Source organism: Streptomyces sp. NPDC056373, assembly GCF_042262425.1.
In the GTDB taxonomy this organism is placed as follows: Bacteria; Actinomycetota; Actinomycetes; order Streptomycetales; family Streptomycetaceae; genus Streptomyces.
In genome coordinates this window covers 6,314-61,357 of the sequence record NZ_JBHJPX010000001.1, presented here as the reverse complement: position 1 = coordinate 61,357, position 55,044 = coordinate 6,314, and the positions used below count along the sequence as shown (strand labels likewise).

The 55,044-nt window shown below is 72.1% G+C and carries 56 protein-coding genes (1 of these 56 running past the window's edge); 34 read left to right on the top strand and 22 right to left on the bottom strand.

All coding sequences use genetic code 11. From position 1 onward, the window contains the following. The 7 genes from mshB to ACFCXS_RS00275 form a co-directional block, all read left to right on the top strand. Window positions 1-49 carry the end of an N-acetyl-1-D-myo-inositol-2-amino-2-deoxy-alpha-D-glucopyranoside deacetylase gene (mshB, locus tag ACFCXS_RS00305; protein ID WP_376640405.1) on the top strand. 812 nt of this gene lie to the left of the window's left edge, so only the last 49 of its 861 coding nucleotides appear in the window; its start codon lies off the left edge, out of view; the stop codon is at window positions 47-49. Further along, entirely contained in the window at window positions 46-456 is a 411-nt protein-coding gene (locus ACFCXS_RS00300; protein WP_376640403.1) for a DUF6113 family protein, read from the top strand. Before mshB ends, ACFCXS_RS00300 begins: the two co-directional genes overlap by 4 nt. Before the next feature lie 156 nt (window positions 457-612). After that, window positions 613-3,138 (top strand): hypothetical protein, encoded by a 2,526-nt coding sequence (locus ACFCXS_RS00295; protein WP_376640401.1) that lies wholly within the window; start codon window positions 613-615, stop codon window positions 3,136-3,138. A 144-nt stretch (window positions 3,139-3,282) separates the two neighbouring features. Then, window positions 3,283-4,194 carry an ABC transporter ATP-binding protein gene (locus ACFCXS_RS00290; RefSeq protein WP_376640399.1) on the top strand — a complete coding sequence of 304 codons (912 nt, stop codon included), beginning with the start codon at window positions 3,283-3,285 and terminating at the stop codon, window positions 4,192-4,194. After that, the gene (locus ACFCXS_RS00285) at window positions 4,191-4,931 is read left to right on the top strand and encodes an ABC transporter permease (RefSeq protein ID WP_376640397.1); all 741 of its coding nucleotides are present in this window, start codon (window positions 4,191-4,193) and stop codon (window positions 4,929-4,931) included. The genes ACFCXS_RS00290 and ACFCXS_RS00285 overlap by 4 nt, the downstream gene beginning before the upstream one ends. Next, window positions 4,928-6,094 (top strand): sensor histidine kinase, encoded by a 1,167-nt coding sequence (locus ACFCXS_RS00280; protein WP_376640394.1) that lies wholly within the window; start codon window positions 4,928-4,930, stop codon window positions 6,092-6,094. The genes ACFCXS_RS00285 and ACFCXS_RS00280 overlap by 4 nt, the downstream gene beginning before the upstream one ends. After that, the gene (locus ACFCXS_RS00275; protein WP_376640392.1) at window positions 6,091-6,705 is read left to right on the top strand and encodes a response regulator; all 615 of its coding nucleotides are present in this window, start codon (window positions 6,091-6,093) and stop codon (window positions 6,703-6,705) included. The genes ACFCXS_RS00280 and ACFCXS_RS00275 overlap by 4 nt, the downstream gene beginning before the upstream one ends. Before the next feature lie 87 nt (window positions 6,706-6,792). Here ACFCXS_RS00275 and ACFCXS_RS00270 read toward each other — a convergent pair whose 3' ends face one another. Both ACFCXS_RS00270 and ACFCXS_RS00265 read right to left on the bottom strand, forming a co-directional pair. Then, entirely contained in the window at window positions 6,793-7,644 is an 852-nt protein-coding gene (locus ACFCXS_RS00270; RefSeq protein ID WP_376640390.1) for a tetratricopeptide repeat protein, read from the bottom strand. A 30-nt stretch (window positions 7,645-7,674) separates the two neighbouring features. Then, window positions 7,675-8,808, bottom strand: a complete 1,134-nt coding sequence (locus ACFCXS_RS00265; protein ID WP_376640388.1) for a GNAT family N-acetyltransferase — start codon at window positions 8,806-8,808, stop codon at window positions 7,675-7,677. A 140-nt stretch (window positions 8,809-8,948) separates the two neighbouring features. Between ACFCXS_RS00265 and fdxA the strand changes: the two genes are divergently transcribed. After that, entirely contained in the window at window positions 8,949-9,269 is a 321-nt protein-coding gene (gene fdxA / locus ACFCXS_RS00260; protein ID WP_003973842.1) for a ferredoxin, read from the top strand. A 120-nt stretch (window positions 9,270-9,389) separates the two neighbouring features. Continuing rightward, window positions 9,390-10,481, top strand: a complete 1,092-nt coding sequence (locus tag ACFCXS_RS00255; RefSeq protein ID WP_376640386.1) for a bifunctional succinyldiaminopimelate transaminase/glutamate-prephenate aminotransferase — start codon at window positions 9,390-9,392, stop codon at window positions 10,479-10,481. Window positions 10,482-10,566: 85 nt separating this feature from the next. Here ACFCXS_RS00255 and ACFCXS_RS00250 read toward each other — a convergent pair whose 3' ends face one another. Then, window positions 10,567-11,004 carry an ATP-binding protein gene (locus ACFCXS_RS00250; RefSeq protein ID WP_376640384.1) on the bottom strand — a complete coding sequence of 146 codons (438 nt, stop codon included), beginning with the start codon at window positions 11,002-11,004 and terminating at the stop codon, window positions 10,567-10,569. Window positions 11,005-11,348: 344 nt separating this feature from the next. Further along, complete coding sequence (locus tag ACFCXS_RS00245) at window positions 11,349-12,329, bottom strand: heavy metal transporter (RefSeq protein ID WP_376640382.1); 981 nt, start codon at window positions 12,327-12,329, stop codon at window positions 11,349-11,351. Window positions 12,330-12,414: 85 nt separating this feature from the next. On the opposite strand from ACFCXS_RS00245, the gene dapE reads away from it, so the two are divergent. After that, window positions 12,415-13,494, top strand: a complete 1,080-nt coding sequence (gene dapE, locus ACFCXS_RS00240; RefSeq protein WP_376640380.1) for a succinyl-diaminopimelate desuccinylase — start codon at window positions 12,415-12,417, stop codon at window positions 13,492-13,494. Between the two features lie 119 nt (window positions 13,495-13,613). Further along, the gene (locus tag ACFCXS_RS00235; protein ID WP_376640378.1) at window positions 13,614-14,372 is read left to right on the top strand and encodes a TIGR00730 family Rossman fold protein; all 759 of its coding nucleotides are present in this window, start codon (window positions 13,614-13,616) and stop codon (window positions 14,370-14,372) included. An 89-nt stretch (window positions 14,373-14,461) separates the two neighbouring features. On the opposite strand, the gene folP is transcribed toward ACFCXS_RS00235, so the two are convergent. After that, entirely contained in the window at window positions 14,462-15,322 is an 861-nt protein-coding gene (gene folP, locus ACFCXS_RS00230) for a dihydropteroate synthase (RefSeq protein WP_376640376.1), read from the bottom strand. Window positions 15,323-15,467: 145 nt separating this feature from the next. On the opposite strand from folP, the gene ACFCXS_RS00225 reads away from it, so the two are divergent. Next, on the top strand, window positions 15,468-15,851 hold the full coding sequence (locus ACFCXS_RS00225; RefSeq protein WP_376640374.1) for a DivIVA domain-containing protein: 384 nt from the start codon (window positions 15,468-15,470) through the stop codon (window positions 15,849-15,851). Further along, a complete protein-coding gene (locus ACFCXS_RS00220; protein ID WP_376640372.1) occupies window positions 15,848-16,435 on the top strand; it encodes a DNA-3-methyladenine glycosylase I in 588 nt (195 codons plus the stop codon). Before ACFCXS_RS00225 ends, ACFCXS_RS00220 begins: the two co-directional genes overlap by 4 nt. Before the next feature lie 77 nt (window positions 16,436-16,512). On the opposite strand, the gene ACFCXS_RS00215 is transcribed toward ACFCXS_RS00220, so the two are convergent. Further along, window positions 16,513-17,316 (bottom strand): enoyl-CoA hydratase/isomerase family protein, encoded by an 804-nt coding sequence (locus ACFCXS_RS00215; protein ID WP_376640370.1) that lies wholly within the window; start codon window positions 17,314-17,316, stop codon window positions 16,513-16,515. 66 nt (window positions 17,317-17,382) lie between these two features. Between ACFCXS_RS00215 and ACFCXS_RS00210 the strand changes: the two genes are divergently transcribed. Both ACFCXS_RS00210 and ACFCXS_RS00205 read left to right on the top strand, forming a co-directional pair. Beyond that, on the top strand, window positions 17,383-17,547 hold the full coding sequence (locus tag ACFCXS_RS00210) for a hypothetical protein (protein ID WP_376640368.1): 165 nt from the start codon (window positions 17,383-17,385) through the stop codon (window positions 17,545-17,547). A 153-nt stretch (window positions 17,548-17,700) separates the two neighbouring features. Further along, on the top strand, window positions 17,701-17,868 hold the full coding sequence (locus tag ACFCXS_RS00205; protein WP_003966491.1) for a DUF3117 domain-containing protein: 168 nt from the start codon (window positions 17,701-17,703) through the stop codon (window positions 17,866-17,868). Window positions 17,869-17,995: 127 nt separating this feature from the next. Here ACFCXS_RS00205 and ACFCXS_RS00200 read toward each other — a convergent pair whose 3' ends face one another. Further along, window positions 17,996-18,694, bottom strand: a complete 699-nt coding sequence (locus tag ACFCXS_RS00200; RefSeq protein WP_269783204.1) for an O-methyltransferase — start codon at window positions 18,692-18,694, stop codon at window positions 17,996-17,998. A gap of 235 nt (window positions 18,695-18,929) precedes the next feature. Between ACFCXS_RS00200 and sigE the strand changes: the two genes are divergently transcribed. The 5 genes from sigE to ACFCXS_RS00175 all read left to right on the top strand — a co-directional run bounded on the left by sigE (window position 18,930) and on the right by ACFCXS_RS00175 (window position 24,493). Further along, complete coding sequence (gene sigE / locus ACFCXS_RS00195) at window positions 18,930-19,631, top strand: RNA polymerase sigma factor SigE (protein ID WP_104777543.1); 702 nt, start codon at window positions 18,930-18,932, stop codon at window positions 19,629-19,631. After that, on the top strand, window positions 19,628-20,671 hold the full coding sequence (locus ACFCXS_RS00190; protein ID WP_376640366.1) for a zf-HC2 domain-containing protein: 1,044 nt from the start codon (window positions 19,628-19,630) through the stop codon (window positions 20,669-20,671). Before sigE ends, ACFCXS_RS00190 begins: the two co-directional genes overlap by 4 nt. A 134-nt stretch (window positions 20,672-20,805) precedes the next feature. Continuing rightward, the gene (locus ACFCXS_RS00185; RefSeq protein WP_376640364.1) at window positions 20,806-22,929 is read left to right on the top strand and encodes a trypsin-like peptidase domain-containing protein; all 2,124 of its coding nucleotides are present in this window, start codon (window positions 20,806-20,808) and stop codon (window positions 22,927-22,929) included. Window positions 22,930-23,146: 217 nt separating this feature from the next. After that, a complete protein-coding gene (locus ACFCXS_RS00180) occupies window positions 23,147-23,596 on the top strand; it encodes a sec-independent translocase (protein WP_376640363.1) in 450 nt (149 codons plus the stop codon). 225 nt (window positions 23,597-23,821) lie between these two features. After that, entirely contained in the window at window positions 23,822-24,493 is a 672-nt protein-coding gene (locus ACFCXS_RS00175; RefSeq protein ID WP_376640361.1) for a hypothetical protein, read from the top strand. A gap of 135 nt (window positions 24,494-24,628) precedes the next feature. On the opposite strand, the gene ACFCXS_RS00170 is transcribed toward ACFCXS_RS00175, so the two are convergent. From ACFCXS_RS00170 to ACFCXS_RS00160, 3 genes are read right to left on the bottom strand one after another with little or no spacing between them, the layout of a single operon-like run. After that, window positions 24,629-25,762: an Mrp/NBP35 family ATP-binding protein gene (locus ACFCXS_RS00170; RefSeq protein ID WP_376640359.1), complete on the bottom strand. Its 1,134-nt coding sequence runs from the start codon at window positions 25,760-25,762 to the stop codon at window positions 24,629-24,631. A gap of 42 nt (window positions 25,763-25,804) precedes the next feature. Beyond that, window positions 25,805-26,404, bottom strand: a complete 600-nt coding sequence (locus ACFCXS_RS00165; protein ID WP_352095780.1) for a DUF1003 domain-containing protein — start codon at window positions 26,402-26,404, stop codon at window positions 25,805-25,807. Further along, window positions 26,394-27,677: a magnesium transporter MgtE N-terminal domain-containing protein gene (locus ACFCXS_RS00160; protein WP_376640357.1), complete on the bottom strand. Its 1,284-nt coding sequence runs from the start codon at window positions 27,675-27,677 to the stop codon at window positions 26,394-26,396. Before ACFCXS_RS00160 ends, ACFCXS_RS00165 begins: the two co-directional genes overlap by 11 nt. A 225-nt stretch (window positions 27,678-27,902) precedes the next feature. Here ACFCXS_RS00160 and ACFCXS_RS00155 point away from each other — a divergent pair, with 225 nt between their 5' ends. Next, window positions 27,903-28,658: a hypothetical protein gene (locus ACFCXS_RS00155; protein ID WP_376640355.1), complete on the top strand. Its 756-nt coding sequence runs from the start codon at window positions 27,903-27,905 to the stop codon at window positions 28,656-28,658. A gap of 4 nt (window positions 28,659-28,662) precedes the next feature. Here ACFCXS_RS00155 and ACFCXS_RS00150 read toward each other — a convergent pair whose 3' ends face one another. Continuing rightward, window positions 28,663-29,175 (bottom strand): hypothetical protein, encoded by a 513-nt coding sequence (locus ACFCXS_RS00150; protein WP_376640353.1) that lies wholly within the window; start codon window positions 29,173-29,175, stop codon window positions 28,663-28,665. Window positions 29,176-29,197: 22 nt separating this feature from the next. Then, entirely contained in the window at window positions 29,198-30,313 is a 1,116-nt protein-coding gene (locus ACFCXS_RS00145) for a magnesium and cobalt transport protein CorA (protein ID WP_376640351.1), read from the bottom strand. A 456-nt stretch (window positions 30,314-30,769) separates the two neighbouring features. Here ACFCXS_RS00145 and ACFCXS_RS00140 point away from each other — a divergent pair, with 456 nt between their 5' ends. Further along, window positions 30,770-31,354 carry a suppressor of fused domain protein gene (locus tag ACFCXS_RS00140; RefSeq protein ID WP_376640349.1) on the top strand — a complete coding sequence of 195 codons (585 nt, stop codon included), beginning with the start codon at window positions 30,770-30,772 and terminating at the stop codon, window positions 31,352-31,354. 30 nt (window positions 31,355-31,384) lie between these two features. Here the strand turns inward: ACFCXS_RS00140 and ACFCXS_RS00135 are convergent, their stop codons facing one another. Then, window positions 31,385-32,608 carry an MFS transporter gene (locus tag ACFCXS_RS00135; RefSeq protein ID WP_376640347.1) on the bottom strand — a complete coding sequence of 408 codons (1,224 nt, stop codon included), beginning with the start codon at window positions 32,606-32,608 and terminating at the stop codon, window positions 31,385-31,387. A gap of 160 nt (window positions 32,609-32,768) precedes the next feature. Here ACFCXS_RS00135 and ACFCXS_RS00130 point away from each other — a divergent pair, with 160 nt between their 5' ends. From ACFCXS_RS00130 to ACFCXS_RS00120, 3 genes are all read left to right on the top strand, one after another. Beyond that, window positions 32,769-33,410: a DUF6758 family protein gene (locus ACFCXS_RS00130; RefSeq protein WP_376640345.1), complete on the top strand. Its 642-nt coding sequence runs from the start codon at window positions 32,769-32,771 to the stop codon at window positions 33,408-33,410. A gap of 196 nt (window positions 33,411-33,606) precedes the next feature. Then, window positions 33,607-34,467, top strand: a complete 861-nt coding sequence (locus tag ACFCXS_RS00125) for a PHP domain-containing protein (RefSeq protein ID WP_376640339.1) — start codon at window positions 33,607-33,609, stop codon at window positions 34,465-34,467. A 171-nt stretch (window positions 34,468-34,638) separates the two neighbouring features. Beyond that, window positions 34,639-35,244 carry a MarC family protein gene (locus tag ACFCXS_RS00120; protein WP_376640337.1) on the top strand — a complete coding sequence of 202 codons (606 nt, stop codon included), beginning with the start codon at window positions 34,639-34,641 and terminating at the stop codon, window positions 35,242-35,244. A 9-nt stretch (window positions 35,245-35,253) separates the two neighbouring features. On the opposite strand, the gene ACFCXS_RS00115 is transcribed toward ACFCXS_RS00120, so the two are convergent. From ACFCXS_RS00115 to ACFCXS_RS00105, 3 genes are all read right to left on the bottom strand, one after another. Further along, the gene (locus ACFCXS_RS00115; protein WP_376640335.1) at window positions 35,254-35,913 is read right to left on the bottom strand and encodes a hypothetical protein; all 660 of its coding nucleotides are present in this window, start codon (window positions 35,911-35,913) and stop codon (window positions 35,254-35,256) included. Beyond that, window positions 35,914-37,359: a trypsin-like serine peptidase gene (locus ACFCXS_RS00110; protein WP_376640333.1), complete on the bottom strand. Its 1,446-nt coding sequence runs from the start codon at window positions 37,357-37,359 to the stop codon at window positions 35,914-35,916. 134 nt (window positions 37,360-37,493) lie between these two features. Then, entirely contained in the window at window positions 37,494-37,646 is a 153-nt protein-coding gene (locus tag ACFCXS_RS00105; RefSeq protein WP_003992775.1) for a hypothetical protein, read from the bottom strand. Between the two features lie 229 nt (window positions 37,647-37,875). Here ACFCXS_RS00105 and ACFCXS_RS00100 point away from each other — a divergent pair, with 229 nt between their 5' ends. After that, window positions 37,876-38,769 (top strand): NYN domain-containing protein, encoded by an 894-nt coding sequence (locus ACFCXS_RS00100; protein ID WP_376640331.1) that lies wholly within the window; start codon window positions 37,876-37,878, stop codon window positions 38,767-38,769. Here ACFCXS_RS00100 and ACFCXS_RS00095 read toward each other — a convergent pair. Together ACFCXS_RS00095 and ACFCXS_RS00090 are read right to left on the bottom strand one after the other, a co-directional pair. Further along, window positions 38,766-39,665 carry an alpha/beta fold hydrolase gene (locus ACFCXS_RS00095; RefSeq protein WP_376640329.1) on the bottom strand — a complete coding sequence of 300 codons (900 nt, stop codon included), beginning with the start codon at window positions 39,663-39,665 and terminating at the stop codon, window positions 38,766-38,768. The genes ACFCXS_RS00100 and ACFCXS_RS00095 overlap by 4 nt on opposite strands. Window positions 39,666-40,029: 364 nt before the next feature. Then, window positions 40,030-42,798, bottom strand: coding sequence for a DEAD/DEAH box helicase (locus ACFCXS_RS00090; RefSeq protein WP_376640327.1), 2,769 nt, complete (start codon window positions 42,796-42,798; stop codon window positions 40,030-40,032). Between the two features lie 475 nt (window positions 42,799-43,273). Between ACFCXS_RS00090 and ACFCXS_RS00085 the strand changes: the two genes are divergently transcribed. Next, window positions 43,274-44,023, top strand: coding sequence for a ferritin-like fold-containing protein (locus ACFCXS_RS00085; protein WP_031110087.1), 750 nt, complete (start codon window positions 43,274-43,276; stop codon window positions 44,021-44,023). Window positions 44,024-44,176: 153 nt separating this feature from the next. Here the strand turns inward: ACFCXS_RS00085 and ACFCXS_RS00080 are convergent, their stop codons facing one another. The 4 genes from ACFCXS_RS00080 to ACFCXS_RS00065 all read right to left on the bottom strand — a co-directional run bounded on the left by ACFCXS_RS00080 (window position 44,177) and on the right by ACFCXS_RS00065 (window position 46,244). After that, complete coding sequence (locus tag ACFCXS_RS00080) at window positions 44,177-44,446, bottom strand: hypothetical protein (protein WP_376640325.1); 270 nt, start codon at window positions 44,444-44,446, stop codon at window positions 44,177-44,179. Between the two features lie 356 nt (window positions 44,447-44,802). Then, complete coding sequence (locus ACFCXS_RS00075; RefSeq protein WP_030854792.1) at window positions 44,803-45,030, bottom strand: DUF3107 domain-containing protein; 228 nt, start codon at window positions 45,028-45,030, stop codon at window positions 44,803-44,805. A gap of 134 nt (window positions 45,031-45,164) precedes the next feature. Beyond that, window positions 45,165-45,812, bottom strand: coding sequence for a TetR/AcrR family transcriptional regulator (locus ACFCXS_RS00070; RefSeq protein WP_352101908.1), 648 nt, complete (start codon window positions 45,810-45,812; stop codon window positions 45,165-45,167). A 207-nt stretch (window positions 45,813-46,019) separates the two neighbouring features. Then, a complete protein-coding gene (locus ACFCXS_RS00065; protein ID WP_376640323.1) occupies window positions 46,020-46,244 on the bottom strand; it encodes a hypothetical protein in 225 nt (74 codons plus the stop codon). Between the two features lie 255 nt (window positions 46,245-46,499). Here ACFCXS_RS00065 and ACFCXS_RS00060 point away from each other — a divergent pair, with 255 nt between their 5' ends. The 7 genes from ACFCXS_RS00060 (at window position 46,500) to ACFCXS_RS00030 (ending at window position 54,831) form a co-directional block, all read left to right on the top strand. Next, window positions 46,500-47,537 (top strand): alpha/beta fold hydrolase, encoded by a 1,038-nt coding sequence (locus ACFCXS_RS00060; protein WP_376640321.1) that lies wholly within the window; start codon window positions 46,500-46,502, stop codon window positions 47,535-47,537. A gap of 8 nt (window positions 47,538-47,545) precedes the next feature. Then, window positions 47,546-49,189 (top strand): DUF3152 domain-containing protein, encoded by a 1,644-nt coding sequence (locus ACFCXS_RS00055; RefSeq protein ID WP_376640319.1) that lies wholly within the window; start codon window positions 47,546-47,548, stop codon window positions 49,187-49,189. Window positions 49,190-49,257: 68 nt separating this feature from the next. Then, a complete protein-coding gene (locus ACFCXS_RS00050) occupies window positions 49,258-49,350 on the top strand; it encodes an Ms4533A family Cys-rich leader peptide (RefSeq protein WP_311774658.1) in 93 nt (30 codons plus the stop codon). Between the two features lie 169 nt (window positions 49,351-49,519). Next, window positions 49,520-51,232: an ABC transporter substrate-binding protein gene (locus tag ACFCXS_RS00045; RefSeq protein WP_376640316.1), complete on the top strand. Its 1,713-nt coding sequence runs from the start codon at window positions 49,520-49,522 to the stop codon at window positions 51,230-51,232. Window positions 51,233-51,236: 4 nt separating this feature from the next. Beyond that, window positions 51,237-52,247 carry an ABC transporter permease gene (locus ACFCXS_RS00040; RefSeq protein ID WP_376640314.1) on the top strand — a complete coding sequence of 337 codons (1,011 nt, stop codon included), beginning with the start codon at window positions 51,237-51,239 and terminating at the stop codon, window positions 52,245-52,247. After that, window positions 52,244-53,242: an ABC transporter permease gene (locus ACFCXS_RS00035; RefSeq protein ID WP_376640312.1), complete on the top strand. Its 999-nt coding sequence runs from the start codon at window positions 52,244-52,246 to the stop codon at window positions 53,240-53,242. Before ACFCXS_RS00040 ends, ACFCXS_RS00035 begins: the two co-directional genes overlap by 4 nt. Further along, window positions 53,239-54,831 (top strand): dipeptide ABC transporter ATP-binding protein, encoded by a 1,593-nt coding sequence (locus ACFCXS_RS00030; RefSeq protein ID WP_376640310.1) that lies wholly within the window; start codon window positions 53,239-53,241, stop codon window positions 54,829-54,831. Before ACFCXS_RS00035 ends, ACFCXS_RS00030 begins: the two co-directional genes overlap by 4 nt. Window positions 54,832-55,044 lie beyond the last annotated feature (213 nt).

Here is a 55,044-nt window from a genome sequence, read left to right as displayed (position 1 = left end):
CGGCGAGCGGGAGACGGACCTGTTCGCCGGTCTGGAGGAGGCGTCATGAGCGACCGGACGCCGATGCTGGCCCAGCCGATGCGCCCGCCCTCCGCCGGGCGGGTCGGTGCCTGCCTCGGACTCTTCGTGCTCGGCGCCGTGGCCGGCGTCGCAGGGGCCCTGGTGCAGCCCGGGTGGTTCCCGGGCGGGCTGCTGCTCGCGCTGGCCGGCGAGGCCGGAGCCGTCCTGGGCGCGTCATGGGTGGTCCGCGGCCGGGCGGGGGGTGTCGCGGCCGCCGCCGGCTGGATGCTCGCCGTCGTCCTGCTCACCGCCAGCCGTCCCGAGGGCGACTTCCTCTTCGCCGCGGGAAGCGGCTCCTATCTCTTCCTGCTCGGGGGCATCGCAGTGGCTGTGATCTGCGCCACCCTCGCCCCGGGGCGGCAACCGGACGGCGGTCCCGTCCGACTTGCCAAGTGACGTACCACTTCGCCAGGACGTGGCCGTGGGGGTCCGGTGTGGGTTTCCACGGCGGTCACGGGATACGGGCGAGAAGTGGCCAGTATGGTGGTGCGCGCCGCCGAGCTGCCCGCGTGAGGTTGTGTCGGGCGGCGGAGCCAACCGGGAGAACCTGCCTTGAGTCGTGAAACTGACACTCCGTCCTCCGGGCCCAACGGGCGCGGCGGAGCCGCCTACCCGTCGGGTACGCCGCCTTACGGCATCCCGGCGGTCCCCGACGCCGGTGCGGACGCGGGCCGTTCCGCCACGCGGCCGGAGGAACGCAAGACCGAGACCACGCTGACGACCCGGATCCGGATCAACATCCCCGGGTCGCGGCCCATTCCGCCCGTGGTGGTGCGCAAGCCCGTCGCGGAGACGGAGGGGACAGCCGACACCGACGCCCGCGGTGAGGCGCCGGCGACGCCGGGCACCGCCCCGGCGCCGTCACCGGTCGAGCCTCCCGCCGAGCCCGGACAGCCGGACGCCGACAAGCCGGCCAGCGACTGGTTCGCGCCCCGCAAGTCGGGCGGCGGCAAGGGCGGTCCGGGCAGCGGCTCCACCAACGGCGCCGGGATGCCGGGCGGTTCGCGTCCGGCCACGGGCGGCCCCGGTGCCGCGGCACCGGGTTCCGGTGCCGGAGCGACCGGCGGGACGCGGCCGGGCGCCGGTCGACCCGGTGGTGTGGTCGGCTCCATGGGCGCGCCGGGTGGCTCCCGGTCCGGCGGTACGAACGGTGCCGGGCTCCCGGGCGGTGCCACGGGCGGTCCCGTCGCGCCCGGGCACGGCGGTGGCACCGGCTCCTTCGACGTCACCGAGGCTCTCGCGGCGGGGCCGCTGGGCAACGGCTCGCGTCCCGCCCCGGGAGGCGGCGAACCGCGCCGCGACGACCTGCCGTACTTCTCCGAGAACGGCCAGAACGGCCAGAACGGCCAGAACGGGCAGGGCGGCTACGGCGGTCCGTCCGGTGGTCCCGGGTCGCAGGGCCCGGCGGGCCCGACCGGCGGACCGGTCACCGGCGACGGCCCGATGGTGCCGCCGGCCGGCGGCCCGGGCGGCTTCGACGCACCCGGCGGGCAGGGTGGCCCCGGCGGCTTCGACGCACCCGGAGCTCCCGGCGGCTTCGGCAACGAGCCGGGCGGGCCGGGCGGCCGGGGCGGCCCCCACGACTTCAGTGCCCCCGGTGGACCCACCGCCCCTGGCGGCCCCGGGTCCGGCGGCTTCGGTGACCGGGGCAGGCCCGGTGGCCCCGAGGCGTTCGACGAGCCCGGCCGCCCCGGCGGGCCCGGAGCTCCCGGCGCCTTCAGCAAGCCCGGCCGGCCGGGAGGCCCAGGTGCTCCCGGCGGCCCCGGCGCCATGGGCGGCGGCCCTGGCGCTCCCGGAGCGCCTGGCGGCCCCGCGGGCACCGGTCCGCTCGCCGGCGGCCCCGGCGGCACCCCTGCTCCCGGCGCCGCGCGCCCCGGCGGCGGCATGAGCGACGACACCGCCATCCTCACCCCGCAGAAGCCGGCTCCCGAGCCGTCGGACGGCCCGGGCTACGGCCCCCGGCACGACAACGTCTCCGGGCACACGGTCACCAGCGGCATTCCCGTCGTACCGTCCGGCGGGGCCTCGCCGTTCGCCCCGGGCGCGCCCGGTGACGGCCCGGGGCCCCACGCCGCTCCGAAGCTGCCCGAGCCGGTGTCGCCGCCCCCGGCGAGCTCCTCCAAGGCGCCGAAGAAGAAGGGCCGCAGCAAGCTCGTGCTGCTGGCCGTCGGCGTGGTCGTCGTCGCCGGTGGCGTCTACGGCGCCGGGCTGCTGATGAACCGCACCGACGTGCCCAAGGGCACCACCGTGCTCGGCGTCGACATCGGCGGCACCACCCGCGACGGCGCGGTCAGGAAGCTCGACGAGGCCTTCGACAAGAACGCCGGCAAGGAGCTGAAGCTGTCGCTGGGCGGCAAGACCGTCGCCCTCGACCCGGACAACGCGGGCCTGCAGTTCGACATGGACGCCACGGCCGACGCGGCGGCCAAGAGCGACTACAACCCGGTCTCCGTCATCGCCTCGCTGTTCGGCAACCACCGTGCCGTCACGCCCGTCATGCCCATCGACGAGGAGAAGCTGCACGCCTCCCTGGAGGCCGCCGCCGGCGGCTCCGGCGCGACGACGGACGGCACGATCGAGTTCAAGGGCGGCAAGGCCGTCCCGGTGTACGGCAAGACCGGCAAGGGCGTCGACCTCGCCAAGTCGACGGCCGCGGTGGAGGAGGCCTACCGCACCCAGGTGGAGACCGGCACGGCCGGCACGGTGAACCTGCCGACCACCACCCGCCAGCCGACCGTCTCGAACGCCGAGGTCGACCGGGTACTGAAGGACTTCGCGCAGCCCGCGATGTCGGCCAAGGCCATCGTGCAGACCGACCCCGCGCACAGCATCCCGTTCGGTGCGCTGTCGCTGCCGAAGATCCTGAGCTTCAAGGCGGTCGACGGCAAGCTCGTGGACACGTACAACCTCAAGGCACTCCAGGAGGCGTACGGCACGACCTTCGAGGGCGTGCAGATCGAGGGCGCGAGCGGCAAGCGCGACGTCACGCCGCAGGACGTCGTCACGGCCCTGCGCAAGGCCCTGCGCGGCAAGACGCCCGCGGAGCGCGTCGGGGTCATCGACACCAAGCCGAACTGACCTCGGGCCACCCGCCGTACGAGAGCCCCCGCCCCGTTGAGGGCGGGGGCTCTCGCCGTCACCTCGTCCGCATGACACCTGTCATGCGGCACTCCGGACACCCGGCACTGCCCCCGCCCACGCCCCCGAAGCCACGATGTCCGTATGACAACGACAGCTTCGGTGGTCGCTTTCGACCAGGTGAGCAAGGGGTACGACGCCGTCCGGGCCGTGGACGGGCTGACCCTCGACCTCAGGCCGGGGGAGACCGTGGCGCTGCTCGGTCCCAACGGGGCCGGCAAGTCCACCACCCTCGATCTGCTGCTCGGCCTCAAGAAGCCCGACAGCGGCACCGTCCGGCTCTTCGGCACCAGCCCCCGGGAGGCCATCGTCGCCGGGCGCGTGGGCGCCATGCTGCAGAGCGGCGGCCTCATGGACGAGGTCACGGTCGCCGAACTCGTGCGGCTCGCCTGCGACCTGCACCCCAAGCCGTACCGGCCCTCCGAGGTGCTGTCCCGGGCCGGCATCACGCAGATCGCCGACCGCAAGGTCAACAAGCTCTCCGGCGGACAGGCCCAGCGCGTCCGCTTCGCCCTCGCCACCGCCGGCGACAGCGACCTCATCGTCCTGGACGAGCCGACCACCGGCATGGACGTCACCACCCGCCAGGGCTTCTGGGCCACCATGCGCGAGCAGGCCGACCAGGGCCGGACGGTCCTCTTCGCCACCCACTACCTCGAAGAGGCCGACGCCGTCGCCGACCGGGTCCTCGTCCTGCACCGCGGCCGCCTCCTCGCCGACGGCACGGCCGCCGAGATCAAGGCCAGGGCGGGCGCCCGCCGCATCTCCTTCGACGTGGAGGGCTCCGTCGACGAACCGGCCCTGCGCGCCCTGCCCTTCCTGACCGGCATCGACATCTCCGGCCGGACCGTGCGCATCCAGTCCGCCGACGCCGACGCCACCGTCCACGCCCTGTACGGCCTCGGCGTCTACCCCCGCAACCTCGAAGTCGCCGGACTCGGCCTGGAACAGGCCTTCGTCGCCATCACCACCGCCGAGGAGGCGAAGTCGAAGTGAACAGCCTGATCAAGCTGGAGCTCACCCGCGCCCTGCGCAACCGCAAGTTCCTGTTCTTCTCGGTGATCTACCCGTCGGTGCTGTTCCTGATCATCGCGGGCAACGCCGACAGCACCACGAAGGTCCCCGGCAGCGACCTCACCCTCCCGACCTACATGATGGTCTCCATGGCGTCCTTCGGCGCCCTCACGGCCGTCCTCATGGGCAACAGCGAGCGCATCGCCAAGGAGCGCGAGGGCGGCTGGGTGCGGCAACTGCGACTGACCACACTGCCGGGCCGCGGCTACGTCCTCGCCAAGACCGCCAGCGCCGCCGTCGTCAGCCTGCCGTCCATCGTCATCGTCTTCGCCGTGGCGGCGGCCGTGAAGGACGTGACCCTGGACGCCTGGCAGTGGCTCGCCCTCACCGGCGCGATCTGGGCCGGCAGCCTCGTCTTCGCCGCGCTGGGCGTCGCCCTCGGCTATCTGGCCAGCGGGGACGCGGTCCGCCCGATCACGATGATCACCTACTTCGGCCTGTCCATGCTCGGCGGCCTGTGGATGCCCACGACGACCTTCCCGGACTGGCTCCAGGACATCGCGAAGTGGCTGCCCACGCACGCGTACGCTGCCCTGGGACAGGCCATCGAACAGAGCCGGGCCCCGCACGTCCAGGATCTCGCCGTCCTCGTGGTGTCGTTCGTCCTGTTCGCGGGCGGCGCGGCCTGGCTGTACCGGAAGGACACCCTGAAGGCGTGAACGACGTCGGCGTCGGGATCGGGCAGCGCCCGGTCAACCGCAGGCAGCGCGTGGTGAAGTCGCTGTGGACCGGCATCTGGCTGGTCTACCTGGGCGCGCCCGTCAGCGACCTGCTGCACGGCGGCCACAGCACGGGCGTGCGGATCCTCGGCTGGATCGGCCTGGCCGCCTTCGTCACCTGGTACATGCTGCTGGTCTTCCGCACCGGCCGCGGTGAGCGCAACGGCCTGGTGCTCGGCTCGCTCGGGGTCCTCGCCGCCCAGTCCACGCTCCTCGCCCTCACCCTGGGCCGCGAGTGGCTGGTGCTGTTCGTGTACGTCTCGATCGCGTCCGGCGCCGCCCTGCCCCTGCGCATGGCCCGCTGGACCATCCCGGCCGCGTGCGCGCTGCTGACCGCCGTGACATTCGCCGTGCCGGGCGGACACTCCTACCTGGCCGGGCTGCTCATCCCGGCCCTGCTCGGCGGCTTCGCGATGACCGGTGTACGCGAACTCGTCCGGACGACCATCGCCCTGCGCGAGGCCCGCGCGACCGTCGCCCAGCTCGCCGCCAACGAGGAGCGCCTCCGCCTGGCCCGGGACCTGCACGACCTGCTCGGCCACTCCCTGTCCCTGATCACGCTCAAGAGCGAGCTGGCCGGGCGGATGCTGCCCGACCACCCCGACAAGGCAGCCCAGCAGGTCGCCGACATCGAGCAGGTCAGCCGCCAGGCCCTCGTGGACGTACGGGAGGCCGTCACCGGCTACCGCCGTCCCCGTCTGCACGCCGAACTCGCCGGTGCCCGGGTCGCCCTGACCGCGGCCGGCGTCAGCGCCGAGCTGCCCGCCGAACCGGGCCTCGACGGTGTGCCGGAGGAGAGCGAGTCGGCCCTCGCCTGGGCGCTGCGCGAGGCCGTCACCAACGTCGTCCGGCACAGCGGCGCCCGCCGCTGCACGGTCGAGCTGGTGGGCCGTCAGACCCTGGACGGGCCGGTGCTGGAACTCGCCGTCGAGGACGACGGCTCGGGCGGCGAGGGCACCGGCGAGGGCAACGGCCTCGCGGGTCTCACCGAGCGCCTCAGCAAGGCGGGCGGCTCCCTGGAAGCGGGCCCGTCCAAGCACGGCTTCCGCCTGGTCGCCCGCGTGCCGACGGCCAGGCCGGCGGACGTAGGATCCGGGGCATGAGCCGCACGATCAAGGTCCTGCTCGCCGAGGACCAGTCGATGGTCCGCGAGGCCCTGGCCGCACTGCTCGGCCTGGAGGAGGACATCGAGGTCGTGGCCCAGGTGGCCCGTGGCGACGAGGTCCTGGAGGCGGCCCGCGCCCACGCGGTGGACGTGGCCCTGCTGGACATCGAGATGCCCGGCGCGACGGGCATAGAGGCAGCGGCCCGCCTGCACGCCGAACTCCCGGCCGTGAAGCTGGTCATCCTCACCACCTTCGGCCGCCCCGGCTACCTGCGCAGCGCGATGGAGTCCGGCGCCGACGCCTTCCTGGTCAAGGACGCCCCGGCGGCCCAGCTCGCCGAGGCCATCCGCAAGGTCCTCACCGGCGAACGCGTCATCGACCCGACCCTGGCGGCAGCGGCCCTGGCGGAGGGCGCCAACCCGCTGACCGACCGCGAGCGAGAGGTCCTCCGAGCAGCCGCCGACGGCTCCACCAACGCCGAACTGGCCTCGGCCCTGCACCTCTCCCAGGGCACGGTCCGCAACTACCTCTCCACGGCGATCCAGAAACTGGCGGTGAGAAACCGAGCAGAGGCAGTCCGGGTGGCACGGGAAAAGGGCTGGTTGTAAAGCTCTTAGGGGCGCGGGGAACTGCGCGAAGCAGTCCCACGCACCGGCACACGCGAGGCCACACGAGCCTCCGATGGCGGGATGGCGTCAGTTGAGCATCGCCCTGGCCGCGAAAGCCTCCCCCCGCACCCGCTCGGCCGCGGCCTCGTCCACAGCCTCCACCACCTCCGCGTAGGCCTCCAACTCCCCGGCCCCGGCCACGAACTCCCCCCGCCGCACCAGCAACTGCGCCCGCTCGTACCGCAGCCGCGCCGGATGCGACGGCAGCAGCAACGACAACTCCACCGCCCACAAGGCCACATCCGACCGCTCGGGCCGCGCCGCCGCCCACGCCCGCACGTTGTTCAGGATCCGCAGCACCACATCCAGCGGGTCCGCCGGCCGAAACATCGACGGATCGATCCCCGCCCCCGTCGCCCCGGCCACCAGCACCTCCGCGTCGCCCCCGCTCAGCACCCGCCCCCCGCCGAACGGATCCGCCAGCACCTGCCCCTCCTCGGGCCCGAACCCGACCACGAAGTGCCCCGGCAGGGCCACCCCGTACACCGGCGCCCCAGCCCGCCTGGCGACCTCCATCCACACCACGGACAGCAGGATCGGCAGCCCTCTGCGCCGCACCAGCACCTCGTGCAGCAGTGAGGACTCCAGGCGCTGATAGTCGCGCGGGGTGCCGTGGAACCCCATCCGGTCGCCGAGCAGCTCCCGCAGGGCGACCGCCCAGGCCCGCGGCCCGGCGGGCCGGTACGGCAGCAGCCCGGCGAGCCGGTCCAGTTCGACCTGCGCGGCGTCCAGCCCCGCCTCGTCCAGCTCCCCGTCCGCCTCCGCGCCCACCAGCAGGCACAGCGTCGACAGATCGGGCCGTTCCGAGCGTGCCTCCTCGGCGAACCGCCGCCGCAGCTCGGCGGAACGCCCGGGGGACGGGGGATACGGGGGACGCATGACTGGCTCGTGCCCTCTCGCGACGATCGATTACCGGCCGGTGCCGTCGGCGTCCGGAGGCCGGTGGTTGCCGTCGGCGTCCGGACGCTGGTGGTGGTTGCTGTCGGCGTCCGCCGCCCGGTGGTGGTGGCTGTCGGCGTCCGCCGCCCGGTGGTGGTGGCCGTCGGTGTCCGGCTCCCGGTAGTGGTGGTACGCGTGGTGCGCGGCGAGGCCCATGGGCGCGTACAGCGCCCGCGCTCCCGCGTTCTCGGCCTCGACCTGGAGCCACGCGGCCGACGCGCCCTCATCGAGCGCCCTGCGGGCCAGCGCGGCCATCACGGCCGTGGCGAGACCCCGCCGCCGCAGCTCCGGATCGACCTCGACGGCGGCGAACCCGGCCCACCGCCCGTCGACGACACACCGCCCGATGGCGGCCAAAGGCCCGCTCTCGGTCGCCCCGGGCACGCTCGCGAACCACACGGAGGGCCCGCCCTGGAGCACCCGCAACGCCACCTCGCTCACGCCCTTGCGCTGATACCGGGCCAGCCAGGCATCATCGGCCTCCCGGGACAGCACGACCCCCGCCGGATCCCCCCGGTCGGCGATCGGCGCCAGCGGCCCGGCCCACAGCTCCGCGGTCACCTCGCGCACCCAGCCCCGCCGCTCCAGCTCGGCGCAGAGCAGCTCCTGCGTGCCCTCGGCGCCGGTCGCGGTCTGGACGTAGGCGGGCAGTCCGCGCTCGCCGTACCAGCGCCGCACGGCGTCCAGCGCCTCGTCGAGCGGCACGCCCGGCGCGCCCAGCGGCAGCACCGAGTTGGCCCGCCGGGTGAAACCCGACGCGGCCCGCAGCTCCCACTCGCCGAGCCGTTCGCTCTCCACGGGCCGCCAGGCCCGCGCGGCGACCCGGGCCAGCTCCTCGTAGGAGGCTGCCGGGCCACGGCGACGCGCCGGTGCGGAGGGCACGGTCTTGCCCGCGACCAGCGCGGATTCCGCGATGCGGACGTTTTCGCCACTCTTCCGTGTGATGAGCAGCACACCATTGTCCCATGATGTGAGAACACCGACCGTGTCGGTGAACTTCTCACCCGGAGCGTCACGTTCGATCAAGCTCCGTACGGAGACCCGTTTGCCCACGTCAGCGGCGGTGATGCGGACCTCGAGTCGCCCGGCGGCAGAGATTTCCACAGGTCAGTTCACCCCTCCTGTTCGGATCATGCCCAAGAACGGAGATACTAGGGGCGGGCATCGACGACGCCGCGCTCCCGCGCGCCAGGCGGCGGAGCCTGAGGAGGCCCGCCAGCGCCCTATCGAGGAGGAACGACAGCGTGACCTACGTCATCGCGCAGCCTTGTGTCGACGTCAAGGACAAGGCGTGCATCGAGGAGTGCCCGGTCGACTGCATCTACGAGGGCCAGCGGTCCTTGTACATCCACCCGGACGAATGCGTCGACTGTGGTGCCTGTGAGCCGGTCTGCCCGGTCGAGGCGATCTTCTACGAGGACGACACTCCGGAGGAGTGGAAGGACTACTACAAGGCGAACGTCGAGTTCTTCGACGAGCTCGGCTCGCCGGGCGGCGCCAGCAAGCTGGGGCTGATCGAGCGCGACCACCCCTTCGTCGCCGCGCTGCCGCCGCAGAACCAGTAAGAGCGGCCCGCACTCCGTGCCGCCTCGGTCCCGTACGGCCCGATCAGTCCGCTGATCGCCGTACGGGGCCGAGGCGTTTGCCGTCACCGGCTCGTACGTACCAGAAAGTGAGCCAGACCCGTGTCCGCAGTCTCCGACCGCTTGCCCACCTTCCCCTGGGACAAGCTGACCCCGTACAAGGCCACGGCAGCCGCCCACCCGGACGGCATCGTCGACCTGTCCGTCGGCACCCCGGTCGACCCGGTGCCCGAGCTGATCCAGAAGGCGCTGGTGGCCGCCGCCGACTCGCCGGGCTACCCGACCGTCTGGGGCACGCCCGAGCTGCGTGACGCGATCACGGGCTGGGTGGAGCGCCGCCTCGGCGCCCGGGACGTCACCCACCGCCATGTGCTGCCGATCGTCGGCTCCAAGGAGCTCGTCGCCTGGCTCCCGACCCAGCTGGGCCTCGGCCCCGGCGACCGGGTGGCCTTCCCGCGCCTGGCCTACCCGACGTACGAGGTCGGCGCCCGGCTGGCGCGCGCCGCGTACGAGGCCTACGACGACCCGACGGAGCTCGACCCCGAGGGCCTGAAGCTGCTCTGGCTGAACTCCCCGTCGAACCCCACGGGCAAGGTCCTGTCGAAGGAGGAGCTGACCCGGATCGTCGCCTGGGCCCGCTCGCACGGCGTGCTGCTCTTCTCCGACGAGTGCTACCTGGAGCTGGGCTGGGAGGCCGACCCGGTCTCGGTCCTGCACCCGGACGTCAACGGCGGCTCCTGCGACGGCATCGTCGCCGTCCACTCGCTCTCCAAGCGCTCGAACCTCGCCGGCTACCGCGCGGCCTTCCTGGCCGGTGACCCGGAGGTCCTCGGCCCGCTCCTGGAGATCCGCAAGCACGGCGGCATGATGACGTCGGCTCCCACGCAGGCGGCGGTGATCGCGGCCCTCGGCGACGACGACCACGTGCGCGTCCAGCGTGAGCGCTACGTGTCCCGCCGCGAGCTGCTGCGCGAGGCCCTGGTCACCCACGGCTTCCGCATCGAGCACAGCGAGGCGAGCCTCTACCTGTGGGCCACCCGGGGCGAGTCCTGCTGGGACACGGTCGACCATCTCGCCAAGTCGGGCATCCTCGTGGCCCCCGGTGACTTCTACGGCCCGGCGGGCGCGGAGTTCGTCCGCGTGGCGCTGACGGCGACGGACGAGCGGATCGCCGCGGCGGTACGGCGTCTGTGACCGCTGTCTTGTCGCACGCATGCCTGAGGGGCCCGGGGAAACTTCCCCGGGCCCCTCAGGGCCTCACGGACGTTGAGGCAGGGCGTCAGCCGACCGGCAGGCCCTTCGTCGGCAGGGAGGGCACGCCGCCCTTCGCCAGGGAGTCCGTCGGCAGGCCGCCCTTGGACGCACCGGCCGCCCCACCGACGAGCTTCCCGGCGGAGCCCGCAGCCTCACCAGCCGCCTTCTGAGCGACGGGCGTGGCCTTCTTGACCGTCTTGCCGCCGAGCTTGCCCGCGGCGGGCACCGCCTTCTTGACGGTCTTGCTGCCGGTGTCGCCCGCGGTCTTGGAGACGTTCGTCGCCGCGCCGTCGACGGTCTTGCCGGCGTTCGCCGTGTCCAGGGCGGTCAGCCCGCCGAGGTTCGGGGCGGCCGGCAGCTCGGGGGCCGCACTGGCGGAGCCGGCCGCACCGACCCCGGCAGCCGCTCCCGCAGCGACGATCAGCGCGGCACGGGCGATACGGCGGGTCAGGGGGAGGGACATGGTGCTCCTTCAACGGGAGAGAACAGAGGTTCGTGAAGTGTCCGACCGACACCGGGCGTTGATCGACTGGCTGCGACCGCCCCCGGCTCGGACGCAGTGACTACCGCTTGAAACCCCCGAAGGTTGCGGCGCCGCAACGTAAAGAGTTGGTAATGCGTCGCATAATCGGCTGCGGACAAACGGGCGAAAAGACCCTCGCCGGAAAGCCCGCCGCATCCCTTCCGGCCCTGTGCGCCCAAGGGTTTTCGGGAGTTCCCGGGTGAGGGTGCGAAAACCTGCGCACACCCCCGGCGCGGAGCCGCACGGATAACGCCCAGGGGTGAGTTCCCGTACCCCTGCGCGATCTAGCGCATCGTGACAATACGGACGGCGTCCGCGGCGCGTTCCGCACCCGCGGTGCCCTTCTCCGGGGCGGTGCGCCACTGGCTGGCGGTGTTCCCCGCGACCCACTCCCGCCCCGCGTAGGTGACGCGCGCGATGTGCAGCTCGGAGGCGTTGGCCACGGCCCAGTGCGCCAGCTGCCAGCCCCGCATGGCCGGGCCCCGCCCGGTCGCCGCGGTGGTGCCGGCGGTCACCGGCAGCGTCACGGTCCGCCCACCGGTCCCGTCCGTGGCGCTCGGGGACGGCGTGGGCGTGCTGTTCGACGCGCCGCCCACCTCGGCACCGGCCGGGTCCAGCACATCGCGCCCGAAGTCACGCACGAGCGCGGCACGCACCCCGTCCGGGCCCGACGCCCGGGTCGCGGCCGGGCGGCCGTCGCAGGTCAGCGTGGCCGCGGACTGCCCGGTGAGGGCCGCGGCCAGCAGCGCGGCGTCCGGCTCGTGCTTGGCGTAGGCCTGCGGGAAGCCGCTGCGCTGCACGCGCTGCGCGGCGACGGTGAGCGGCAGCCGCGTGTAGCCGGGCACCTTGACCAGATGGTCGTAGAACTCCCCGGCCGAGTACGTCGGGTCCATGATCTCCTTCGGCGTTCCCCAGCCCTGCGAGGGCCGCTGCTGGAACAGGCCGAGGGAGTCCCGGTCGCCGTGCTTGATGTTGCGCAGGGCCGACTCCTGCAGCGCGGTCGCCAGCGCGATGGTCACGGCCCGCTCGGGCAGGTTCCGCGCGGTCCCCACGGCGGTGATCGTCGCCGCGTTCACCGCCTGCTCGGGCGTGAACTCGTACGACGCCCCGTCGCCCTTGCCGGAGACGACCTTGCACCCCGGCCCGCCCGAGCCCCCGGTGACGTACTGCACGACGAGGTAACCGGCGACCGCGAGCAGGGCCACGAAGGCGGCTCCGCATCGGAAGAGGCGGCCACGACGCTGGGGAGAGGACGGCTCTGGCACGCCGTACAAGGTACTGGAGAGTACGGAGTGGCATGAGCAGGGTGGGGAAGGTGAGGCCCCCGGCCGGCGCGTTAGGGTCGACGGCATGGCCGACACCTCGCTTGACCTCACGCTGGACGCCGCGGAGCTCACCGCCCGGCTCGTCGACTTCCGCTCCGAGAGCGGCACCGAGAAGCCCCTGGCCGACGCGATCGAGACCGCGCTGCGCGCCCTGCCCCATCTGACGGTCGACCGGTACGGCAACAACCTGGTGGCCCGCACGAACCTCGGCCGCTCGGAGCGGGTGATCCTCGCCGGGCACATCGACACCGTCCCCATCGCGGACAACGTCCCCTCCCGGCTGGACGAGGACGGCGTCCTGTGGGGCTGCGGCACCTGCGACATGAAGTCCGGCGTCGCCGTGCAGCTGCGCATCGCGGCCACGGTCCCCGCCCCCAACCGCGACCTGACCTTCGTCTTCTACGACAACGAAGAGGTCGCCGCCGAGCTGAACGGCCTCAAGCACGTCTCCGAGACGCACCCCGAGTGGCTGGAGGGCGACTTCGCGGTCCTCCTGGAGCCGTCGGACGGCCAGGTCGAGGGCGGCTGCCAGGGCACCCTGCGGGTCCTGCTGAAGACCAGCGGCGAGCGGGCCCACTCCGCGCGCGGCTGGATGGGCTCCAACGCGATCCACGCCGCGGCCCCGATCCTCGCCCGCCTGGCCTCCTACGAACCCCGTTGGCCCGTCATCGACGGCCTGGAGTACCGCGAGGGCCTGAACGCGGTCGGCATCGGCGGGGGAGTGGCCGGCAACGTCATCCCCGACGAGTGCGTCGTCACCGTCAACTTCCGCTACGCCCCCGACCGCACCCCGGACGAGGCCGTGGCCCACGTCCGCGAGGTCTTCGCGGACTGCGGGGTGGAGGAGTTCGAGGTCGTCGACCACAGCGGCGCGGCGATGCCCGGACTGTCCCATCCGGCGGCGAAGGCGTTCATCGAGGCGGTCGGCGGCACCCCGATGCCCAAGTACGGCTGGACCGACGTCTCCCGCTTCTCGGCCCTCGGCGTCCCGGCCGTCAACTACGGCCCGGGCAACCCCCACTTGGCGCACAAGCGGGACGAGCGCGTGGAGATCGCCAAGATCCTCGCGGGCGAGGAGCGGCTGCGGAACTGGCTGACCGCCTGACCCTTCCGGACGCCCCTCGTGTTTACGGCGCTCCATCGCGGACATGCTCACGTCCCTCGTTCGTAACCCGCGTAGATCTACGCTGAGGTGGAAAGACAGGCACGACGGAGGGAGCGCACATGGCGACCGGCAACCCCGAGGGGAAGAAGCAGCCGCCGGAGGAGAAGCGCCTGGGCCCGGTCCTCCGCAGGCGGGACCAGGTGCAGGCCAGTACGACCGACCAGCAGCTGCTGGACGCGGGCGGACCCTCCGACTGGGTCCACACCGACCCGTGGCGCGTGCTGCGCATCCAGTCGGAGTTCATCGAGGGCTTCGGCACCCTCGCGGAACTTCCTCCCGCGATCAGCGTGTTCGGCTCGGCCCGGACCCCGGCGGACTCCCCCGAGTACGAGGCCGGCGTCAGACTGGGCCGGGGTCTGGTCGACGCGGGCTTCGCGGTCATCACGGGCGGCGGCCCGGGCGCGATGGAGGCGGCCAACAAGGGCGCCCTCGAGGCGAAGGGCATCTCCGTCGGCCTCGGCATCGAGCTGCCCTTCGAACAGGGTCTGAACCCGTACGTCGACATCGGCCTGAACTTCCGCTACTTCTTCGTCCGGAAGATGATGTTCGTCAAGTACGCCCAGGGCTTCGTCGTCCTGCCCGGCGGACTCGGCACCCTCGACGAGCTCTTCGAGGCCCTCACCCTGGTCCAGACCCAGAAGGTCACCCAGTTCCCGATCGTCCTCTTCGGCACCGACTACTGGGGCGGCCTGGTGAACTGGCTGCGCGACACGGTGATCGCCCAGGGCAAGGCGGGGGAGAAGGACCTCCTGCTGTTCCACGTGACGGACGACGTGGACGAGGCGGTGGCGCTGGTGTCGAAGGAGGCGGGCAGGTAAGGCGAGTCGGGCTTGGTGCCCGACCGCTTCGGGCTGCAGGCGGGCATGGGATCTGGGGGCCCAGGGGGCGGAGCCCCCTGGTACCCGGGCTAGGCCAGCCCCCGCCGGGCGACGGCAGGACCCCGGTGCCCCGCGATCGCCGAGACCATGTCCAGCACCTGCCGCGTCTCGGCGACCTCGTGCACCCGGTACACCTGCGCCCCCAGCCACGCGGACACCGCGGTCGTCGCCAGCGTCCCCACGACCCGCTCCTTCACCGGCCGGTCCAGCGTCTCCCCGACGAAGTCCTTGTTGGACAGCGACACCAGCACCGGCCACCCCGTGGCCACCATCTCCTCAAGCCGCCGCGTCGCCTCCAGGCTGTGCCGGGTGTTCTTCCCGAAGTCGTGCCCCGGGTCGATCATGATCGACTCCCGTGGCACCCCAAGCGCGAGGGCCCGCTCGGCCAGGCCGACCGTCACGTCCAGGATGTCCGCCATGACGTCGTCGTACTCGATCCGGTGCGGCCGCGTCCGCGGCTCCGCTCCGCCGGCGTGGGTGCACACCAGCCCCACCCGATGGCGCGCGGCGACCTCCGCCAGCCCCGGGTCGACCCCGCCCCACGCGTCGTTCAGCAGATCGGCCCCGGCCGCGCACACGGCCTCGCCGACCTCGGCCCGCCAGGTGTCCACGCTGATGATCACGCCAGGGAACCGCCGCCGCACCTCCGCGACGAACCCGACCGTCCGCCGGACCTCCTCCTCGGCCGTGACCTCCTCGCCCGGCCCGGCCTTGACCCCGCCGATGTCGATGATCGCGGCCCCGTCGGCCACCGCCTGCTCCACCCGCGCGAGGGCCGGCTCGTCGCGGAAGGTGGCGCCCTGGTCGTAGAAGGAGTCCGGGGTGCGGTTCACGATCGCCATGATCACCGTCTCGTGTGGTCCGAATTCCCGCTTGCCCAGCCTGAGCATCCCCTGTGACCTTCCCTGGTACGTCCCGTCTTCCGCCGCCTGCGACCCTAACCGCCGGACTCGCATGGCACGATCGGAGCCTGACAACATCAGACTCGGAGGACGCCCGCAGGCGTCCGATGCATCCGACCGTGGGGGCCCCGCGATGGTTATGTTCCTGTTCCTGGTCGTCGCGCTCGCCGTCGTGGTCGCCGCGGTGACGCTCGCCGTGGTGGGCGGCGGCGAGAACGGCCCGCTGCCCGAGGCCGCCCCCGAGCTGCTGCGGGACCCGCTGCCCCCGGACCGGCCGGTGGACCGCGCGGACGTGGAGGGCCTGCGCTTCCCGCTCGCCGCCCGCGGCTACCGCATGGCGGACGTGGACGACGCCCTCAGCCGCCTGGGCGCCGAGCTCGCCGAGCGCGACGCCCGCATCGCCGACCTGGAGTCCGCCCTGGCCGGCGCCCGGTCGTCCGCCGCCCACGGGCCGGCGCCCGCAACCGGGGAGAACCACGTCTCCATGGACAAGCCGAGGCGGGAGGACCGGCCGTGAGCGACGGCACCGCCCTGGCGGGCCCCGACGGCGCGCTGCGCTGCCCCTGGGCCCTGTCCGCCCCGGAGTACGTCGCGTACCACGACGAGGAGTGGGGCCGCCCCGTCCACGGCGACGACGCGCTCTTCGAGCGCCTCAGCCTGGAGGCCTTCCAGTCCGGCCTGTCGTGGATCACCATCCTGCGCCGCCGGCCCGGCTTCCGAGCCGCCTTCGCCGACTTCAAGATCGCCTCGGTGGCCGCCTTCACCGAGGAGGACCGCGAGCGCCTCCTGGCCGACGCGGGCATCATCCGCAACCGCGCCAAGATCGACGCGACCCTCGCCAACGCGCGTGCGCTGTCCGAATGGGCCCCGGGCGAACTGGACGAACTGATCTGGTCCCACGCCCCCGACCCGGCCGGCCGCCCGGTCCCCAAGACCCTGTCGGACGTCCCGCCGGTCACCCCGGAGTCGACGGCCCTGTCCAAGGCCCTGAAGAAGCGGGGCCTGCGCTTCGTCGGCCCGACGACCGCGTACGCCCTGATGCAGGCGTGCGGCTTGGTGGACGATCACCTGGAAACCTGCGTAGCCAGAAGCGCCCCGTAAGGGGCGCGGGGAACTGCGCGACCAGCCCCCCACGCGCCGCAGACAACGCACGGCCGCAGCCGCTCCTGGCCTCGCACTCACCGGCCCAGGTACTTCGGCTTCTCCTTGTTGACGAAGGCCTGGACCGCGATCGCGTGGTCCTCGGAGGAGCCGGCCCGGGTCTGGAGCTCGTCCTCCTTCTCCAGGGCCTCCTCCAGGGAGTGCGTCAGCCCGTACGCCACCGACTCCTTCAGCGCCGCGTACGCCACCGTCGGACCCCCGGCCAGCGCCCGGGCCACCTTCTCGGCCTCCGTACGCAGCTCTGCGGGCGGCACCAGCCGGTTGGCGATGCCCAGCTCGTACGCCTCCTGCGCGCCGATGCTCCGCGGGAAGAGCAGCAGATCGGCGGCGCGGCCGGGGCCGATCACCCGCGGCAGCGTCCAGGAGATCCCCGAGTCGGCGGTCAGCGCCACCCCGGCGAACGAGGTGTTGAACGCCGCCGAGTCCGCCACGATCCGGTAGTCCGCGGCGAGGGCGAAGCCGAAGCCCGCCCCGGCCGCCACCCCGTTCACGGCGGCGACGACCGGCTTCGCCGCCCCGGCCAGCGCCCGCACGATCGGGTTGTAGTGCTCCCGGACCGTACTCATGGTCTGCCCCGAGCCGGTCTCCCGGTCCTGGGCCAGCAGCCCGATGTGCTCCTTGAGGTCCTGTCCGACGCAGAACGCCCGGTCCCCGGCGGCGGTCAGCAGTACCGCCCGCACGGCGCCGTCGCCCGCCGCCGACTCGACCGCCTCCCGCAGGGCGACCTTGGTCTCCACGTTCAGCGCGTTCATCGCCTCCGGGCGGTTCAGCGTGATCGTCGCGAGTCCGTCGCTCACCTCGTAGAGCACGGTGTCGGCCATGGCGTATCCCCTCCGGTCGCGGAACGGGGACGTACCGGCCGGTACGCCCCGGGTCTGCAGGACAGCATGACGGAGATCGCGAGCCGGGAGCCGGACCGGACGTGTGACCTGCGTCAAACAATTCTTGTCCGGATTGGTTCGGCGGAAGTGTGTGCGGTGGCGGACTATCGCAGTCTCATCGCCGAATTGAGTGGTTTTGCTCGCGTGCGTTGCTCAAGCGATGCCGACTGATGTTGGTCATCGGGTCCTGAGATGCGGGATAATGGCTTGGAAGCAATGTGTTCGATGCCGGTGTCGCGTGTCCTGCCACAAGGACCGCACGTGTGCCCTTCTCAGGGGCCGTCGGCTTTGACGATGAGCTGGGTTTCAGGAAGGGGAACGAGCATGGCGGCCATGAAGCCGCGAACGGGTGATGGCCCGCTCGAGGTGACCAAGGAGGGGCGGGGCATCGTCATGCGCGTTCCGCTCGAAGGCGGCGGTCGGCTCGTCGTCGAGCTGACCCCTGACGAGGCCGACGCGCTCGGCGACGCCCTCAAGAAGGTCGTCGGCTGACGCGCAAGCGACCATACCCTTTCAGTTGCCCCGGCATCATCTCGATGCCGGGGCGGCTGTTTTCCCGTGTTCTTCCGCCGGTGACACTCGCCTGCCCCGTCTCCCGCTCGGATAACGTGCGACCCGGCTAGCGTTTCACCGCGCACAGCAGCCCGTCGCCCACCGGCAGCAGCGACGGCACCAGCTCCTGGCTCTCGCGTACCGCGCGCAGCAGTTCGCGCAGCCGCAGCACCTCCGTGGGCTGCGGACCGGAGTCCACCGTCCGGCCGTTCGCGAAGGCGCCCTCGAAGACGACCAGCCCACCGGTGCGCAGCAGACGCAACGATTCCGCGAGGTAGTCCATGACCTCCAGGCGGTCACCGTCGCAGAAGACCAGGTCGTATCCGGCGTCCGCGAGGCGGGGCAGCACGTCCAGGGCGCGGCCCGGGATGAAGCGGGCCCGGTTGCTGGCGAAGCCGGAGGCGCGGAAGGCCTGCCGGGCGAACTGCTGGTGCTCGGGCTCGGGGTCCACGGTCGTCAGAACGCCGTCGGGCCGCATACCGTGCAGGAGGTGGATCCCGGAGACGCCGCAGCCGGTCCCGATCTCCGCGACGGCTTTCGCGTCGACCGACGCGGCCAGCAACCGCAGCGCGGCGCCCGTGCCGGGCGTCACCGAGCGCAGCCCTGCCTCACGGGCGCGGTCCCGGGCCCAGTGCAGCGCTTCGTCCTCGGCGACATAGGCGTCGGCGAACGCCCAGCTCGTCTGCCGGTTGCCGGTAATGACCCTCTCCTGTCCCCGTGAATGCCTGGGCGTGACTGTATCCGTTGGGCACGGGAACCCGCAGATGGGACCGGTCGTTTAAAGGGATGAGCGAGCGGCGTGGGTAGGGACGGGGGGACGGGCAGTGGATCAGGGCACCGAGCCAGGGTCGACGCAGCAGTACGAGGCGTATCAGCCCAGATCAAATTCTCGTAAAACCACTTATCCGGTCCTAACGGGCGAGGTGGCTATGGTAGGGGCTCCACTGGACACCACCAGAGCTGACAGGGGAGGTGCGGCTGCGCCTGTGGTTCGCGCGGGAGTGCTCCGGCGCTTCCTCGGACCGGCGGGCAGGCCGACATCTGTGAACGACACCGCTGCTGACCACAGTCACGCCGCTGACTTCGCCCAGACCGCGACCTTCACCACCGACGCGGACGGGCAGGCGTGGACTCCGCCCACGTGGGAGGAGATCGTCAGCACGCACAGCGGCCGGGTCTACCGGCTCGCCTACCGTCTGACCGGCAACCAGCACGACGCGGAGGACCTCACGCAGGAGGTCTTCGTCCGCGTCTTCCGCTCCCTGTCGACCTACACGCCGGGCACCTTCGAGGGCTGGCTGCACCGCATCACCACGAACCTCTTCCTGGACATGGTCCGCCGCAAGCAGCGCATCCGCTTCGACGCGCTCGGCGAGGACGCGGCCGAGCGGCTGCCCAGCAAGGAGCCCACGCCGCAGCAGATCTTCAACGACGCGCACTTCGACGCGGACGTCCAGCAGGCCCTCGACACCCTGGCCCCCGAGTTCCGCGCCGCGGTCGTCCTGTGCGACATCGAAGGGCTGTCGTACGAGGAGATCGCGGCGACCCTCGGCGTGAAGCTCGGCACGGTCCGCTCGCGGATCCACCGCGGGCGCTCCCAGCTGCGCAAGGCTCTCGCGCACCGCTCCCCGGAGGCGCGCGCCGAGCGTCGCTCCTTCGTGCCCCGTGTTCCCGCCCTGGGAGGAGGGGGCGCGAGCGCGTGAGCGGATCTCGGCCGAAAGCCTCCGAGGGTCACCTCGCTGAGCAGCATCTGGGAGACCGACTCTCCGCCCTGGTGGACGGAGAGCTCGGTCATGACGCGCGCGAGCGCGTACTGGCGCACGTGGCCACCTGCCCGAAGTGCAAGGCGGAGGTGGACGCCCAGCGCCGGCTGAAGAACGTCTTCGCGGAGGCGGCCCCGCCGCCCCCCTCCGAGAGTTTCCTGGCGCGCCTGCAGGGACTACCCGCGGGCGGCGGCCCGGACGGTGAGATCACGCCGCCGGGCGGAGCAGGGCTGCCCGGCGGACTCTCCGGGCGGTTCGGATCGTCCGGGGCCTTCGGTGTGAAGCGCGGCGAGCGGTTCGAGTTCGGGTACGCCCCGTCCCGGTCGCACCTGCCCGTGGTGCCCGCGTCCCCGGGCGGAACCCCAGGCCTTCCCTCCGACACCGGCGGCCCGCTGCCCGGCCACCGGGGTCTGCCCTCGGAGCGGGGCTTCCGCATTCACGAGGTGGGCCGGCACGACGGTGACCGGTCGTCCTCGCGGCGCCGGTTCGCGTTCGTGGCGGCCGGTGCGGTGTCCCTGGCGGCGATCGCGCTGGGCGGCGTCACCACCGGCACCCCGGTCGACGCGGAGGCCCGCGGTGGCCAGGGCACAGGGAGCAACGTCACACCGATGCGCACCCAGGGCACCGGCGCCGCGACGACACCCGAGTCCCAGCGCCGCCGGACGGCGCCGCAACTCGGGCAGGTGCACGGCGAGAGCATGCTCGGCCGCTCCCCGGTCGCCCCGACCGAGGTCTCAGCCCCGCTGCTGCCCGGAGTGCCGTCCACCGCCCGGCACCACGCGTTCCACGCGCTGACCGCCCCGGTGGTGGCCGGAGCCGCCGTCATGTCCCCGTTGATACGTCCGCTCGAGGCGGCCACTCCCGCCGCCCTGACCTCGTGGTCCGCGGTCCCCGAGATCACGGCCCCGCTGCTCGCCGTGCCCCTCGCGGACCCGACCTCGTCCCCCTCCGCTCCTGCTTCCTCGCGGACGGCTCACTGACCGGCCTCTGCGCACCGGCCCGCGAACCTGATTGAATCCGGGGGTTGTCGCCCGCGGCCGAGGTGTGGCCGGGCGCCGGTTCGAGTAGGAACCGCGGCCATCGCGACCAGCCGTGCCGCGGCTGTGGGGAGAGCATGAACGAGGGGAAGCCCACGAAGGCGAAGTGGTGGAGCCGTCCACGGCCGCAGGACCCTGCGGGGGAGCCGGAGGGTACGGACCAGGTCGTGGCGGAGGACCCGGGGGAGAGCGGTGTGCACGGGCCGGTGACGGCCCCGGCCCCGACCAGCCCCGACGGGGACTTCGAGCTGCCCCGCCCCGCGCCTCGGCACGATGCGGACGGCGACTACGAACTGCGGCGCCCCGAGGCCGTTCCGACCGAGAGCGCCGGAGAGCCGACCGCGTCGGAGGCCGGGGCGGCGGCCGTCGGCAGTGCCGGGCCGGAATCCGGAGCAGCGGAGCCCGGTGAGGGCGTGGACGGGTCGATATCGAGGGCGGCGGACAGCGCTGCCGGTGCTGTCGCGTCCGTACCCGTCGAACAGGACGTTCCCGTCGCCCCCGCCTCACCCGCCGGGCCGGTGCAGGATGCCCCCCGGCCGCTGCACGACCCCGACCCGTACAGCACCCCGCCCTACGGCGAACCCGGTCCCTGGGCGCCCGCGCCGCCCGTCCAGCACCCGGCGACGATCCCCGCGCAGGGCGGGGCGACAGCGGGGCAGCCGACCGTGCCGGGCACCGCGGCTGTCCCATCGCAGCCCGAGCCGCACGGCGCACCGTCCGCCCCGGCCACCGGCGACTGCGCGCCTTCCGCTCATCCATCGGCAGAGATGCTCCACCCTGGTGCTGCTGGTGCTGCTGGTGCTGCTGGTGCTGCTGGTGCTGCTGGTGCTGCTGGTGCTGCTGGTGCTGCTGGTGCCGCCGGTGTCCCCGGCGTCCTCAACGGCCCCGCGCCGGTGTCGGCCGCGCCGGTCCACAGTGGTGCTCCGACAGCCGCACCCGCACCCGTACCCGCACCCGCCCCCACACCCTCCCCCGACCCCTGGCAGCGCTACGACCCCTGGGCGGCCCACGGTGTCGCGGCGCCCGGTGGAGCCGGGGGACACGGGCCCTTCCAGCAGAACGGCGCCGCCGTGCTCAGCACGGAGCAGCGGCGCAGGCGGGGCCGGAAGTCCCTCGTGCTCGGTGCCGTACTGCTCGCGCTCGTCTCCGGGGGCATCGGAGGCGTCGTAGGGACGTATCTGGAGCGCAACGGGGGCGTCGGGAGCGTCGAGCTGCCGCAGGCCGGGAAGGAGACCTCCGCGCGGGACGCCGACAGCGTGGCCGGGATCGCCGGACGGGCCCTGCCCAGCGTGGTCACCCTGCATGTCAGGGGCGCCGGTGAGCAGGGCACGGGCACCGGCTTCGTGCTCGACACCCGCGGGCACATCCTCACCAACAACCACGTGGTGCAGCCCGCCGGATCCGGCGGTGAGATCACCGTGACGTTCAACGGAGGGCAGACCGCGCAGGCCGAGGTCGTCGGCCGGGACAGCGGCTACGACCTCGCCGTCGTGAAGGTGAAGGGCGTCGGCGGACTCACTCCGCTGCCGCTGGGCAACTCGGACAACGTGCAGGTCGGGGACCCGGTCGTGGCCATCGGCGCCCCCTTCGACCTGGCCGGCACGGTCACCTCCGGCATCATCAGCGCCACGCAGCGGCCCATCACGGCCGGTGGCGAGAAGGGCGACGGCAGCGACGTGTCGTACGTCGACGCGCTGCAGACCGACGCGCCCATCAACCCCGGCAACTCCGGCGGGCCCCTGCTCGACGCCCGGGCCCGGGTCATCGGCATCAACTCCGCCATCCGCTCGGCGGACAGTGGCTCCACGCAGGACAGCGCCCGGTCGGGTTCGATAGGCCTCGGCTTCGCCATACCCATCAATCAGGGCAAGCGCGTCGCCGAAGAGCTGATCAACACCGGGAAGGCCACCCACCCGGTCATCGGCATCACCCTGGACATGGACTACACGGGCGACGGCGCCCGCGTCGCCGCCGAGGGCAACGAGGGCGGGCCGCCCGTCACGGCGAACGGCCCGGGCGCCAGGGCGGGGATCAAGTCGCGCGACGTCATCACGGAGGTCGACGGCGCGCGGGTGCACTCCGGCGAGGAACTGATCGTCAAGACCCGGGCACACCGCCCGGGCGACCGGCTGGAGCTGACCGTCGAGCGCGGCGGCAAGGAGCGCAAGGTCTCCCTCGTCCTCGGATCGTCGGATGGCTGAGACATGAGGTCCGGGCCCCGCGAGGGCCGCTCATCAGGCCTCACAACGGACCGACAAGGCAAACAATCGGGAAAGCGCTCACACCTCCCGCACTCGGAGGTCCCGGGACAGTACCGGTCGGACAGGATCGCCGGGTACCGTGGATCCGGCCCGGACCACGGCAAGACCCGCACCGACCACGAGGGCCGAGGGCCGAGGACATCGCTAGGAGCTTCAGGTGTTCAATGACATAGGACCACTCGAGCTGGTGACGCTCATCGTCCTTGCCGTGCTCGTCTTCGGTCCGGACAAGCTCCCCAAGGTCATCCAGGACGTGACGCGCACGATCCGGAAGATCCGTGAGTTCTCGGAGAGCGCGAAGAACGACATCAGGGAGGAACTCGGCCCGGAGTTCAAGGACTTCGAGTTCGAGGACCTCAACCCCAAGACGTTCATCCGCAAGCAGCTGGACAACGAGGATCTGGGGCTCAAGGAGATCCGCAACGGCTTCGACCTGAAGAAGGAGATGGCCGAGGTCACCGACGCCGTCCACAGCCGTGACTCCGACACGTCCTCCGCGTCGTCCGCCGGCTCCGCCGGTTCGTCCGGTGGCCGCATCGACATGACGAAGAAGCCCGAGACGTCCGCCCCGGACGACCGGCCGCCCTTCGACGCGGACGCCACCTGACGGACACCGCCAGGGGCGTACGCCCCGGGTGCGTGACGCGTTTCATACTCCGGTCGGGCTGTGTACGGCCTGAACGGGGCGCCCGTGCGGCCCACGCGCCGGGCGGTTTCCCTGCTGCTCGCAGCGGTGTGGCTATGCTGCCGAGTTGTTGTGCGGACCGTACGAGTACGCCCGAAGGGGGGCGGGCCGTACCGGTCCGACTAGAGCGAGGAGGCGTCCGGGCACATGGAGACGACGAGTCGGGCTGTCGCGCAGACGCCGGCCGCGGAGGGTGCGCCACAGGCCCCCTTCGCCCGGCGTACGGTCGACGACTACCTGCGTGCGCCCTTCCCCTGGTACGGCCTGGACGAGGCCTTCACGGGACCGCGCCGGCTGATGCAGGTGGGTACGACGGCCGACGGGGCCGTGGAACACGGGTCGATCGGGCACGGGGACGAACCCACCATTCGCAACGAGCATGCGGCCGGGGGCGATCAGGACGCCAAGGAGAGGTTCGCGGTCGTCGTGACCGTGGCGGCGAACCCCTCGCGGCGCACGGCGGACGGGACGGGGCTCCTCGAGGCCACCTCGGTGTCCTCCGCGGCGTGGCTCGCGGGCGTCGGACTGCTGTCCTTCACCTGGCCCGGGCAGATGGACCACGCGCTGCGGGACGACTGGCTGGAGCAGCAGACCGAGACGGCGTGGGTGCTGGCGGACGATCTGGACGGGGCCGACTGGTCGACGCTGTCGCTCCCCGTGGACGGGGTGCCGACGGCGTTCCACTACCGGGAGTCCGAGTTCGGGTGGGTGCTCGCCGGGTCGACCTCGGCGGGGGTGCACGTCGGGGCGTACGGCAGGGGAATGAGCGCGTATGGGCTCGGCTTCGCCGTGGTGAAGGACATCGCCGCTTACGCGTGAGTTCCTGGGGGCGCCGGGATTTTCGGCGCCCCATCGCCGTAGGGCTCCTGTCAGCGGGCGGCCGGGGCACGTTGTGGCTGGTCGCGCAGTTCCCCGCGCCCCCAAGAAGGGGGCGCTGACCCCACCGGCGTCAGATCAGAACTTGTTCCTCGGAGTGATCCCCAGCGACAGGCCCGACAGGCCCCGCTGACGTCCGCCCAGCTTCCCCGCGATCGCCCGCAGGGCCGAGCCCGCCGGGGAGTCGGGGTCCGTGAGGACGACCGGCTTGCCGTCGTCGCCGCCCTCGCGCAGGCGGACGTCGATCGGGATGCTGCCGAGGACCGGGACATTCGCGCCGGTCGTGCGGGTCAGGCCCTCGGCGACCGTCTGACCGCCACCCGTGCCGAAGACGTCGACCATCTCGTCGCAGTGCGGGCAAGGCAGGCCGGACATGTTCTCGACCACGCCGACGATCTTCTGGTGGGTCTGCACGGCGATGGAGCCCGCGCGCTCGGCGACCTCGGCCGCGGCCTGCTGCGGGGTCGTCACGACCAGGATCTCGGCGTTCGGGACCAGCTGCGCGACGGAGATCGCGATGTCACCGGTGCCGGGCGGCAGGTCCAGCAGCAGCACGTCCAGGTCGCCCCAGTAGACGTCCGCGAGGAACTGCTGGAGGGCGCGGTGGAGCATCGGGCCGCGCCAGACGACCGGGGCGTTGCCCGGGGTGAACATGCCGATCGAGATGACCTTCACGCCGTTCGCCGACGGCGGCATGATCATGTTCTCGACCTGGGTGGGACGGCCGTCGGCGCCCAGCATGCGCGGCACGGAGTGGCCGTAGATGTCGGCGTCGACGACACCGACCTTGAGGCCGTCGGCCGCCATCGCCGCGGCCAGGTTCACCGTCACCGAGGACTTGCCGACGCCGCCCTTGCCGGAGGCGACCGCGTAGACGCGGGTCAGGCTGCCCGGCTTGGCGAAGGGCACCTCGCGCTCGGTCTGGCCGCCGCGCAGCGCGGACGCCAGCTCCTTGCGCTGCTCGTCGCTCATCACGTCGAGCGTGACGTCGACGCGGGTGACGCCCTCGACCGCGGAGACCGCGTCGGTCACGCGCTGCGTGATCGTCTCCCGCATCGGGCAGCCCGAGACCGTGAGGTACACGGTGACCTCGACCGCCCCGTCCGCGCCGATCTCCACCGACTTGACCATCCCGAGTTCGGTGATGGGCTTGTGGATCTCGGGGTCGTTCACCGTCGCCAGTGCCTCGCGCACCGCGTCTTCCGTAGCCATAGGACGATGGTACGGCGCTGTACCGGTGCGTAGGAAAGCGTCTCAGCGGTCGTCTGCGTCACGTCCCCGTGACCGTTCCGCCGGGAATACGACGGGGTCGTGACGATGGCCGTTCTGCCGTTCCTCCATCTCCTTGACCATGTCCTGCAGCTCCGAGCGGATCCAGTCGCGGGTGGCGACCTCGCCCAGGCCGATGCGCAGGGCGGCGATCTCGCGCGTCAGGTACTCGGTGTCCGCGATCGACCGCTCGTTCTGCTTGCGGTCCTGCTCCAGATTGACCCGGTCGCGGTCGTCCTGCCGGTTCTGCGCGAGCAGAATCAGCGGGGCGGCGTAGGAGGCCTGGAGGGACAGCATCAGCGTCAGGAAGATGAACGGGTACTCGTCGAACCGCAGGTGGCCGGGGGCGAGGCTGTTCCAGACCACCCACAGGATGATGACCACCGTCATCCAGACGATGAACCGCCCGGTGCCGAGGAAGCGCGCGATGCGCTCCGACAGCCGCCCGAAGGCCTCCGGATCGTACTCGGGCAGGAACCGGCGCCGGGGCGGCAGCGGCTGGTCGAGGCGGGTGGTACGGGGCCGGGATGCGGCCGTGGCGCCGGCCGGCGTGCGTTCGCGGGGGCTCTCTCGCTCAGGAACCATCGGTCGCCACCTCCTCGTCCAGATGGAACTCCGTCTCCCGCCAGTCCTCCGGGAGCATGTGGTCGAGTACGTCGTCCACGGTCACCGCGCCCAGCAGCGAGCCGGCCTCGTCGACGACGGGCGCCGCGACCATGTCGTACGTGGCGAAGAAGCCCGCGATGGCGGGCAGCTGCGCCTCCGGGTCGAGCGGCTGCAGGTCGCTGTCCAGGATGGAGCTGACCAGGGACGGTGGTGGCTCGCGCAGCAGACGCTGGAAGTGGACCGTGCCCAGGTACTTGCCGGTCGGCGTCTCGTCGGGGGGCCGGCAGACGTAGACCTGGGCGGCCAGGGCAGGGGAGAGGTCGGCGTTGCGGACCCGGGCGAGGGCGTCGGCGACGGTGGCGTCCGGACGCAGCACGATCGGCTCGGTGGTCATCAGACCGCCCGCCGTGCGGTCCTCGTACGACATCAGGCGGCGCATGTCGGCCGCGTCGCCGGGCTGCATCAGGCTCAGCAGCCGCTCCTGCTCGTCCGTGGGCAGCTCGCCCAGCAGGTCGGCCGCGTCGTCCGGGTCCATGGCCTCCAGGACGTCGGCGGCGCGCTCCTCCTTCAGCTTGCCGAGGATCTCGATCTGGTCGTCCTCCGGCAGCTCCTCCAGCACATCGGCGAGCCGGTCGTCGTCGAGGGCGGCGGCGACCTCCGCCCGGCGCTTGGAGGAGAGGTGGTGCAGGACGTTGGCCAGGTCGGCCGGGCGCAGCTGCTCGAACGTGGCGAGCAGGCTCTCGGCGCCCTGCCCCTGCTCCTCCAGGGAGAAGCCGGTGACGGCGGTCCACTCGACGGTCAGCGCCTCGCCCTTGGCGCGCCGGAAGGCGCTGCCCTTCCTGCCCTTGCGGACGAAGACCCGGTCGATCTCCCACTCCCGGCGGGCCGGCAGCTGATGCACCGACAGATCGAGGACGGTGACGTCCTCACCGGTCTCGGTGAGCGTCACCCGCCGGTCCAGCAGCTCCCCGAAGACCAGCCGCTCGGTGGGCCGCTGCTCGAAACGCCGCACGTTGAGCACGCCGGTGGTGATGATCTGGCCGGACTGGATGGCGGTGACCCGGGTCATCGGCAGGAAGATACGGCGGCGGGTGGCGAGTTCGACGACGAGGCCGAGCAGCCTCGGCGGTCGCTGCCCCACCCGCAGCATGACGACGAGATCACGTACCCGCCCCACCTGGTCGCCGGCTGGGTCGAAGACGGCGACACCTTGGAGGTGCGATACGAAGATCCGGGGGGCGCCCGCTGCCATGGCCGCGGCTCCTTTTCGTGCGGGGTGGTTCGTGGTGGCTGTCCGTGTGGCTGTTTTTGTGCCTGTGTCTTCCGAATTGCCCGCTCGGGTGGGCTTCAGGCTAGCCCGTCCTGATCGGTGGCGCGTCGGCGGCCGGTCCGGACGGACTGGCTCCGATCCGCCCGCACGACCCCGGTACCCTGCGGTACGCCGTTCAGGTCTCCCGTCAGAGAGGCAGCCCCACCTGTGACTCCGATTCGCCAGAGCCGTGGCCGCCGTGCCGCACTCGCGAGCGCGACATGCGCCCTGCTCTTGACGGGAACGGTGCTCACCGGCTGTGCGGAGGATCCGAACGAGGGCACCAACGGGGTCGGCAGACTTCCCGCCGCCAAGATCCAGGGCAAGACCCGGTCGGTCGCCGAATCCGCCGGGGCGGTCCGGATGCACGGCAACGTCGTCAGCGGCGGGCGGACCTACGCGCTCGACGTGCGGCTCAAGGACGGCGGCGGCGACGGTTCGGTCACCTCCGAGGGCGGGACCTTCAAACTGCTGCGCATCGGCGAGCAGCTCTACGTCAAGGCGGACGCCGAGTTCTGGACTCACGGCGACGGCAAGGGCGACAGCGGCAAGGGGGACGCCGCGGCGGCCTCCAAGCTCGGCGGCAAGTACGTGAAGGTGCCGCAGGGCGACCCCGCGTACAAGAAGTTCAGCGGTTTCACGGACAAGAGGCTCCTCCTCGACAGTCTGCTGACCCTGCACGGGACGCTCGCGACGGACGGCCACGACGAGGAGGCGGGCGTCCGCACCATCCGCGTCACCGGTGACAAGGGCTCCGGCGGCACCCTGGAGGTCTCCCTCGAGGGCAAGCCGTACCCGCTGCGCCTGGAGCGGGCCGGCGGGGCGGGCACCCTCACGTTCTCCGGCTGGGGCGAGGACTTCTCCCTCCGGAAGCCGGAGCGGAACGAGACGGTGGACTACGGCAAGCAACTGCCGTCGTCCTAGGCCGTCAGGTCCGTTTGCGCTTCTTCAGCAGCAGGCGGGGCAGTCCCGCCGGGACCGGGCGGCGGGTGATCGCCGGGGACGGCAGGGGAGGCTCGGACAGCGAGCCGTCGGGCAGGGGCGCGGTCGCCCCCGTCGGTTCCAGGCGCAGCACCCGGCACTCGCGGGCCCAGCGGTCGGTCATGGCCTCGCCGTCGGACGCGTTCAGCCGTTTGCCCTTGAGGTCGGCGACCGCGGCGTCCCACGCCTGCGAGCCCGGGGCGAGCTCCGTGACCCGCGCCGTCCAGGTGACCAGCCGGCCGCCCTTGTCCTTGCTGCGGACCGTCACCTTCGCCTCGCCGCCGTCGGCGAGACCCGGCAGCGGCTGCTCGCCCGGCCCGTCACCCACCAGGCACGCGGCATCCTCGTGCCACACGTGCCACAGCGCACGCGCCGGGCCGTCGGGGCCCTGGACCCAGACGAGGCCGGACTTCTTCGTGGCCTCCTCGACGAGGGCCTGGTCGAGCAGCTCGCTTGTCATGGTCCCAGCCTAACCAGGCCGCTCACAGCCATCCGTTCCGCTTCAGCGTGCGGTGGATGCCGAGGCAGACGACCACCGTGAAGCCCAGGATCACCGGATAGCCGTAGCGCCAGTGCAGCTCCGGCATGTGGTCGAAGTTCATGCCGTACACGCCGCACACCATGGTCGGCACGGCGATGATCGCGGCCCACGAGGTGATCTTGCGCATGTCCTCGTTCTGGGCGACGGAGGCCTGCGCGAGGTTGGCCTGGAGGATGGAGTTGAGCAGCTCGTCGAAGCCGAGGACCTGCTCCTGGACGCGGGCCAGGTGGTCGGCCACGTCCCGGAAGTACTTCTGGATGTCGGGGTCGACCAGCCGCATCGGCCGCTCGCTCAGCAGCTGCATGGGCCGCAGCAGCGGCGACACGGCCCGCTTGAACTCCAGCACCTCGCGCTTGAGTTGGTAGATCCGGCCGGCGTCCGAACCGCGCGGGGAGCCTTTGCGTCCCGGGGAGAACACCTCGGTCTCGACCTCGTCGATGTCGTCCTGCACCGCGTCGGCCACGGCGATGTACCCGTCGACGACATGGTCCGCGATGGCGTGCAGCACGGCCGAGGGTCCCTTGGCGAGCAGCTCGGGGTCGTCCTGGAGGCGGTGCCTGAGGGCGCGCAGGGAGCCCTGCCCGCCGTGCCGGACGGTGATGAAGAAGTCCCGTCCGGTGAAGCACATGACCTCGCCGGACTCGACGACCTCGCTGTTGGCGTCGAGCTGGTCGTGCTCGACGTAGTGGATGGTCTTGAACACCGTGAACAGGGAGTCGTCGTAGCGCTCCAGCTTGGGCCGCTGGTGGGCCTGGACGGCATCCTCCACGGCCAGCGGGTGCAGCCCGAACTCACCGGCGATGCCGGAGAATTCGGCCTCGGTCGGCTCGTGCAGGCCGATCCACACGAAGCCCCCGTCGCGGCGCGCCAGACGCACCGCCTCGTGCGGGGTCAGGGCGGTCTCGGTCTCGACGCGGCGGCCGTCCCGGTAGACGGCGCAGTCGACGACGGCGGTGGCCGTCGCCGGGCTGCGGGTGGCGTCGTAGGTGCCGCTGTCCTTGCGCAGCGAGACACGGGACGGGCGGACCACGGCGCGCAGGTCGCGGATCATCGACATGGCGGGCTCCTTCGCAGGCGGGCAACGAAAGGCGCCGGAGACGACGGGTGGAACTACCCGGAATGAGGACGTTGTGACTGCGGATGTTTGGCACGTCCACAAAGCGGGGAGCACCGCACCGTCGCGGTGGCGAGCTTCGTCACTGATTCAGCTACTGAGGCAGATCAGGAAAAACGAAACGAAGCGCTCTTCCGCGGTGAAGCGAGTGCGAGAGGTGGCAGCCAGAGACGGAGCAGCTACATCAGCGGCGGGAGAGCGTGGTGCTACTGCACGGTCGACTTCGATCCATTGCAGCCCCACCTCCTCCGGCCGGTCCCTCGTAAGGGAGTTCCTTCGGCGTCGGGGCTTGATCGCGACGCTTCTGCGTGCTGCCCCGAACCACCGGGCAAGAGTAGCAGCCGACACAACTGTCAAGGTGCTGCTTTGCCCGCTACTGGCGAGTTCTATGCTCGCCGCATGGCAGATGTTCTCCCTCTGGTCGAAGCCCGGTTGCGCAGCGCGCTGGGCGAACCGGACGCGCGCGCGGCGGTCACCTTCCTCGGAACGGACCGCATCGAGGTGCTCCGTTTCCAGGAGGGCGGCATCGTCCGCTACGCCTCGCTCGGCATGTCCGCGCACCCGATGACGGATCCCACGGCGGTGGTCGCCGACCCGGTCAAGGGCCCGCGCGCCGAGCTGGTCCTCTCGGTCCGCTCCGGTCTCGCCGACACCGACAAGGCGCTTCGGCCGCTCGCCGTGCTCGCCGCGTCTCCGCAGGTGGAGGGTCTGGTGGTGGCTCCCGGGGCGTCCCTCGACGTCGGTGAGCCGCTGTGGCCCGGCGCCCCGTTCACCTCGGTCCTGGTCGCCGAGCCGGGCGGTCTGGTCGAGGATCTGGAGCTCGACGAGCCGCTCGATCCCGTGCGGTTCCTGCCACTGCTGCCGATGACCCCGAACGAGGCCGCCTGGAAGCGCGTGCACGGCGCGCAGGCGCTGCAGGAGCGGTGGCTGAACCAGGGGACGGACCTCCGGGATCCGTCCCGGAAGTCCGTCCCGCTGGAGTGAGGAAGCTCACCAAACTCCGTCCGCGCGGCCTCAGTTGGCGAAGACGGCGACACCGTCCTCGGTCGCGTGCCGCGGCTCCAGCTCCTCCGCTTCGTGGGTCAGGGCCTTGCGCCGTACGACGACCACGGCCGCGCCCACGACCGCGGTGACCGCCGCCACCACGAACGGGATGTGGATGTCGGTCCACTCCTCGATCTTCGGCGCGAAGTAGGGGGCTGCCGCCGCCGCGAACCAGCGCACGAAGTTGTAGCCCGCGCTCGCCACCGGCCGGGGCGCGTCCGAGACGCCGAGGGCCAGTTCGGTGTAGACGGTGTTGTTCACGCCGATGAAGGCGCCGGACAGGATCGTGCAGACGACGGCGACCGTGTGCGAGCCGTAGCCGAGCACGAGCACGTCGGCCGCGAGCAGGACCAGCGAACCGCCGAGCACCTTCAGCGACCCGAAGCGCTTCTGGAGCCGCGGGGCGACGATCACCGAGAAGACGGCGAGCAGCGCGCCCCAGGCGAAGAACACCGCGCCCGACCGGTACGGGCTCATGTTCAGCACGAACGGCGTGAAGGCCAGCACGGTGAAGAACGTGTAGTTGTAGAAGAACGCCGAGACCGCCGCGGAGGCGAGGCCGCCGTGGCCGAGGGCCTTGAGCGGGTCCAGCAGCGAGGTCTTGCGGGCCGGCTTCGGCTGTTCCTTCAGGAACACCGTGATGCACAGGAAGCCGACGGCCATCAGGAAGGCGGTGCCGAAGAACGGGTAGCGCCAGCTGGCGTCGCCGAGCAGCGCGCCCAGCAGCGGGCCGCAGGCCATGCCGAGGCCGAGGGCCGACTCGTAGAGCAGGATCGCCGCGGAGCTGCCGCCGGCCGCGGCGCCGACGATGACCGCGAGGGCCGTCGAGACGAACAGTGCGTTGCCGAGGCCCCATCCGGCCCGGAAGCCGACCAGTTCGCCGACGGATCCGGAGGTGCCCGCGAGCCCGGCGAACACCACGACGAACGCGAGGCCGAGCAGCAGCGTCTTCTTCCCGCCGATCCGGCTGGAGACGAATCCGGTCACCAGCATCGCGACGGCGGTGATGAGGAAGTACGAGGTGAAGAGCAGGGAGACCTGGCCGGCCGTGGCGTCGAGACCCTGGGCGATGGACGGCAGGATCGGGTCGACGAGCCCGATGCCCATGAAGGCGACGACCGAGGCCCCGGCGGTCGCCCATACGGACTTGGGCTGCTTCAGGAGGCCGCCCGCTCCGGCGTCGAAGGGGTCCATTGCTTGCTCCCTTTCCCGAGACGAGATAGTTGGTATATGCACATACTAAGTTAGCCAAGCTAATTAATGCAAGTTACACCTAATGTGGCTGGTGAAGGGTTCCGTCCGGATGGGTGATCGTCCTTGACGCGGCGGGGCGCGGGTAGGACCGTGGGGCCCTATGAGGGGCGAACCCAGTTGCCCGAAGTGTGGTGGCCGGGTCAGGGCTCCCGGCCTCTTCTCCGACTCGTGGCAGTGCGATGTGCACGGCACCGTTCATCCGGTGCAGCCCGTGATACCGCCCAGTGTCGACGCCCTCGACGTCGTGGTGCACCGCACCCGGGTGCCGCTGTGGATGCCCTGGCCGCTGCCGGTGGGGTGGTTGTTCACGGGGGTGGCCTGTGCGGGGGACGACCGCACCGGCGGCCGCGCGACCGCCGTGGCCTGCACGGGACCCGGGCCGCTCGGCGGGATGGGCGAGCTGATCCTGGTGGCGGAGGAGCTCGGGGTCGGACTCGGGGCGCGCTACGCGGGCATGGACGGTCCCGACCCGGGACCGCACATGAACGTCGAGAAGCCGCCGCAGGCCAAGGTGCTGGCGGCCGGTCGCCCGACACCGCTGTGGCACGTGGCCGGGGCGCCGGGCGACCGGGCGGTGTTCGCGGGAGAGGCGCTCGGGATGTGGCTGTGGGCCGTGGTGTGGCCCGAGCAGTCCGGGCTGCTGATGTACGACGAACTGGTGCTGGCGGATCTCCGGGAGGCGGGGGCCGAGGTGGAGCTGGTGCCGTGCGGCGCGTTGTCGCCGCGCCTGCTTCAGCCGTAGCGCCTGGCGGCGGGAGCTGGTCCGACGGTATGGGCGGCTGCCGGCTGGTTGTGGCTGGTCGCGCAGTTCCCCGCGCCCCTTCGGGGACGCGTTCATGTAGGGGGCGCTTGCCCCGTGCAGGTATGACATCGGGCGTTGAAAATGCGGTTATCCTTGAGCAGCCCTGTTCGTGCCGCCCGTGTCTGGAGTCCGTGTCGTGCGCATCGATCTGCACACCCACTCCACCGCTTCCGACGGCACGGACTCGCCCGCCGAGCTGGTGCGCAAAGCCGCCGCGACCGGGCTCGACGTCGTCGCGCTCACCGATCACGACACCACGCGCGGGCATGCCGAGGCGATCGCCGCGCTGCCCGACGGCATCACGCTGGTGACCGGGGCCGAGCTCTCCTGCCGGATCGACGGCATCAGCATGCACATGCTGGCCTACCTCTTCGACGCCGAGGAGCCGGCGCTGCTCGCCGAGCGGGAGCTGGTCCGGGACGACCGGGTACCGCGCGCCCAGGGCATGATCGCCAAGCTCCAGGAACTCGGCGTGCCGGTGACCTGGGAACAGGTGGCACGGATCGCCGGTGACGGATCCGTCGGCCGCCCGCACGTGGCGAGCGCGCTCGTCGAGCTGGGTGTCGTGCCCACCGTGAACGACGCCTTCACCCAGGACTGGCTAGCCGACGGCGGCCGGGTCTTCGTGGAGAAGCACGAGACCGACCCCTTCGAGGCCATCCGTCTGATCAAGGGCGCGGGCGGGGTCGCGGTGTTCGCGCACCCCGGGGCGAGCAAGCGGGGGCTCACGGTGCCGGAGGCCGCCATCGCCGAGCTGGCCACGGCCGGGCTGGACGGCCTCGAGGTCGACCACATGGACCACGATGCGGACACCCGGGCGCGGCTGCGGGGTCTGGCCAAGGAGCTCGGGCTGCTCGTGACCGGGTCCTCGGACTACCACGGCAGCCGTAAGACCTGCGTGCTCGGGGAGTACACGACGGATCCCGAGGTGTACGGCGAGATCACGCGGCGGGCCTTCGGGGCGTTTCCCGTGCCGGGGGCCGGCGGGGTCGCCTGAGGTTTCCCTGCTCCGGGCCCGTTCCCCAGGCCCGTTCCGCAGCCTCGTTCTGCAGGCCCGCTTCTCGTGCGGGTCCCTTTCCTCTTCTCTCACCCGGTGCTGCCCGCCGAGCCCCGCGTCCCGTCCTGCGCGACGCCTGCTCGGCAGCAGCCCTCTGCGCAAGGCTCACTCATGTTCGACCTCGCCGTCTTCGGCTCCCTGTTCCTCACCCTCTTCGTCATCATGGATCCCCCGGGGATCACGCCGATCTTCCTCGCCCTCACCGCCGGCCGGCCCGGCAAGGTGCAGAAGCGGATGGCCTTCCAGGCCGTCTGCGTCGCCGGCGGTGTGATCACCGTGTTCGGGCTCCTCGGGCACCAGATCCTGAACTACCTGCACGTGTCCGTGCCCGCGCTGATGATCGCGGGCGGCCTGCTGCTCCTGCTGATCGCCCTGGACCTGCTCACCGGCAAGACCGACGAGCCGAAGCAGACCAAGGACGTCAACGTCGCCCTGGTCCCCCTGGGCATGCCGCTGCTGGCCGGACCCGGGGCGATCGTGTCGGTCATCCTCGCCGTGCAGAAGGCCCACAGTGTCGCCGCGCAGGTGTCCGTGTGGGCGGCCATCCTCGCCATCCACGTCGTGCTGTGGCTGGTGATGCGCTACTCGCTGGTGATCATCCGCCTCATCAAGGACGGCGGTGTGGTCCTGGTGACCCGTCTGGCCGGCATGATGCTCTCCGCGATCGCCGTGCAGCAGATCATCAACGGCGTCACGCAGGTGATCCAGCAGAGCTGACGATCCCCGTCACGGCCTCAGGACGCCGCCGATCTCCTGGGCCGCCTCGGGGTGGCCGAGGTACTCCTCGATCTTGTGCGCGTGGTCGCGGCCGTTGGAGACGGGCGGCTGGGTGAGCTTCCCCCACCGTTCGTCCTCCAGAGGGCAGCCGATGGCCACCGCGTCGGTGGGGCACCAGACGTTCACCCAGTCACGCACCCGGGGCGGCTGGTGCGGACCCCGGGTGAGGAGCCGTTCGTTGACGCCGTCCAGACCGAGCGGACTGCCAGCGGTGACCAGCAGGACGGGGTCCAGGGCGTCGGGGATCCGGGTCAGGAGGTCCATGCCCACGACCGTGCCCAGGCTGTGCGTGACCAGCACCAGCTCACCGCTGGTCGGCATCGTCTCCATGACGGTGTCCAGCACCGCCTGCCGCACGGCGCTGTCACCGAGGTACAGGTCGACGTCCCGCAGGAACGTGGCGATGGTCCACTCGTCCAGGTCCGACCGCGCGGCCAGCCAGCTCAGCGGCCGGTGCAGCGCGCCGACCAGGCCCGCACCGAACCCCTCCGTGGCCGTCGGCCCGTTCCGGGGCATGCCGGCCCGGGCGGCCGCCTCGTAGAGCAGCTGCTCGTAGGAGCCCGTGGGGGACTCCGCGGCGAACACCTCCGCGGCAGCGGCGGCGCTCACCTAGTCGAGACCGATGGGTTCCGCCGTGCTCTCCCTGCCGCTCACGAGGTCGTGCAGTCTCGTGCCGTAGAAGGGGAACCACACGTCCTGCGGGTCGAGCGTGGGCATGGACGCGAGGGTGAGTCCGCGGTTCAGGCCGGCCGTCCAGGACAGGCGGAGTTCGTCGGGGAACTTCTTCTGCTGGTCCCGGCCGTGCAGGAAGACCAGGTGCCGGTGGCCGCCGAAGGCGGTACTGCGGGCACGGAGCCCGACCCTGGGGCGCTCGGCACCGGTTTCGCTCTCGGTCATGGGGACCGTCACCCGCACCCCGGGCACGGGCGGGGCCGTGACGCCCGGCACCGCGGCCGTCCTCTCCGGTGGTGCTCCGGGGGCCGCCGCGGGGAGGACCGGCGCCGTGGACATGGCCTGGTCCAAGCCCGAGTCCGGGCCCATCTCGGCCAGCAGGGTACGCCGAACCGGGTCGAGCTCCAGCCCGGCCAGGTGCTTGAGGATCGAGCTGATCCGGACGCCCTCGTTGGCGACCCACTCGATGGCGTCGTCGCCGTCGCCCTGCTGCCAGGGCCGGCCGTCCTTGCGCAGGACCCGGCCCTGGTCGTCCTTCTTCGGCACGCCGCTGTGGTGCAGCGCCACGACCTCCCACTGGTCGTTGAAGACGGGGGAGCCGGAGTTCCCCGGTTCGGTGTCGGTCGTGTAGTGCACGAAGTCGTCGAGGCGGACCAGCACCGCGTTGTCGCGCAACGCGATCTCCTTCAGCCGCCCCGAGGGATGGCCGATGATGTTCACCTTCTCGCCCAGCACCAGCTTGCCGGTCTGCACGCTCAGCCGGTTCCAGCCGAAGGTCTCGCCCGGCGCGGGGCCCTCCCCGGTGGGAGCCAGCGCCACGAGGGCGAAGTCGAGGCCGCGGTCCGCGGCGAAGAAGGACTGCGGGTCCAGCTCCATCCGGACCACGGTGTCGGGCAGGTTGTCCGCCGTGACCTGGGCGTTGAACTCCACGAAGCAGGTCCGGGCGAAGCTCTCGTCGGGCAGGACGTGGTGGTTGGTCATCAGCAGCCGCGGCGAGACCAGGAAGCCGGTGCCGTGCGGCAGCTCGCGGCCGTCGCGCCGCCGGGTGATCCGGGCGACCGTGGCCCCGGCCCTGACCCCGCGCGGCAGGAAGCTCCAGGCCTGGAGCTCGTTGGACAGGTCGATGATCCGCTCGTTGGCGTCGGGCAGCTCCATGGCCTCGCGGTGGATGTCGGCCACCACCGCCGAGGGCGACAGGCCGCCCCGGTCGAGGATCCGGTCGGCGCGGACGGCCAGCGCGTCGGGGGAGTCCGGGAAGCGGACCCCGGCCGCCAGCCGGCCCTCGACCCGCTCGCGCTCCGCGGTGGAGTCCTCGTAGCGCCGCGCGGCCTCGGCGGCGGCCTGCTGGTGCAGTTCCCTGTGTGACCGGTCCGTCACCGACATGTCCCACCGTCCTGTTCCGAGTTCGCGCCGGCCCCCTCAGCCAGTACGCCTCCGACCAGGGAGGTCCGCAACAGCACAGCCCCCGCACGGCCGATGCCGGGCGGGGGCTGTGAAGCGTGGGAGAGGTGCGCGCGTTATGAGGCCGTGGTCTCGGCCGGGCGGATCCAGAGGCGCTGCCCGATGGCGGCGGCCTGCTGAACGATGCGGTTGACGGAGGCGGCGTCCACAACGGTCGAGTCCACAGGTGTGCCGTCGACGTCGTCGAGTCGCATGATTTCGAAGCGCAAGGGCTTCTCCCTTCGTCTGGTCATCCTCCTGAGGAGAACTACTTGAGTGAGTGGCCCACCAGGCTGCGGCGCTCGGTGTTCCTTATGGGTCAACAGGGCTGCATGGTTCAAACATTCCCTACGCTAAGGAAATTTTTCGAACGACTAATTACTGAGTCGTAAGAGTGTTGTTACGGGACCGACCGGGACCGGTTGTGTTCGCAGCGTGACCGCCAGGACAATGGAGGCGATGAACGACGACCTCGCGGCCCTCAGCGCCCGCATCGACCGCACCAACGAGCTGCTCCACCGCATGCTCGCCGAGGTGGCGAAGACGCCTTCGACCCACGCGATCTTCGTCGATGCCGGGTATCTGTACGCCGCTGCCGGCCGCCTCGTCGCCGGCACGGAGGACCGCCGCGCCTTCGACGTGGACGCCGAAGGCCTGATCGACGCGCTCATCGACAAGGCCCGCACGATCTTCGCGGACAGCCGGCTGCTGCGGGTCTACTGGTACGACGGCGCCCGGCGCCGCATCCACACGGCCGAACAGCAGACCATCGCGGAACTGCCGGACGTCAAGGTGCGGCTCGGCAACCTCAACGCCAACAACCAGCAGAAGGGCGTCGACTCACTCATCCGCTCCGACCTGGAGTCCCTCGCCAGGCACCGGGCCATCAGCGACGCGGCCCTGCTCGGCGGCGACGAGGACCTCGTCTCGGCGGTGGAGGCGGCCCAGGGGTACGGCGCCCGGGTCCACCTCTGGGGCATCGAGGCGCCGGAGGGCCGCAACCAGGCGGAGCCCCTGCTGTGGGAGGTCGACAGCCAGCGCACCCTCGACCTCGACTTCTTCAAGCCGTACGTCTCCCGCCGCACCGCCCCCTCCCACGAGGCCGCGGCGGAACGGCCCACCCGCGAGGGCGTGCGGTTCGTGGGTGCGCAGATCGCGGCGAAATGGCTGGCGGCACGCGGCCGGGACACCCTGGTCGAGCTGCTGCCCGGGCACCCGTACCTGCCGGGATCGGTCGACCAGGACCTGCTCGTGGAGGCGGAGGGCCTCCTGCAGTACTCGCTGCGCGGCCAGGCGGACCTGCGGCGGGCGCTGCGGGACGGCTTCTGGGAGCACCTGCGGACGCAGTACTAGGCCGTCCCGGGAGCGTCAGGTCCCCGATCCTGTCCGAGGCTGTCCCAGAAGTCGGCGAGGGCGTGCGCCGTCGGGAGCGGCCGGTCGGCGTTGGGGGAGTGCTCGGCTCCCGTGACGACCGTGCGGTGCGCGTCCAGCCGCAGGGCCATGTCGTCGAGGATCGCCACCGGCCAGGTGTCGTCGTGTGCGCCCGACAGCACGTGCAGCGGCAGCGGAACGGCGGCGAGTTCGGCCACGCGGTCCGGCTCGGTGCACAACTGGCGCCCCGTCGCGAGGAGTTGCGCAGGGCTGTGGCCCAGCCAGCGGCGGCGCAACTGGTCCTGGTCACCGAGACCGCGAGCAGGCCCGCCGACCTCCTCCGGCGGCCCCATGGCCTGGATGGCCTCCCAGACCTGCGTCATCGACAGCACGGCGAGCGCGTCCCGCAGCAGCTTCACGCGCTGCTGCTGGGAGACGGAGATCTCCGCCGGGCCGGACGAGACCAGGGTGAACGAGACGAAGGGGGAGTGGTCGAGCAGCACGGCCGCACGGGCGATCTGCCCGCCGAGCGAGTGCCCCACGAGGTGCACGGGTTCGCCCAGCGCACCGGCCTGCGCGAGCACGTCCCGTGCCAGTTCCCGCTGGGCGTAGGCCGACTCGTCGTCCAGCGGCCCCTCCGACTCGTGCTGCCCCCGCCCGTCCACGGCGACGACCCGGTACCCGCGCTCCGCGAGCGGCTCGTGGAGCAGCCTGAAGTCCTCCTTGCTCCCGGTGAACCCGGGCAGCATCAGGACGGCTCCCCTGACCTCCGCACCCGCCTTCGGCGACGAGTCGACGACGGCGAACTCGCCGCGTGAAGTGCGCAGAAGGTAGGCACGGGCGCCCGGGGGCGGGGGGAAGGTGGGGTGGCTGGTCACGGGGCGAGGGTAGCGGCTGCGGCCCGGCGTGCGCCCTGGGCGGACAGGGGAAGGCCCTGGGGGCTGTTGTGGAGGGGGTGTCAGGCGTTGGTGGGTGCGTGGGGGTGGCACAGGGCTTGCTGCTTGGGACACGCCGTCGGCCCGGTTTCCTGTCGGGGGAGGAGGGCCGGGCCGTTGCAGGTGCGCGGGGGCGTGGGAGGTGGGGTCGGGCTTGCCGCTTGGGTGAATGTCGGCGGCCCGGTTTCCTGTCGGGGGAGGAGGGCCGGGCCGTTGCAGGTGCGCGGGGGCGGGGCCGGGCTTGCCGCCCGGGGAACGCCGACGGCCCGGCTCCCTGTGAGGGGCCGGGCCGTCGTGGAGGAGCGTGTCAGCCCTCCGTGGGCTCCGCGGCGGCCGTGGCCTTGCGGGTGCGGCGTGCCCTGGGCTTCGGCTCCGTCGCGTCCTCGGCAGGGGCGGCCGTGGCGGCCGCTGCCGTCTTGCGCGTGCGGCGCGGCTTGGCCTGGGCGGCCTCCGGCTCCTGATCCGCCTGCGCGGGGATCCCGGTCGGCTCGGCGGTCTTGCGGGTGCGGCGGCGCGGCTTGGCCTCCGTACCCTCGGCCGTGTCGACCGCGACCTCCGCCGCTGCGGCCGTCTTCCGGGTCCGGCGCGGCTTGGCCTCGACGGCCTCCGCGTCCGGAGCCGCGGTGGCCGTGGCGGCCGCCGCCGTCTTGCGCGTGCGGCGCGGCTTGGCCTCGGCGGTCTCCGGCTCCTGGGCCGCCTGGGCCGGGATCTCGGCGACGGCCGGGGCCGGTTCGGCGGCCTTGCGGGTCCGGCGGCGCGGCTTGGCCTCCACGCCCTCGGCCGTGTCGGCTGCTTCCTCTGCCGGAGCGGCGGCCTTGCGGGTGCGACGCGGCTTGGTCTCCGCGACCTCGGCAGCCTCGGCCGGGGCAGCGGTGGTGGCCGCCGCCGCGGTCTCGGCGGTCTTGCGGGTGCGGCGGCGCGGCTTGGCCTCGGCGGCCTCGGCCGTGTCGACGGCGGCTTCGGCCGCAGCCGTCGCCTTGCGCGTACGCCTGGGCTTGGCCTCGGCCGCCTCGACGGCGTCCTCCGTGCCCTGCGCCGCTGCGGCCGTCTTCCGGGTGCGACGCGGTTTCGCCTCGGCCCCCTCGGCCGTGTCGACGCTCGCCTCGGCCTTGGCGGCCGTCTTGCGCGTGCGGCGCGGCTTCGCCTCGGTCGGCTCCGGAGCGGACTCGGCGGTCCCTTCGGCCGGGTCGACGCTCGTCTCCGCCTTCGCGGCCGTCTTGCGGGCGCGGCGCGGCTTGGTCTCCGCCGGCTCCGACGTGGCCTCGGTGACTCCCTCGGCCGTGTCGAGCGCCGACTCGGCCGCGGACGCCGCCGTGGCCTTGCGGGTGCGGCGACGCGGCTTGGCGGCGGCCTCGGGCTGTACGGCATCCGCGGCGGCCGGAGCCTCCGCGACGACCGCCGGCTCCGCGACCGCCGGCTCCGCGACGACCGCCGGCTCCGCGACCGACGGCGTCGCCGCGGTCTCGGTCTCCACGACCGGCGTCTCCGAACGGCGCGTACGGCGCCGGCGCGGCTTCGCGGCCGTCTCGGGGGCCTCCGCGGCCGTGCCCTCCGCCGTCGCGACGGCGCTCTCCGCCTGCTCGGACACTGCGGACTCGACCGCCGCGACGGGAGCGGGCTGGGACTGGGCCCCGCCGCGGGTGCGGCGACGCCGGCGCGGGGTGCGCGGACCGGTCACGGCGTCGGCCTCGGCGGCGCCGTCGGTGGCCGTGCTGCCCGGCGCGGTGGTGCCGACGGGCTCGGGAGCCCCGTCCAGCGCGGCCCCGCCACGGGTACGGCGGCGGCGACGCGGCGTACGCGACGACCGCTCGCGGTCGGCCGAACGGGACTCGTCCCGGTCGCCGCGGCCACCCCGGCCGCCGCGCCCGCGCGGCCCGCGGCCGCCCGGCTCGCCCAGGTCCTCCAGCTCCTCCGCGTCCAGCCCGGCACGCGTGCGCTCCGAGCGCGGCAGGATGCCCTTCGTGCCCTCGGGGATGCCGAGGTCGGTGTAGAGGTGCGGAGAGGTGGAGTACGTCTCCGGCGGGTCGTTGAAGTCGAGCTCCAGCGCCTTGTTGATCAGCTGCCAGCGCGGGATGTCGTCCCAGTCGACCAGCGTGATCGCCGTACCCTTCGCACCCGCGCGGCCCGTCCGGCCGATGCGGTGCAGGTACGTCTTCTCCTCCTCCGGCGACTGGTAGTTGATGACGTGCGTGACGCCCTCGACGTCGATGCCGCGGGCGGCGACGTCGGTGCAGACGAGCACGTCCACCTTGCCGTTGCGGAAGGCGCGCAGCGCCTGCTCACGGGCGCCCTGGCCGAGGTCGCCGTGGACCGCGCCGGAGGCGAACCCGCGCTGCTTCAGCTGGTCGGCGAGATCGGCCGCCGTGCGCTTGGTGCGGCAGAAGACCATGGCCAGCCCGCGGCCGTCGGCCTGGAGGATGCGCGCGACCATCTCGGGCTTGTCCATGTTGTGCGCGCGGTAGATGAACTGCTTGGTGTTCGCGACGGTCGCGCCCGCGTCGTCCGGCGCCGTGGCGCGGATGTGCGTGGGCTGCGACATGTAGCGACGGGCCAGGCCGATGACCGCGCCCGGCATGGTCGCCGAGAACAGCATCGTCTGGCGCCGCACCGGCAGCATGTTGATGATCTTCTCGACGTCGGGCAGGAAGCCGAGGTCGAGCATCTCGTCGGCCTCGTCGAGGACCAGGCACTTGACGTGCTTCAGGTTCAGCTTCTTCTGACCGGCGAGGTCCAGGAGCCGGCCCGGGGTGCCGACGACCACGTCGACGCCCTTCTTCAGGGCCTCGACCTGGGGCTCGTAGGCCCGGCCGCCGTAGATGGCGAGGACGCGGACGTTGCGCACCTTGCCCGCGGTCAGCAGGTCGTTGGTGACCTGCGTGCACAGCTCGCGTGTGGGGACGACGACAAGCGCCTGCGGTGCCTCGGTGAGGGCTTCCGGCGCGGCGCGTCCGGCCTCGACGTCGGCGGGGACGGTGACGCGCTCGAGGAGCGGGAGGCCGAAGCCCAGCGTCTTGCCGGTACCGGTCTTGGCCTGGCCGATGACGTCCGTGCCCGACAGGGCCACGGGGAGCGTCATCTCCTGGATGGGGAAGGGAGTGGTGATGCCGACTGCCTCAAGGGCTTCGGCGGTCTCGGGGAGGATTCCGAGCTCTCGGAACGTAGTCAGGGTGCTGCCTCTTCTGTGTGGGCGGCGCGAGGCGAGCGCGGGGCCGTGTCAGACCGTGCCGGGGACGTCGGCTGCCTACGGGCGGACCGTAGAGCACGGGACCGCGCCGACGCTCTAGCGCTCGTGCCGCTGAGGGTGTCCCCCTCCGGATCTCGTACGCACTGTGGCGGACGGCCGGGGAGGGCTGTCGGGTCGGAGCCGATCGGGCCACCGACCGGGCATCCTCATACGTGCGGCCTGTCGAGGTACGTCGACGTACCAGCAGGCGCATTACCACCATACCCCGGAATCGCGCACATGCGATGGCCGATTCGGTCACGTAGTCGTCGTCACAGTGATTGACCAGGGCCTTACGCCTCCCGGCAAGCGGGTTATTGTGCGCTTCATGACGAGCTCTGACAAGCCTGAGAACGCCTCGGACACCGCCGCCGCCGAACCCACCTCAGTCGCCGCCCGGGACTGGGCGACGGCCTCCGCCGACCCGCAGTACCGCGCCGCGGTCGTGGATCTGCTCGGTGCGCTCGCCTACGGGGAACTGGCGGCGTTCGAGCGGCTCGCGGAGGACGCCAAACTGGCGCCGACACTGGCGGACAAGGCGGAGCTGGCGAAGATGGCGTCGGCGGAGTTCCACCACTTCGAGAGGCTGCGCGACCGGCTCGCCGAGATCGGGGAGGAGCCGACCCGGGCCATGGAGCCGTTCGTCGCCGCGTACGACGGGTTCCACAAGCAGACGGCCCCCTCGGACTGGCTGGAGGGCCTCGTCAAGGCCTATGTCGGCGACTCCATCGCCAGCGACTTCTACCGGGAGGTCGCCGCCCGGCTGGACTCCGACTCGCGTGACCTGGTGCTGGCCGTGCTCGACGACACGGGGCACGGCGGTTTCGCCGTGGAGAAGGTGCGGGCCGCGATCGACGCCGACCCGCGGGTGGGCGGGCGGCTCGCGCTGTGGGCGCGGCGGCTGATGGGTGAGGCCCTGTCGCAGTCCCAGCGGGTGGTCGCCGACCGGGACGCGCTGTCGACCATGCTGGTGGGCGGTGTCGCGGACGGCTTCGACCTCGCCGAGGTCGGCAAGATGTTCTCCCGGATCACCGAGGCCCACACCAAGCGGATGGCCGCCCTGGGTCTGGCCGCCTAGGCCCAGGATCCGGCGTCTGCGCCAGGCCGGCTGTGGGGGCGCTGCGCGTCTCAGCCGACCCGGGCCCCGCGAGGCCGGGATGATCCGGCCGGACGCGGCCCGGCCGCCCTCCGGCCGGCCCGCGACCTCACAAGCGCCACCATCGGCGACTTCTCACGCGGTCGCCGATCGGCGGCGCAGTCTTCCCGCGGGGCGCAGCAGCAGCGACAGCGAGGCCACCGAGACGATCACCGCGCCGAGCAGGACGAGCAGTACATGTCCGGCCTCCAGTGCGCTGTGCATGACGAAGGCCCCGAAGAGGGCGCCCGCGACTCCGGTCGACAGCACCATGGAGCGGGCCGGGAGACGGTGCGGCAGACGGTGTACGGCCGCCCATGCCAGGGCCAGGCCGAGGATCGCGGAGCTCAGCGCTTCCAGGAGCATGTCGGGGTCCCTCCCACACGGCCGGCCTGCCCAAATCGGTCGTAGCCCGTCTTACCCCTGACCTGCGGAATCCAATCCACCCCTGTGGGCGACTTGTGCGCCATCCGTGGAGGAACCGGTGCGCCGCAGGGGCAAGCCGAGGGCTACACGAGAGGGGTGTCCGAGGCAGGACGACGCAAACGGGGTGGACCGGCGGCAGTGCAAACGGAAAGCCCGGCCGTACGCAAGCGGGATCGCTCGACGGCAACACGCAAGCGGGGAGAGCCGGCTGTGCGCAAGCGGGATCGCTCGGCGGCAACGCAAAAGCAAGCGGGGCGGGTCGGCCGAAGCCGTCCCGCCCCGCTGTACGCGTGCGCCTACAGCGCGCCGAAGCCCACCTTGCGCGGGGCCGGCTCACCGATCTCGACGTAGGCGAGACGGTCTGCCGGGACGAGGAGCTTGCGGCCGTGCTCGTCCACGAGACTCAGCAGCTGCGACTTCCCGGCAAGTGCCTCGGCGACCACGCGCTCGACCTCCTCGGCAGTCTGACCGCTCTCCAGAACGATCTCGCGGGGCGCGTGCTGCACGCCGATCTTGACCTCCACGGCTATGTCCCTCCGACGGTCAGTGATGCGCGACCTTCCGCGCTGTACGCAGCACACATTAGCCCGGTGAGGGGACGTACAGGCTCCGCCCGAGAACGCCACGAGCGAACATCGGGCGGGAACAAAGACGCCTGTCAGTGCTGCGGCTGGTCCATGCCGTGCAGCGGGAAGCCCGCGATACCGCGCCATGCCAGCGAGGTGAGCAGCTGTACGGCCTGGTCCCGGGGCACGCTGCGGTCGCTGTGCAGCCAGGACCGCGCCACCACCTGGGCGAGGCCGCCCAGGCCCGAGGCGAGCAGCATCGACTCCGCGCGCGACAGGCCGGTGTCCTCGGCGATGACGTCGCAGATCGCCTCCGCGCACTCGTTCGTGACCTTGTCGACGCGCTCGCGCACGGCGGGCTCGTTCGTCAGGTCCGACTCGAAGACCAGGCGGAAGGCGCCGCCGTCGTCCTCGACGTAGGCGAAGTAGGCGTCCATCGTCGCCCGGACACGCTGCTTGTTGTCGGTCGTCGACGCAAGCGCGTTCCGTACGGCCTGGATGAGCGACTCGCAGTGCTGGTCCAGCAGTGCGAGGTAGAGGTCGAGCTTGCCCGGGAAGTGCTGGTAGAGCACCGGCTTGCTGACGCCGGCACGCTCCGCGATGTCGTCCATCGCGGCCGCGTGGTAGCCCTGGGCCACGAAGACCTCCTGGGCGGCTCCCAGGAGCTGGTTCCGTCGGGCACGGCGTGGCAGGCGTGTGCCCCGCGGGCGAACCGCCTCTGTCTGCTCGATGGCTGTCACGCCGCCTCCCATAGTCGTCCACGTGCGGATCTGGCCGCGTCGCCATCGTACTTTTCAGTAACCGTGGTGTGCGCGGTGAGAGCGCAGAATTTCACGGACCGGACGGATGCGAAAGCGGTTGCGAAGGTTTCAAACAGGGTCAGAGCGGGCAAAATGCGGCCTCTTTCCTGTTCTGTGGAGCGGTTCGTCGCCCGTCGGCGGCGAGCGTCACCGGTAATCGTCCTCGTCGAGCGAGACGATCCGGGCCTGCTCCACCAGGTCCGCCTCGTTGGCGCGGTCCGGGTCGACACCGGTCAGCGGGTCGTCGCGGTGCGGCGCCAGGTCCGCCTGCTGCTCGGCCGCGTCGACCTCGGGTGCCTCGACGTCGAACTCCTGCGCCTCCGGCGCGTCCTCGGCCTCGAACGTCTCCGGGTCGGTGGGGTCTACGGCCATGCTGGGCTCCCTTCCTACGAACGTCCCTGAGAATGCAGGGGCCACACGCGGGTGCCCTCTGTACGAGCCTAGGAGACACCCGATCCGGACGCTATGCGATCCGCGTCCGGGACGTGACGCGGTGCTGACCCCGTCGACCGCTGTCCGTGCGTGCCCGGGTGCCTGTTCCCGCGCCTCCTCGACCGGCCGATTCCTGTGACGGCGAACACAGGCGAACACATGAGTCACTGCGTGATCGTCTCGTAACATTGCCGCATGTCTTCGACCGAGCTGCCGTTCGTGCCGCCCGCCAATGTGCTGCCCAAGGTGGGGACCGTCCGGGTCGCGGAGGGTGAACGGCTGAGGTCGGTCGAGCTGCCCGGTGTCACGCTCACGATGCGTTCGAGGCCTCCGGCGCGCGAGGGGCTGCCTCCCGCCCTGTTCGTGCACGGGCTCGGCGGTTCCTCGCAGAACTGGTCGGCGCTGATGGCCCTGCTGGACGACTCCGTGGACGGCGAGGCGCTCGACCTGCCCGGCTTCGGCGACTCTCCGCCACCGGACGACGGCAACTACTCGGTCACGGGGCACGCGCGCGCGGTCATCCGTTACCTCGACGCCTCCGGGCGCGGCCCCGTGCACCTGTTCGGGAACTCGCTCGGCGGCGCCATCGCCACCCGTGTCGCCGCGGTTCGACCCGATCTGGTCCGTACGCTGACGCTTGTGTCGCCCGCTCTGCCGGAAATCCGAGTGCAGCGCACCGCCGTGCCCACGGGGCTGCTGGCGGTGCCCGGCGTCGCCCTGCTCTTCACCCGGCTCACCCGCCAGTGGACGGCGGAGCAGCGGGTCCGCGGCGTGATGGCGCTGTGTTACGGGGACCCCGGGCGGGTGACGCCGGAGGGATTCCGCAACGCCGTGCAGGAGATGGAGCGGCGGCTGCGGCTGCCGTACTTCTGGGACGCGATGGCGCGCTCCGCGCGCGGGATCGTCAACGCCTACACACTGGGCGGCCAGCAGGGGCTGTGGCGCCAGGCGGAACGAGTCCTCGCACCGACCCTGCTCGTCTACGGCGGCCGCGACCAGCTCGTCGGCTTCCGTATGGCCCAGAAGGCGGCCCGGGCCTTCCGGGGCTCCCGGATGGTGACGTTGCCCGATGCGGGCCATGTGGCCATGATGGAGTACCCGGAGACCGTGGCCATGGCATTTCGGGAACTACTCGAAGAAGCGGGCGAGTTGGGCGCACAGCGGGCTGAGTGGCCGGATGCCGGGGGCGCCGCCGTCGAGGGAGCAGGCACCGACGAGAGCATGGGGGGCTGAGGCGCGACGTGGGACGCCACAGCCGCCGCGGACCGGTCGTCAAGGACGACAGCGCGGACACGACCGCATCACGGGACGGCCGGACCGGTGCCGCACAGGGACAGAGGCCGGGTCGGCCGGGCCAGGGACAAGGCCAGAGGCCGGATCAGGGCCAGGCGCCCGACGCCGGCCGGGGAGCCAGGACCGCGCGGCCGGGCGCACCGCAGGGCGGCGGGCCGTCGCAGGGCTCGCGCAGGGTGCCGGGGCCGAGGCCCGCACCCGCGGACGGAACGCCGCCGCACGGCACCCCGCCGCACGGCATGCCGCGCCTGCCCGACGGCTGGCACCCCGACGGCACACCGGCCCAGGGGATGCCGCGCCTTCCCGACGGCTCGCCGGTACGCGGAGTACCCCGCCTCGCCGAGGGGGCTCCCTCGCGTGGCGTTCCGGGGCGGGCCGACGGCAGCGCGGCGCGGGGCGTTCCCCGATTGCCCGACGGGACTCCCGCGCGGGGTGTTCCCCGGTTGCCGGACGGCACCCCCGCGCACGGCTTCCCGCAAGCCCGCGGCGGGCATCCCGAGCAGCGGGAAGCCGGGGGCGGCTGGGGTGAGTCGAGGGGCCCCGGCGGGGGGACCGCCGGCGTCGGCGTACCCATACCGCGGCAGCGTCGGGCATCCGTGCCCGGGCCGCGGCAGGACTACATCGATGCCTTCGTCGACGAGGAGGACGACGTTTTCGCGCCCCGCACGCCCGCCTCCGCGCACGCCGCGGACGCCTACGCCTCCGTCACGGACTGGAACGTCGGCAGCCCTGCTGACTCCGGGTCCGGTCATGACGACGCGGGGCCCACCGGCACGCCCGCGGCGGGCAGGGGTGGCAAGGGCCGTGCCTTCACCGGCATCGCGGCCGCGGCGGTCACCACCGTGCTGGCCGTCATCGTCGCCGGGCAGGTCGCCGACGACCACGGCGGCGCCGGTGTGCAGTCGCAGTCCGCCACGGATCAGGCCCGTGACGTCCGGGACCCCGCGTCCCGCGCGGACGGCCGGGCGCCCGCCCCCCAGGCCAAGCTGCTGACGTACGACGAGAAGATGGGCAAAACGTATCCGCTCGGCGCCACCCTCAAGGGCTCCGGCAGGTTCGACGCGGTTCCCGGCATCGCCAAGGCGCCGGGTGCCGGGCAGAAGTTCACCTACCGCGTTGACGTGGAGCAGGGCCTCGGGCTCGACGGCGAGCTGTTCGCCGAGGCCGTGCAGAAAACCCTCAACGACCAGCGCAGCTGGGCCCACAACGGCGCACGCACCTTCGAGCGGATCCACTCCGGCAAGCCCGACTTCGTGATCACCCTCGCCAGCCCCGGCACGACCGCCGACTGGTGTGCCAAGTCGGGCCTGGACACCACCGAGGACAACGTCTCCTGCGACTCGGCGGCGACCGAGCGCGTGATGATCAACGCCTACCGGTGGGCGCAGGGCTCGGAGACCTACGGCGACAGCAAGATCCACGCCTACCGGCAGATGCTGATCAACCACGAGGTCGGCCACCGCCTCGGCCACAACCACGTCACCTGCGACAAGGACGGGGACCTGGCCCCGGTCATGCAGCAGCAGACCAAGTTCCTCGACCACGACGGCATCCACTGCCGCGCCAACCCCTGGCCCTATCCCGGGAGTTGACAGCCGCCTCAGGCGGTGTGGCGCGGCTCGCGTTGACATGCTCGGAAAGTTCGGACATATTTCTGGGCATGTCGCCCCGTCACGTCTCCGTTCGCGCCGCCATCGAGCTGGCGCTCATCGGCGTGACCCCGCTCTGCGTGGCCGACATCCACTGTTGCTGACGCCCGCCCCCGGCGCGCGTCGCTCTTTCTCCCCGTGACTTCGTCGCGGTTTCTCCGACGGCTCGGCGCCGGGCAGACGTCTGTCTTCTTCCGTCTCACCCTTCGTCTTTTCGTCTCGCGATACGGGAACTCGTGATCCGGGACTCCTTTCCGAGAGGTCGTCATTCCGATGCGCCAACCGTCCGTCACAGCGCGCCGCGTGGCCGCGGCATCCGTCAGCCTGGTCCTGGCAGCGGGTGCCGCCGCCTGCGGGCCTAAGGACAACGATGCCAAGGGCGCCGGCGGCGACTCCACGCCTCACAAGGGCGGCACGCTCACCGTGCTGAACGCCGAACCGCAGCAGGACTTCGACCCGGCCCGCCTCTACACCTCCGGCGGCGGCAACGTCCCGTCCCTGGTCTTCCGTACGCTCACCACCCGCAACCGTGAGAACGGCGCCGCCGGCGCCGAGGTCGTCCCCGACCTCGCCACCGACACCGGGCGTCCCAGCAAGGACGCGACCGTGTGGACGTACACCCTGAAGAAGGGCCTGAAGTACGAGGACGGCACCCCGATCACCTCGGCCGACATCAAGTACGGCATCGAGCGCTCCTTCGCCCCCGAGCTGTCCGGCGGCGCCCCCTACCTGCGGGACTGGCTGGCCGGCGCGGCCGATTACCAGGGCCCGTACAAGGACGACAAGGGCCTCGACGCGATCGAGACGCCGGACGAGCGGACCATCGTCTTCCACCTGAACAAGCCCGAGGGCGAGTTCCCGTACCTCGCCACCCAGACGCAGTTCACGCCCGTCCCGAAGAGCAAGGACACCGGCACCAAGTACGAGGAGCACCCGGTCTCCTCCGGGCCGTACAAGGTCGTGCGGAACGACAACGACGGTGAGCGGGTGACCCTGGAGCGCAACCCGCACTGGTCCGCCGACGCCGAACGCAAGGCCTACCCGGACAAGATCGACGTGCGGTCCGGGCTCGACTCGTCCGTGATCAACCAGAGGCTGTCCGCGTCCCAGGGAGCGGACGCCGCCGCGGTCACCACGGACACCAACCTCGGCCCCGCCGAACTGGCCAAGGTCACCGGCGACAAGGACCTCGCCTCCCGCGTCGGCACCGGGCACTTCGGCTACACCGACTACATAGCGTTCAACCCGACCGTCAAGCCGTTCGACGACCCCAAGGTGCGGCAGGCCATCTCGTACGCCATCGACCGGTCGTCCGTGGTGAACGCCGCGGGCGGGTCCGCGCTGGCCGAGCCCGCCACCACCTTCCTGCCGGACCAGAAGTCCTTCGGCTACACGCCGTACGACCTCTTCCCGGCGGGCAAGGCCGGTGACCCGGCCAAGGCCAAGGCGCTGCTCAAGGAGGCCGGTCACGCGCAGGGCCTCACCGTCACGCTGACGCACTCCAACGCCAAGGACTTCGAGACCAGCCCCGAGATCGCCACCGCCGTCCAGGACGCGCTCAAGAAGGCCGGCATCACGGTCAAGCTGCAGGGGCTGGAGGACAACGACTACTCCGACAAGATCCACAACGTGAAGACCGAGCCCGGCTTCTTCCTCGCCCACTGGGGCGCCGACTGGCCCTCGGGCGGTCCGTTCCTCGCCCCGATCTTCGACGGCCGGCAGATCGTCAAGGACGGTGCGAACTTCAACACGGGTCTGCTGAACGACAAGTCGGTCAATGCCGAGATCGACGCGATCAACAAGTTGACCGATCTTGACCAGGCCGCCAAGAGGTGGGGTGCGCTGGACAAGAAGATCGGCGAGCAGGCCCTGACCGTGCCGCTGTTCCACCCCGTCTACAAGCGACTGGTCGGCAAGGACGTCAAGAACGTCGTGATCAGCGACTGGACCGGCGTGCTGGACATCTCCCAGGTCGCGGTGAAGTGACGCCGTGAGTGAGGCACTTCTCGCCACCGGCGGGGCCGGGACGGACACCACCGTCCCGGCCGTCTCGGGGGCCCGTCAGTTCTGGCGGCGGCTGCGCACGCAGCGCGCCGCCCTCGTCGCGGCCGGAGTCGTCGCGCTGCTCGTCCTGGTCGCGCTCGCCGCGCCGCTGCTCACCGCACTGGAAGGCCAGGACCCGACCACCTACCACCCCTCCCTGGTGGACTCCGCGCGCGGCGGCGTGCCCATCGGGTCCCTCGGCGGAGCGAGCGCCGACCACTGGTTCGGCGTCGAACCGCAGACCGGCCGGGACCTCTTCGCGCGGCTGGTGTACGGCGCACGCGTGTCCCTGGGCGTCGCCCTGGCCGCGACGGTGGTACAGGTGGCCCTCGGCATCACCCTGGGCGTCGCGGCCGCACTCGGGAAGCGATGGGTTGATCAACTGTTGAGCCGCTTCACGGACGTCATCGTCGCCATGCCGCTCATGATCATGTCGCTGGCGCTGCTCGCGATCGTCCCCGCGAGCTTCCCGCGGCCCGTGCTCGTCGCGCTCGTCATCGGCCTGATCGGCTGGGGCAACATCGCCCGGATCGTGCGGGCCCAGACGCTCACCCTCAAGGAACTCGATCACGTCGCCGCGGCCCGGCTCAGCGGCTGGGGCACCTGGAGCATCGCCCGCCGCGAGCTCCTGCCCGGGATCGCCGCGCCGGTCATCACGTACGCCGCGCTGCTCGTCCCGACGAACATCACCGTCGAGGCAGCCCTGTCCTTCCTCGGCGTGGGCGTGAAGCCGCCGACGCCCTCCTGGGGACAGATGCTCACCGCCGCCGACGTCTGGTACCAGGCCGCTCCGCAGTACCTGCTGCTGCCCGCGGGCGCCCTGTTCGTCACGGTGCTCGCCCTCACGGTCCTCGGCGACGGCGTCCGCACCGCCCTCGACCCGCGCGCGGCCTCCCGGCTGCGCGTCGGGACGGGACGCAGGCGGGAGTCCAAGGCGGACGTGGGAGGCACGGCATGAACGGCCTCACCGGCTTCGTCCTGCGCCGCGCCGTCGGCGCCGCCCTCACCCTGTTCGTCATCTCGGTGATCGTCTACGTCGTCTTCTACGCCACGCCCGGCAACGTCGCCCAGATCACCTGCGGTCCGCGCTGCTCACCGGAACAGGTGCACCAGGTGGCCCGGCAACTGAACCTCGACGACCCGCTGTTCGTGCGGTACGGGCATTTCCTGCAGGGCCTGGTCGCCGGGCAGGACTACTCGACGGGTACGTCCGTGCAGCACTGCTCCGCTCCCTGCCTCGGCCTGTCCTACCAGAGCGACCAGCAGGTCACTCAGCTGATCCTGGCCAAGCTCCCGGTCAGTCTGTCCCTGGTGGGCGGGGCGATGGTCATCTGGCTGGTCCTCGGTGTCGGCACCGGTGTGCTCTCCGCCTGGCGGCGCGGCCGGATCTCCGAGCGGGTGCTGACCGGCATCACCCTCGCCGGCACGGCCACCCCGGTCTTCGTCATCGGCCTGGTCCTGATGATCGTCGTCTGCGGGGAGCTGCAACTGCTGCCCTTCCCGCAGTACGTGGCGCTCGGCGACGACCCCGAACAGTGGGCGTGGAACCTGCTGCTGCCCTGGTTGTCGCTGGCCCTCATCGAGGCCGCCTCGTTCGCCCGGCTGACCCGGGCCTCGATGCTGGAGACGCTGGCCGAGGACCACATCCGCACCTTCCGCGCGTACGGCGTCGGCGAACGGTCGATCGTCGGGCGGCACGCGTTGCGCGGCGCGTTCGCCCCGGTCATCGCGCTCAACGCCAACAATGTCGGGTCGGCGATCGGCGGCGCGGTGCTCACCGAGACGCTGTTCGGCCTGCCCGGCATCGGACAGGAACTCGTCCATGCCGTCAACGTCGTCGACCTGCCGGTGGTGGTCGGCATGGTCCTGGTCATCGGATTCTTCGTGGTCCTCGCCAACGCCGTCGCGGACGTCCTGTACGCGGTGGCCGACCGACGGGTGGTGCTGACATGAGCCTGGTCGACGTGAGCGGCCTGCGTGTGGACTTCGGCGCGCTGCGTGCCGTCGACGGACTCTCCTTCCGCCTGGAGGAGGGCGCCGCCCTCGCCCTGGTCGGCGAGTCCGGCTCCGGCAAGTCGACGGTGGCGTCCGCGCTGCTCGGTCTGCACCGCGGCACCGGCGCACGGGTCGAGGGCACGGTCGAGGTGGCCGGCACCGACGTGCGGCGCGCCTCCGACGAGGAACTGCGGCGGCTGCGCGGCGGGCGGGCCGCCATGGTGTTCCAGGACCCGCTGTCCTCCCTCGACCCGTACTACGCGATCGGCGACCAGATCGCCGAGGTGTACCGGGTGCACGCGCGCGTGTCCCGGCGGGCGGCACGCGCGCGTGCCGTGGAGGTCCTGGACCGGGTGGGCATCCCGGACGCGGCGCGGCGCTCCCGGTCGCGTCCGCACGAGTTCAGCGGTGGCATGCGCCAGCGCGCCCTGATCGCCATGGCGCTCGCGTGCGAGCCCCGGCTGCTGATCGCCGACGAGCCGACGACCGCCCTCGACGTCACGGTCCAGGCCCAGGTCCTGGACCTGCTGCACACGTTGCGCGAGGAGACCGGCATGGGCCTGCTGCTCGTCACGCACGACGTCGGCGTCGCCGCCGAGAGCGTCGACGAGGTGCTGGTGATGCGGCACGGCCGGGCGGTCGAACACGGCCCGGTCGCCGACGTGCTGGGCGCGCCGACCCAGCCGTACACCCGGGACCTGCTGGCCGCCGTCCCCCGGCTGGACGCTCCCCGGAAGGCCTCGACGGCCCCCGAGGAGGTCGTCCTGGAGGCGACCGGCCTCAGGCGCGAGTTCGGGCGCGGGAAGCGGGCGTTCACGGCGGTGGACGACGTGTCGCTGGTCCTGCGCCGCGGCGAGACCCTCGGGGTCGTAGGCGAGAGCGGCAGCGGCAAGACGACCCTCGGGCGCATGCTCGTGGGGCTGCTGGAGCCGACGGCGGGATCGCTGACCTTCGAGGGCCGTCCGCACACCGGGGTGAACCCGGCCGTGCAGATGGTCTTCCAGGACCCGGTCTCCTCCCTCAACCCCCGCCGCAGCGTGGGCGAGTCCATCGCCGACCCGCTGCGCGCACGAGGTGAGCGGCAGGAGGGGCGCATCCGGCAGCGTGTGGGCGAACTGCTGGAGCGCGTCGGGCTCGAAGCGGCGCATTACGACCGCTACCCCCACGAGTTCAGCGGTGGGCAGCGCCAGCGGGTGGGCATCGCCCGGGCGCTCGCGGCCGACCCGCGGGTCATCGTCTGCGACGAGCCGGTCTCGGCCCTCGACGTCACCACCCAGGCTCATGTGGTCGAACTGCTGGGGGAGTTGCAGCGCGAACTCGGGCTCGCGCTGGTCTTCGTCGCACACGACCTGGCCGTCGTGCGCCAGGTCAGCGACCGGGTCGCGGTGATGCGGCGGGGCAGGATCGTCGAGGAAGGGCCCGTCGGGCAGGTGTACGACTCGCCGCGCGACCCCTACACCAGGCAGTTGCTGGCCGCCGTGCCGGCGCTCGATCCGCAGGCCGCCGCGCGACGCAGAGCGGAACGTCGGGAGTTGGCCGCGGCATGATGCCGCGCTCGGCGTCGGGAGTCGGCCGCGGCATGACGTTCCGTGTCTGCTTGATCTCCTAGCGCGACAGAACGCGACCCGCACGGGAAAGTTACGACCGTTCACCCCTTTTGGTGGGGGGGGGGGGGAAACAGACGCGGCCCACCCCCCCATGCGCGAGCAGACGTACCGCCGCCGAGCCCCCCGCCCCCCCCGCGGCCCCACAAGCCGGGA

Excerpts from the sequence above, each read along its gene's own strand:
- dapE (WP_376640380.1), top strand. The coding sequence starts at position 12,415 with ATGGCCGACACCTCGCTTGACCTCACGCTGGACGCCGCGGAGCTCACC.
- ACFCXS_RS00170 (WP_376640359.1), bottom strand. The coding sequence starts at position 25,762 with ATGGCTACGGAAGACGCGGTGCGCGAGGCACTGGCGACGGTGAACGAC.
- folP (WP_376640376.1), bottom strand. The coding sequence starts at position 15,322 with ATGCTCAGGCTGGGCAAGCGGGAATTCGGACCACACGAGACGGTGATC.
- ACFCXS_RS00235 (WP_376640378.1), top strand. The coding sequence starts at position 13,614 with ATGGCGACCGGCAACCCCGAGGGGAAGAAGCAGCCGCCGGAGGAGAAG.
- ACFCXS_RS00275 (WP_376640392.1), top strand. The coding sequence starts at position 6,091 with ATGAGCCGCACGATCAAGGTCCTGCTCGCCGAGGACCAGTCGATGGTC.
- ACFCXS_RS00045 (WP_376640316.1), top strand. The coding sequence starts at position 49,520 with ATGCGCCAACCGTCCGTCACAGCGCGCCGCGTGGCCGCGGCATCCGTC.
- ACFCXS_RS00065 (WP_376640323.1), bottom strand. The coding sequence starts at position 46,244 with ATGGCCGTAGACCCCACCGACCCGGAGACGTTCGAGGCCGAGGACGCG.
- ACFCXS_RS00135 (WP_376640347.1), bottom strand. The coding sequence starts at position 32,608 with ATGGACCCCTTCGACGCCGGAGCGGGCGGCCTCCTGAAGCAGCCCAAG.
- ACFCXS_RS00165 (WP_352095780.1), bottom strand. The coding sequence starts at position 26,404 with ATGGTTCCTGAGCGAGAGAGCCCCCGCGAACGCACGCCGGCCGGCGCC.
- ACFCXS_RS00250 (WP_376640384.1), bottom strand. The coding sequence starts at position 11,004 with ATGTCCCTCCCCCTGACCCGCCGTATCGCCCGTGCCGCGCTGATCGTC.
- ACFCXS_RS00120 (WP_376640337.1), top strand. The coding sequence starts at position 34,639 with ATGTTCGACCTCGCCGTCTTCGGCTCCCTGTTCCTCACCCTCTTCGTC.
- ACFCXS_RS00205 (WP_003966491.1), top strand. The coding sequence starts at position 17,701 with ATGGCGGCCATGAAGCCGCGAACGGGTGATGGCCCGCTCGAGGTGACC.
- ACFCXS_RS00050 (WP_311774658.1), top strand. The coding sequence starts at position 49,258 with ATGTCGCCCCGTCACGTCTCCGTTCGCGCCGCCATCGAGCTGGCGCTC.
- ACFCXS_RS00035 (WP_376640312.1), top strand. The coding sequence starts at position 52,244 with ATGAACGGCCTCACCGGCTTCGTCCTGCGCCGCGCCGTCGGCGCCGCC.
- ACFCXS_RS00150 (WP_376640353.1), bottom strand. The coding sequence starts at position 29,175 with ATGACAAGCGAGCTGCTCGACCAGGCCCTCGTCGAGGAGGCCACGAAG.
- ACFCXS_RS00085 (WP_031110087.1), top strand. The coding sequence starts at position 43,274 with ATGACGAGCTCTGACAAGCCTGAGAACGCCTCGGACACCGCCGCCGCC.
- ACFCXS_RS00100 (WP_376640331.1), top strand. The coding sequence starts at position 37,876 with ATGAACGACGACCTCGCGGCCCTCAGCGCCCGCATCGACCGCACCAAC.
- ACFCXS_RS00110 (WP_376640333.1), bottom strand. The coding sequence starts at position 37,359 with ATGTCGGTGACGGACCGGTCACACAGGGAACTGCACCAGCAGGCCGCC.
- ACFCXS_RS00210 (WP_376640368.1), top strand. The coding sequence starts at position 17,383 with ATGACGGAGATCGCGAGCCGGGAGCCGGACCGGACGTGTGACCTGCGT.
- ACFCXS_RS00175 (WP_376640361.1), top strand. The coding sequence starts at position 23,822 with ATGGAGACGACGAGTCGGGCTGTCGCGCAGACGCCGGCCGCGGAGGGT.
- ACFCXS_RS00225 (WP_376640374.1), top strand. The coding sequence starts at position 15,468 with ATGGTTATGTTCCTGTTCCTGGTCGTCGCGCTCGCCGTCGTGGTCGCC.
- ACFCXS_RS00145 (WP_376640351.1), bottom strand. The coding sequence starts at position 30,313 with ATGTCGATGATCCGCGACCTGCGCGCCGTGGTCCGCCCGTCCCGTGTC.
- ACFCXS_RS00215 (WP_376640370.1), bottom strand. The coding sequence starts at position 17,316 with ATGGCCGACACCGTGCTCTACGAGGTGAGCGACGGACTCGCGACGATC.
- ACFCXS_RS00160 (WP_376640357.1), bottom strand. The coding sequence starts at position 27,677 with ATGGCAGCGGGCGCCCCCCGGATCTTCGTATCGCACCTCCAAGGTGTC.
- ACFCXS_RS00090 (WP_376640327.1), bottom strand. The coding sequence starts at position 42,798 with ATGACGCTCCCCGTGGCCCTGTCGGGCACGGACGTCATCGGCCAGGCC.
- ACFCXS_RS00270 (WP_376640390.1), bottom strand. The coding sequence starts at position 7,644 with ATGCGTCCCCCGTATCCCCCGTCCCCCGGGCGTTCCGCCGAGCTGCGG.
- ACFCXS_RS00300 (WP_376640403.1), top strand. The coding sequence starts at position 46 with ATGAGCGACCGGACGCCGATGCTGGCCCAGCCGATGCGCCCGCCCTCC.
- ACFCXS_RS00080 (WP_376640325.1), bottom strand. The coding sequence starts at position 44,446 with ATGCTCCTGGAAGCGCTGAGCTCCGCGATCCTCGGCCTGGCCCTGGCA.
- ACFCXS_RS00185 (WP_376640364.1), top strand. The coding sequence starts at position 20,806 with ATGAACGAGGGGAAGCCCACGAAGGCGAAGTGGTGGAGCCGTCCACGG.
- ACFCXS_RS00130 (WP_376640345.1), top strand. The coding sequence starts at position 32,769 with ATGAGGGGCGAACCCAGTTGCCCGAAGTGTGGTGGCCGGGTCAGGGCT.
- ACFCXS_RS00290 (WP_376640399.1), top strand. The coding sequence starts at position 3,283 with ATGACAACGACAGCTTCGGTGGTCGCTTTCGACCAGGTGAGCAAGGGG.
- ACFCXS_RS00030 (WP_376640310.1), top strand. The coding sequence starts at position 53,239 with ATGAGCCTGGTCGACGTGAGCGGCCTGCGTGTGGACTTCGGCGCGCTG.
- ACFCXS_RS00140 (WP_376640349.1), top strand. The coding sequence starts at position 30,770 with ATGGCAGATGTTCTCCCTCTGGTCGAAGCCCGGTTGCGCAGCGCGCTG.
- ACFCXS_RS00060 (WP_376640321.1), top strand. The coding sequence starts at position 46,500 with ATGTCTTCGACCGAGCTGCCGTTCGTGCCGCCCGCCAATGTGCTGCCC.